This window comes from Chelonobacter oris, assembly GCF_000772535.1.
Lineage (GTDB): Bacteria > Pseudomonadota > Gammaproteobacteria > Enterobacterales > Pasteurellaceae > Chelonobacter > Chelonobacter oris.
Genome location: NZ_JSUM01000010.1, coordinates 57,672 through 114,299, shown reverse-complemented (window position 1 = coordinate 114,299; position 56,628 = coordinate 57,672). Strand labels below are relative to the sequence as shown.

General features: G+C 47.7%; 57 protein-coding genes, 2 tRNA genes and 1 pseudogene (2 of these 60 running past the window's edge). 37 read left to right on the top strand and 23 right to left on the bottom strand.

The genetic code is table 11. The annotated features are described in order from the left end of the window. The 3 genes from recJ to mtnN all read left to right on the top strand — a co-directional run. Positions 1-1,694: the 3' portion of a single-stranded-DNA-specific exonuclease RecJ gene (recJ, locus tag OA57_RS06135; RefSeq protein WP_034614940.1), read on the top strand. The gene continues 22 nt to the left of window position 1, outside the view; 1,694 of the gene's 1,716 nt are visible here — the last part of the coding sequence; its start codon lies off the left edge, out of view; the stop codon is at positions 1,692-1,694. A 95-nt stretch (positions 1,695-1,789) separates the two neighbouring features. After that, on the top strand, positions 1,790-2,626 hold the full coding sequence (locus OA57_RS06130) for a thioredoxin domain-containing protein (protein WP_052122402.1): 837 nt from the start codon (positions 1,790-1,792) through the stop codon (positions 2,624-2,626). Next, a complete protein-coding gene (gene mtnN, locus OA57_RS06125; RefSeq protein ID WP_034614937.1) occupies positions 2,623-3,312 on the top strand; it encodes a 5'-methylthioadenosine/S-adenosylhomocysteine nucleosidase in 690 nt (229 codons plus the stop codon). Before OA57_RS06130 ends, mtnN begins: the two co-directional genes overlap by 4 nt. Before the next feature lie 27 nt (positions 3,313-3,339). Here the strand turns inward: mtnN and OA57_RS06120 are convergent, their stop codons facing one another. Next, a complete protein-coding gene (locus OA57_RS06120; protein WP_034615385.1) occupies positions 3,340-4,002 on the bottom strand; it encodes a trimeric intracellular cation channel family protein in 663 nt (220 codons plus the stop codon). A 160-nt stretch (positions 4,003-4,162) separates the two neighbouring features. Here OA57_RS06120 and OA57_RS06115 point away from each other — a divergent pair, with 160 nt between their 5' ends. Continuing rightward, positions 4,163-5,338 (top strand): MFS transporter, encoded by a 1,176-nt coding sequence (locus OA57_RS06115; RefSeq protein WP_034614934.1) that lies wholly within the window; start codon positions 4,163-4,165, stop codon positions 5,336-5,338. Positions 5,339-5,686: 348 nt separating this feature from the next. Continuing rightward, positions 5,687-6,955 carry an NRAMP family divalent metal transporter gene (locus OA57_RS06110; RefSeq protein ID WP_052122401.1) on the top strand — a complete coding sequence of 423 codons (1,269 nt, stop codon included), beginning with the start codon at positions 5,687-5,689 and terminating at the stop codon, positions 6,953-6,955. Between the two features lie 47 nt (positions 6,956-7,002). Here the strand turns inward: OA57_RS06110 and crcB are convergent, their stop codons facing one another. From crcB to argC, 7 genes are all read right to left on the bottom strand, one after another. After that, positions 7,003-7,377: a fluoride efflux transporter CrcB gene (gene crcB / locus OA57_RS06105; RefSeq protein ID WP_034614931.1), complete on the bottom strand. Its 375-nt coding sequence runs from the start codon at positions 7,375-7,377 to the stop codon at positions 7,003-7,005. Positions 7,378-7,379: 2 nt separating this feature from the next. Beyond that, positions 7,380-7,994, bottom strand: coding sequence for a glutathione S-transferase N-terminal domain-containing protein (locus OA57_RS06100; protein ID WP_034614929.1), 615 nt, complete (start codon positions 7,992-7,994; stop codon positions 7,380-7,382). Positions 7,995-8,013: 19 nt separating this feature from the next. Further along, positions 8,014-8,835 (bottom strand): Cof-type HAD-IIB family hydrolase, encoded by an 822-nt coding sequence (locus OA57_RS06095; RefSeq protein ID WP_034614926.1) that lies wholly within the window; start codon positions 8,833-8,835, stop codon positions 8,014-8,016. Positions 8,836-8,947: 112 nt separating this feature from the next. Then, on the bottom strand, positions 8,948-9,250 hold the full coding sequence (locus OA57_RS06090; protein WP_034614924.1) for a DUF2288 domain-containing protein: 303 nt from the start codon (positions 9,248-9,250) through the stop codon (positions 8,948-8,950). Positions 9,251-9,430: 180 nt separating this feature from the next. Beyond that, the gene (gene argH / locus OA57_RS06085) at positions 9,431-10,804 is read right to left on the bottom strand and encodes an argininosuccinate lyase (protein ID WP_034614923.1); all 1,374 of its coding nucleotides are present in this window, start codon (positions 10,802-10,804) and stop codon (positions 9,431-9,433) included. Between the two features lie 54 nt (positions 10,805-10,858). Continuing rightward, on the bottom strand, positions 10,859-11,632 hold the full coding sequence (gene argB, locus OA57_RS06080; protein ID WP_034614921.1) for an acetylglutamate kinase: 774 nt from the start codon (positions 11,630-11,632) through the stop codon (positions 10,859-10,861). Between the two features lie 16 nt (positions 11,633-11,648). Next, positions 11,649-12,671, bottom strand: a complete 1,023-nt coding sequence (argC, locus tag OA57_RS06075) for an N-acetyl-gamma-glutamyl-phosphate reductase (RefSeq protein ID WP_034614919.1) — start codon at positions 12,669-12,671, stop codon at positions 11,649-11,651. Between the two features lie 162 nt (positions 12,672-12,833). Between argC and argE the strand changes: the two genes are divergently transcribed. Then, on the top strand, positions 12,834-13,979 hold the full coding sequence (gene argE, locus OA57_RS06070) for an acetylornithine deacetylase (protein WP_200883603.1): 1,146 nt from the start codon (positions 12,834-12,836) through the stop codon (positions 13,977-13,979). Between the two features lie 55 nt (positions 13,980-14,034). Here argE and OA57_RS06065 read toward each other — a convergent pair whose 3' ends face one another. Beyond that, entirely contained in the window at positions 14,035-14,865 is an 831-nt protein-coding gene (locus OA57_RS06065; RefSeq protein WP_034614916.1) for an endonuclease/exonuclease/phosphatase family protein, read from the bottom strand. Positions 14,866-14,933: 68 nt separating this feature from the next. Next, on the bottom strand, positions 14,934-15,917 hold the full coding sequence (locus OA57_RS06060) for an amidohydrolase family protein (protein WP_034614913.1): 984 nt from the start codon (positions 15,915-15,917) through the stop codon (positions 14,934-14,936). Positions 15,918-16,324: 407 nt separating this feature from the next. Between OA57_RS06060 and OA57_RS06055 the strand changes: the two genes are divergently transcribed. From OA57_RS06055 to xerD, 5 genes are all read left to right on the top strand, one after another. Further along, positions 16,325-17,143: a transporter substrate-binding domain-containing protein gene (locus tag OA57_RS06055; RefSeq protein WP_084589883.1), complete on the top strand. Its 819-nt coding sequence runs from the start codon at positions 16,325-16,327 to the stop codon at positions 17,141-17,143. Next, a complete protein-coding gene (locus OA57_RS06050) occupies positions 17,127-17,843 on the top strand; it encodes an amino acid ABC transporter permease (RefSeq protein ID WP_034614910.1) in 717 nt (238 codons plus the stop codon). The genes OA57_RS06055 and OA57_RS06050 overlap by 17 nt, the downstream gene beginning before the upstream one ends. A 5-nt stretch (positions 17,844-17,848) precedes the next feature. Beyond that, positions 17,849-18,616 (top strand): amino acid ABC transporter ATP-binding protein, encoded by a 768-nt coding sequence (locus tag OA57_RS06045; protein ID WP_034614907.1) that lies wholly within the window; start codon positions 17,849-17,851, stop codon positions 18,614-18,616. Positions 18,617-18,637: 21 nt separating this feature from the next. After that, positions 18,638-19,726 carry a 5-methyltetrahydropteroyltriglutamate--homocysteine S-methyltransferase gene (locus tag OA57_RS06040; protein WP_034614900.1) on the top strand — a complete coding sequence of 363 codons (1,089 nt, stop codon included), beginning with the start codon at positions 18,638-18,640 and terminating at the stop codon, positions 19,724-19,726. A 99-nt stretch (positions 19,727-19,825) separates the two neighbouring features. Then, positions 19,826-20,719 (top strand): site-specific tyrosine recombinase XerD, encoded by an 894-nt coding sequence (gene xerD, locus OA57_RS06035; RefSeq protein ID WP_034614898.1) that lies wholly within the window; start codon positions 19,826-19,828, stop codon positions 20,717-20,719. Between the two features lie 52 nt (positions 20,720-20,771). Here the strand turns inward: xerD and OA57_RS06030 are convergent, their stop codons facing one another. Together OA57_RS06030 and OA57_RS06025 are read right to left on the bottom strand one after the other, a co-directional pair. After that, entirely contained in the window at positions 20,772-21,005 is a 234-nt protein-coding gene (locus OA57_RS06030) for a YgdI/YgdR family lipoprotein (RefSeq protein WP_034614896.1), read from the bottom strand. A gap of 309 nt (positions 21,006-21,314) precedes the next feature. Then, complete coding sequence (locus OA57_RS06025; RefSeq protein ID WP_034614894.1) at positions 21,315-21,824, bottom strand: peptidylprolyl isomerase; 510 nt, start codon at positions 21,822-21,824, stop codon at positions 21,315-21,317. Positions 21,825-21,914: 90 nt separating this feature from the next. On the opposite strand from OA57_RS06025, the gene cysS reads away from it, so the two are divergent. Beyond that, positions 21,915-23,294, top strand: a complete 1,380-nt coding sequence (gene cysS / locus OA57_RS06020) for a cysteine--tRNA ligase (protein ID WP_034614891.1) — start codon at positions 21,915-21,917, stop codon at positions 23,292-23,294. Between the two features lie 88 nt (positions 23,295-23,382). On the opposite strand, the gene OA57_RS06015 is transcribed toward cysS, so the two are convergent. Beyond that, a complete protein-coding gene (locus OA57_RS06015; protein ID WP_034614888.1) occupies positions 23,383-23,829 on the bottom strand; it encodes a hypothetical protein in 447 nt (148 codons plus the stop codon). 66 nt (positions 23,830-23,895) lie between these two features. Next, entirely contained in the window at positions 23,896-24,750 is an 855-nt protein-coding gene (gene folD, locus OA57_RS06010; RefSeq protein WP_034614885.1) for a bifunctional methylenetetrahydrofolate dehydrogenase/methenyltetrahydrofolate cyclohydrolase FolD, read from the bottom strand. 163 nt (positions 24,751-24,913) lie between these two features. Between folD and OA57_RS06005 the strand changes: the two genes are divergently transcribed. From OA57_RS06005 to OA57_RS05990, 4 genes are all read left to right on the top strand, one after another. After that, positions 24,914-24,990 (top strand) — tRNA-Pro (locus tag OA57_RS06005). Between the two features lie 38 nt (positions 24,991-25,028). Next, a tRNA-Arg gene (locus tag OA57_RS06000) sits at positions 25,029-25,105 on the top strand. 242 nt (positions 25,106-25,347) lie between these two features. After that, entirely contained in the window at positions 25,348-25,557 is a 210-nt protein-coding gene (gene cspE / locus OA57_RS05995) for a transcription antiterminator/RNA stability regulator CspE (RefSeq protein ID WP_034614882.1), read from the top strand. Positions 25,558-25,903: 346 nt separating this feature from the next. Beyond that, positions 25,904-27,241, top strand: a complete 1,338-nt coding sequence (locus OA57_RS05990) for an SLC13 family permease (RefSeq protein ID WP_034615376.1) — start codon at positions 25,904-25,906, stop codon at positions 27,239-27,241. Between the two features lie 70 nt (positions 27,242-27,311). On the opposite strand, the gene cgtA is transcribed toward OA57_RS05990, so the two are convergent. The 4 genes from cgtA to rplU form a co-directional block, all read right to left on the bottom strand. Next, positions 27,312-28,487 carry an Obg family GTPase CgtA gene (gene cgtA, locus OA57_RS05985; protein ID WP_034614879.1) on the bottom strand — a complete coding sequence of 392 codons (1,176 nt, stop codon included), beginning with the start codon at positions 28,485-28,487 and terminating at the stop codon, positions 27,312-27,314. 19 nt (positions 28,488-28,506) lie between these two features. After that, positions 28,507-29,445 carry a DMT family transporter gene (locus tag OA57_RS05980; protein WP_034614876.1) on the bottom strand — a complete coding sequence of 313 codons (939 nt, stop codon included), beginning with the start codon at positions 29,443-29,445 and terminating at the stop codon, positions 28,507-28,509. Between the two features lie 148 nt (positions 29,446-29,593). After that, positions 29,594-29,851 (bottom strand): 50S ribosomal protein L27, encoded by a 258-nt coding sequence (gene rpmA, locus OA57_RS05975; protein ID WP_034614873.1) that lies wholly within the window; start codon positions 29,849-29,851, stop codon positions 29,594-29,596. Positions 29,852-29,868: 17 nt separating this feature from the next. Then, positions 29,869-30,180 (bottom strand): 50S ribosomal protein L21, encoded by a 312-nt coding sequence (gene rplU / locus OA57_RS05970; protein WP_034614869.1) that lies wholly within the window; start codon positions 30,178-30,180, stop codon positions 29,869-29,871. A gap of 247 nt (positions 30,181-30,427) precedes the next feature. Here rplU and ispB point away from each other — a divergent pair, with 247 nt between their 5' ends. From ispB to OA57_RS05945, 5 genes and pseudogenes are all read left to right on the top strand, one after another. After that, complete coding sequence (gene ispB / locus OA57_RS05965; RefSeq protein ID WP_268746705.1) at positions 30,428-31,435, top strand: octaprenyl diphosphate synthase; 1,008 nt, start codon at positions 30,428-30,430, stop codon at positions 31,433-31,435. A gap of 114 nt (positions 31,436-31,549) precedes the next feature. Then, positions 31,550-32,194 (top strand): annotated as a pseudogene (locus OA57_RS05960) (epoxyqueuosine reductase QueH); the annotation flags it as partial. A 100-nt stretch (positions 32,195-32,294) separates the two neighbouring features. Beyond that, positions 32,295-32,765 (top strand): hypothetical protein, encoded by a 471-nt coding sequence (locus OA57_RS05955; protein WP_034614866.1) that lies wholly within the window; start codon positions 32,295-32,297, stop codon positions 32,763-32,765. A gap of 82 nt (positions 32,766-32,847) precedes the next feature. Further along, positions 32,848-33,900: a glycosyltransferase family 9 protein gene (locus OA57_RS05950; protein WP_034615365.1), complete on the top strand. Its 1,053-nt coding sequence runs from the start codon at positions 32,848-32,850 to the stop codon at positions 33,898-33,900. A 3-nt stretch (positions 33,901-33,903) separates the two neighbouring features. Then, a complete protein-coding gene (locus OA57_RS05945; protein ID WP_034614863.1) occupies positions 33,904-34,938 on the top strand; it encodes a glycosyltransferase family 9 protein in 1,035 nt (344 codons plus the stop codon). A gap of 2 nt (positions 34,939-34,940) precedes the next feature. Here OA57_RS05945 and OA57_RS05940 read toward each other — a convergent pair whose 3' ends face one another. After that, complete coding sequence (locus tag OA57_RS05940; RefSeq protein ID WP_034614860.1) at positions 34,941-35,717, bottom strand: glycosyltransferase family 2 protein; 777 nt, start codon at positions 35,715-35,717, stop codon at positions 34,941-34,943. Between the two features lie 97 nt (positions 35,718-35,814). Here OA57_RS05940 and waaA point away from each other — a divergent pair, with 97 nt between their 5' ends. Further along, a complete protein-coding gene (gene waaA / locus OA57_RS05935) occupies positions 35,815-37,098 on the top strand; it encodes a lipid IV(A) 3-deoxy-D-manno-octulosonic acid transferase (protein WP_034614857.1) in 1,284 nt (427 codons plus the stop codon). Between the two features lie 9 nt (positions 37,099-37,107). Beyond that, positions 37,108-37,593: a pantetheine-phosphate adenylyltransferase gene (gene coaD / locus OA57_RS05930; RefSeq protein WP_034614855.1), complete on the top strand. Its 486-nt coding sequence runs from the start codon at positions 37,108-37,110 to the stop codon at positions 37,591-37,593. Here the strand turns inward: coaD and OA57_RS05925 are convergent. After that, the gene (locus OA57_RS05925) at positions 37,590-38,309 is read right to left on the bottom strand and encodes a 3-deoxy-D-manno-octulosonic acid kinase (RefSeq protein WP_034615363.1); all 720 of its coding nucleotides are present in this window, start codon (positions 38,307-38,309) and stop codon (positions 37,590-37,592) included. The genes coaD and OA57_RS05925 overlap by 4 nt on opposite strands. Positions 38,310-38,397: 88 nt before the next feature. On the opposite strand from OA57_RS05925, the gene OA57_RS05920 reads away from it, so the two are divergent. Next, a complete protein-coding gene (locus OA57_RS05920) occupies positions 38,398-39,468 on the top strand; it encodes a glycosyltransferase family 9 protein (protein ID WP_034614853.1) in 1,071 nt (356 codons plus the stop codon). Positions 39,469-39,624: 156 nt separating this feature from the next. Here the strand turns inward: OA57_RS05920 and mutM are convergent, their stop codons facing one another. Continuing rightward, positions 39,625-40,455 carry a bifunctional DNA-formamidopyrimidine glycosylase/DNA-(apurinic or apyrimidinic site) lyase gene (mutM, locus tag OA57_RS05915; RefSeq protein WP_034614847.1) on the bottom strand — a complete coding sequence of 277 codons (831 nt, stop codon included), beginning with the start codon at positions 40,453-40,455 and terminating at the stop codon, positions 39,625-39,627. A 108-nt stretch (positions 40,456-40,563) separates the two neighbouring features. Here mutM and trmL point away from each other — a divergent pair, with 108 nt between their 5' ends. Both trmL and OA57_RS05905 read left to right on the top strand, forming a co-directional pair. Further along, positions 40,564-41,049 carry a tRNA (uridine(34)/cytosine(34)/5-carboxymethylaminomethyluridine(34)-2'-O)-methyltransferase TrmL gene (gene trmL / locus OA57_RS05910; RefSeq protein WP_034614844.1) on the top strand — a complete coding sequence of 162 codons (486 nt, stop codon included), beginning with the start codon at positions 40,564-40,566 and terminating at the stop codon, positions 41,047-41,049. Next, the gene (locus tag OA57_RS05905; RefSeq protein ID WP_034614841.1) at positions 41,049-41,672 is read left to right on the top strand and encodes a LysE/ArgO family amino acid transporter; all 624 of its coding nucleotides are present in this window, start codon (positions 41,049-41,051) and stop codon (positions 41,670-41,672) included. The genes trmL and OA57_RS05905 overlap by 1 nt, the downstream gene beginning before the upstream one ends. Positions 41,673-41,827: 155 nt before the next feature. Here OA57_RS05905 and ffh read toward each other — a convergent pair whose 3' ends face one another. Beyond that, positions 41,828-43,207 carry a signal recognition particle protein gene (gene ffh / locus OA57_RS05900; RefSeq protein ID WP_034614837.1) on the bottom strand — a complete coding sequence of 460 codons (1,380 nt, stop codon included), beginning with the start codon at positions 43,205-43,207 and terminating at the stop codon, positions 41,828-41,830. A 183-nt stretch (positions 43,208-43,390) separates the two neighbouring features. On the opposite strand from ffh, the gene OA57_RS05895 reads away from it, so the two are divergent. From OA57_RS05895 to OA57_RS05850, 10 genes are all read left to right on the top strand, one after another. Further along, positions 43,391-44,203: a cytochrome C assembly family protein gene (locus OA57_RS05895; protein WP_034614834.1), complete on the top strand. Its 813-nt coding sequence runs from the start codon at positions 43,391-43,393 to the stop codon at positions 44,201-44,203. Between the two features lie 88 nt (positions 44,204-44,291). Next, positions 44,292-45,578, top strand: a complete 1,287-nt coding sequence (locus OA57_RS05890; RefSeq protein ID WP_034614830.1) for an HlyC/CorC family transporter — start codon at positions 44,292-44,294, stop codon at positions 45,576-45,578. Positions 45,579-45,829: 251 nt separating this feature from the next. Next, positions 45,830-46,567 carry an ATP-binding cassette domain-containing protein gene (locus tag OA57_RS05885; RefSeq protein ID WP_034614827.1) on the top strand — a complete coding sequence of 246 codons (738 nt, stop codon included), beginning with the start codon at positions 45,830-45,832 and terminating at the stop codon, positions 46,565-46,567. Next, positions 46,564-48,087: an ABC transporter permease/substrate-binding protein gene (locus tag OA57_RS05880; protein WP_235424641.1), complete on the top strand. Its 1,524-nt coding sequence runs from the start codon at positions 46,564-46,566 to the stop codon at positions 48,085-48,087. The genes OA57_RS05885 and OA57_RS05880 overlap by 4 nt, the downstream gene beginning before the upstream one ends. A gap of 3 nt (positions 48,088-48,090) precedes the next feature. Further along, positions 48,091-49,065, top strand: a complete 975-nt coding sequence (locus OA57_RS05875; RefSeq protein ID WP_200883602.1) for an alcohol dehydrogenase catalytic domain-containing protein — start codon at positions 48,091-48,093, stop codon at positions 49,063-49,065. A 5-nt stretch (positions 49,066-49,070) separates the two neighbouring features. After that, entirely contained in the window at positions 49,071-49,484 is a 414-nt protein-coding gene (locus OA57_RS05870; protein ID WP_034614824.1) for an Rrf2 family transcriptional regulator, read from the top strand. Positions 49,485-49,683: 199 nt separating this feature from the next. Continuing rightward, positions 49,684-51,675: a TonB-dependent siderophore receptor gene (locus OA57_RS05865; protein ID WP_034614821.1), complete on the top strand. Its 1,992-nt coding sequence runs from the start codon at positions 49,684-49,686 to the stop codon at positions 51,673-51,675. Positions 51,676-51,868: 193 nt separating this feature from the next. Beyond that, entirely contained in the window at positions 51,869-52,324 is a 456-nt protein-coding gene (exbB, locus tag OA57_RS05860) for a TonB-system energizer ExbB (protein ID WP_034614818.1), read from the top strand. Between the two features lie 17 nt (positions 52,325-52,341). Beyond that, a complete protein-coding gene (gene exbD / locus OA57_RS05855) occupies positions 52,342-52,728 on the top strand; it encodes a TonB system transport protein ExbD (RefSeq protein WP_034614815.1) in 387 nt (128 codons plus the stop codon). Between the two features lie 2 nt (positions 52,729-52,730). Then, complete coding sequence (locus tag OA57_RS05850; protein WP_034614812.1) at positions 52,731-53,495, top strand: energy transducer TonB; 765 nt, start codon at positions 52,731-52,733, stop codon at positions 53,493-53,495. Between the two features lie 55 nt (positions 53,496-53,550). Here OA57_RS05850 and lexA read toward each other — a convergent pair whose 3' ends face one another. Next, entirely contained in the window at positions 53,551-54,195 is a 645-nt protein-coding gene (lexA, locus tag OA57_RS05845) for a transcriptional repressor LexA (RefSeq protein ID WP_034614809.1), read from the bottom strand. A gap of 193 nt (positions 54,196-54,388) precedes the next feature. Here lexA and plsB point away from each other — a divergent pair, with 193 nt between their 5' ends. Next, on the top strand, positions 54,389-56,628 hold the 5' portion of the coding sequence (plsB, locus tag OA57_RS05840; RefSeq protein ID WP_034614806.1) for a glycerol-3-phosphate 1-O-acyltransferase PlsB. The gene runs 193 nt beyond the window's last position; the window shows 2,240 of its 2,433 coding nt (coding positions 1-2,240); it begins with the start codon at positions 54,389-54,391; the stop codon falls past the right edge of the window.

The following is a 56,628-nucleotide window of genomic DNA, read 5'->3' as shown; positions in this document are numbered from 1 at the left end:
GCCAACCGCAGCTTGTGTTGCCGTTGGCGGATCATCCGTTGCTTGACCGCATATTTTCCGCCCGTAATATTCAGCATAAACACCAACTTGACCGCACTTTGCAGTCGATGTTGCCGCCGCAGCGGCTGAGCGGCATACAAAGTGCGGTCGAATTATTATTGTCGGCGCATGAACAGCAGCAAAAAATCGTGATTGTCGGTGATTTTGATGCGGACGGTGCGACCAGTACCGCACTTGCGGTGTTGGCACTGCGACAACTCGGGTTCCGGCAGGTCGATTATTTAGTGCCTAACCGTTTTGAGCAGGGTTACGGATTGAGTGTCGATGTGGCAAATATGGCGTTGCAAAAGCAGGTCGACCTGCTGATTACGGTCGATAACGGCATTTCTTCCCATGACGGGGTTGACTGGATTAAAAGTCATGGTGTCAAGGTGATTGTGACCGATCACCACCTGCCGCCGAGTGTATTGCCGCAGGCGGATGCGATTGTTAATCCGAATTTGGCGGATTGTGCTTTTCCTTCGAAATCGCTGGCGGGAGTTGGTGTTACCTTCTATCTGATGTTGGCGCTGCGGGCGGCATTGCGTGATCGCAATCTGATTGCCGCCGAGGTACTGCCCAATTTTGCCGAACTGCTCGATCTGGTTGCTTTGGGTACGATTGCCGATGTTGTACCGTTGGATCAAAACAACCGTATTTTGGCTTATCAGGGCATCAGTCGGATTCGCGCGCAACGCTGTCGCTACGGGATTCAGGCATTGGCAGAGATCGCTAATCGTGATCTGAGCCGCTTTGTCGCCTCTGATCTGGGATTTTCCATCGGGCCGCGCCTTAATGCCGCCGGCCGCTTGGACAATATGAGTGTCGGGGTGGAATTGTTGCTGGCGGAAGATATGCAGACCGCCCGCAAATTGGCTTACGAATTGGATGCCTTGAACCAAACCCGTAAAGAAATCGAACAGGGCATGAAACTGGAAGCCTTGAAAATTTGTAGCAGCTTGACCGATATGGAACAGCAGTTGCCTTGGGCGATCGCACTGTATCAGGCTGATTGGCATCAAGGCGTGCTGGGGATTCTGGCGTCACGGCTTAAAGATCGTTTTCATCGGCCGGTAGTGGCGTTTGCACAAGATCAGCGCGGCATTTTGAAAGGTTCCGCGCGTTCTATTGAAGGGCTGCATATTCGTGATGCGCTGGAACGAGTGGATCAGCGCTGCCCGGGCATGATATTGAAATTCGGCGGTCATGCGATGGCGGCGGGACTGAGTATCGTCGAGACGCGGTTTAGCGAGTTTCAACAGGTTTTTGCCGATGTGGTGTGCGAGTGTTTGAGTACGGAGCAGTTGACCGGCGTGATCTGGACGGACGGCGAGTTATCGCCGCAGGAGATGAATTTAGCGACGGCAGAGCTGATTGCGGCTGCCGGCCCTTGGGGGCAGGCATTTCCGGAGCCGTTATTTGACGGGGAATTTGAGGTGTTACAGCAGCGTTTGGTCGGCGGACGCCATTTAAAAATGATGTTGCAGCCTTGCGGTGGGGCAATGTTGTTGGATGCCATCGCCTTTAATATTGATCCGCAACGTTACCCCGATTTGTCGATTAAGCGGATGAAGATCGCATATCGCTTGGATATTAATGAATTTCGGGGTAACCGCCAGTTACAGTTAATGGTAGAATATCTGCAACCGTTATAAAAATAGCGTAAAATAGTCGATACGGAAATTCGGGATTGTATCGCAAGTGCGGTACAAAAAGTCAGATAAACGTGCAGGGTGTATTAAGTTATCGAATGAAAACCCAAAAAAGTTGGTTGCTGCTGGTCAGTGCTTTTTTCTCTTTTTATACTTCGCAAGTTACGGCTCAGGCAGGCACAGTAGAGCAGGCCGAAAATCAACGCATACAACCGACCTATGCACTGCCGACTGAAGCAACGGCGGCAGATGCGGATAATGGTGAAACTGAATCCCGAATAACATCGGGAAACGGTGAATTTGCCTTCGAAGACGGTAAAGATTACTTCTCTTATACGATCCCGATTAAATCCAATCCGATTGATAATCGGATCGAAATTAAACTGTTTTTTACTTATGAATGCGCCTATTGCCTGACTGCTTTCGATAACTTAAGTCTGTATCAGCGCTTGCATGATGAACAGATCCGCTTGATTTTACAGCCGATTGCCGCAGACGAAGCGCTGTTCGGACCAAATGTCTATTACAGTCTGCTCAATTTGGACAGAGCGGGATTGGCGGAGTTGTTGCTGTTTGACAGTGCCGAACAGCAGGGCAAGGCCTCATTGGTGGAAGGCGAAAACTTATACCACTGGCTGATCAGTCATAACGTGGCACTGGATCAATTTCTAATGCAGCTCAAGTCGCAAGCGATTGCTGCAAAAGCAAAAGAGGCTGTCGATCTGACGGAAAAATACGGGGTTTTCACTAGTCCGTTTGTGGTGATTGACGGGCAATATGTGTTGACCAGCAGCACGTTATACAATGACGATTATACTTTTGCAGTGATGGATTTTTTAATCTCACGGATTTTACAGCAAAAACAGCCTAAAAATCACTTTATTGTCGGAACGGACGGCAACCCCAATAACCAAAATAATGAAGGAATGAGATGAAAATCGGAATTGTCGGTGCAATGGCGCAAGAAGTTGAAATTTTATGCAATAAAATGACCGGGCTGACCAGCCGCAAGGTCGGCAGTTGTACGATTTATCAGGGCAATCTGGCCGGCACGGAAACGGCATTGGTACAGTCGGGCATCGGCAAGACGGCGGCGGCGATGGCAACGACCGCGCTGATTTTATTGGCTAAACCGGATTGTGTCATCAATACCGGTTCTGCCGGCGGCATTTCGGCGGCATTGAATATCGGCGATGTGATTATTTCCGATGAAACGGCGTATCACGATGCCGATGTGACGGTCTTCGGCTATGCCAAAGGGCAGTTGCCCGCCTGTCCGCCTACATTCCCTTCTAATCAGGCATTAATCGAATTGGCGGAAAAAGCATTGCAGACACAAGGCAAAAGTGCGGTCAAAGGGCTGGTTTGCAGCGGTGATGTGTTCTGTAACGGCGAGCAGCAAATTGCAAAAATCAAAGCGGATTTCCCGCAAGCGGTTGCGGTCGAAATGGAAGCGGCGGCCATTGCTCAAGTGTGTTTCGCGTTTGACCTGCCGTTTGTCGTCGTGCGGGCGGTGTCCGATGTTGCCGACAAAGAATCGCACATTTCGTTTGATGAGTTCTTGCCGTTGGCGGCACAGCAGTCGTCGGAAATGGTACTGGCAATGTTGACGGAGCTGTAAAACCGCGCCAATATTGCCGCCGGACTGCTATTTTTTGCGGTTTTGTCGTAGTTTTTGCAGGAGCGGGCGGTAATTTTCTTCCTGTTCCTGATAGTCAAAAACCGGCAGTGATAAATGGAAATAAATCGCCAATAAACGTAGGCCGAAACCGCTAATCAAGGTGACAATCACCACCATATTGTGCGTAATCCCCAAATAAGGCAAGCCAAGATAAATAACGGTGGAAAGCAGGGCGACACTGGCATACAGCTCTTTTTGAAAGACCAAAGGAATACGGTTGCACAGCAGATCGCGCAGCACACCGCCGAAAGCGCCGGTTACCACCGCTGCAACCGAGGCGATAATGAAACCGTGTCCCATATCCAGCGCCACTTGAGCGCCGATAATCGAAAAAACGATCAGCCCTAAGGCATCCAAGACCAAGAATACGGTGCGAAAATAGCGCATTAACGGTGCGATAAACACCGTGAGCACCGCTGCACCGGCAACAATCAGAATATATTCGGGGTGGGCGACCCAGCCGAGCGGATAGTGTCCGAGCAGCATATCCCGAATGGAACCGCCGCCGATTGCCGTCATCGAAGCGATGATAATCACCCCGAACAGATCCATTTTTTCACGTCCGGCAGCCAGCGCACCGGTGATGGCTTCCGCAGTGATGCCGATAATATAAAGCACGGTCAGTAACATAATGAAGAGTATCGAAAGAAAAAACAGGTAGCATAGCGTAAGCGGATTTGCCGATGAGATAAAGAAAAATTTGATGTCGGCGACATTTTTTCGATCAGCGGCTTGTTTAAACCGCACTTCGGGTTATGATGTAATCAAATTGTTATAAAAAAGAAACAACATGATTAAAAGTAAAACCAGAGATTATTTCTGGGCAACCTTGGTACTATCGGTTTCTTCTTTTCTGGTGTTTGCCAATTTATATGTGGTGCAGCCGCTGCTATCGATGTTTGCCGAGGGCTATGATATTTCCCTCAATCTGGCAAACTGGGTTTTTGCCTCGGCATCGCTGGGCATGAGCCTGTGTTTGATTCCGTGGGCGCTGTTGGCGGATCGTTACGGGCGCAGACTGGTGATGCTGCTCAGTCTGGGATTGTCAGCCCTATTTTCGCTCAGTCTGGTATTCAGTGATTCAGTGACGATGTGGATTGTGCTGCGCCTTCTGCAGGGCATTGCGCTGGCGGGGTTGCCGGCGGTGGCGATTGCCTATATCAGCGAAGAATTCGAGGCGGAGGCGGTGATTCCTGCGGTCGGAATTTATATTGCGGCGAATTCCATCGGCGGCATTTCCGGTCGTATTCTTGGCGGTACGTTGGCGGAAATGTTCGGGTTAACCGCGCCGATGCTGCTGACCGCACTTTTAACGCTGCTTGGTGCGCTGCTGACCTATTTTTGTCTGCCGAAAGAGCGCTATTTCAAGGCGCAGTCGTTAGCATTTCAGACCATTCTGTGCAATCTTTGCGGACATATCAAGAATCCACTGTTGTGGCGTACTTTTTTAATCGGCGGAATCTGTTTCGGCATGTTCGTCAATATGTTTTCAGTCATCGGATTACGATTGCAGCAGGCGCCTTGGCTGTTCAGCACTTTGCAGGTTTCGCTGTTGTTTCTTTGCTATCTGAGCGGAACCTTTGCCGCCTCGATGGCGGGGCGTTTTAGCCGTCGTTTTAACGCCCCGCGCGGAATGTTGTTCGGTTGGCTGTTATTGATGTGCGGTATGTTGTTGTTGATCAGCAATTCGGTTCTGATTCTGATTGCCGGTTTGTTGCTGTGCAGTATCGGTTTCTTTTTTACTCATGCTTTGGCCAGTGCATGGGTCGGCAAAAATGCCGCTCATGCCAGAGCGCTGGCATCCGCACTTTACCTTTCCAGTTATTATCTGGGCGCCAGCATCGGCGGCAATTATTTGTTGACGGTTTGGCAACGGCTGGGCTGGCAGTGGGTTGCGCCGTCCGCCATGCTGTTGCTGCTTTTGGTATTGTTGCTGCTGCTAGGCATGTTTAAGCCTCGTTCATAGTGATCCCGCTTTTAAAGGACTTTCTGCTGTCCGCTTTTTGTGACTGTTATTTCAGAAATTATTAAAGTAGATTGATAATCCCTTAAATAATCAGTAAACTCAAACCCCCTGTCGGTAAAGGCAAGTGGGCTTTATAAAAATGTAAACAGTTTTTTATTTTGTTTATTTGATAATATATGGCGTTTTATGCTGATTTGTTTGCTAATTAAAGTATTAACATGAAGCGTTTTGGTAAAAATAGAAAATAATCGTCAAGTTTGCTTGCCGTGTCGTTTATTTTTTTAAACAGCGATTTTTATCAAATTCAGACGAAATAAGCCGTTATTTAAGAACCTTGAGAACAAAACTATGACAATCAATACAGAATCAATCCAAACAGAAGCGGTTTCTAACTGGAAAAGCAAACTGTCCGCATTAGGCCCCGGGATTTTAATGGCCTCTGCCGCCGTGGGCGGTTCACATTTAATCGCCTCCACCCAGTCCGGGGCGATTTACGGCTGGCAATTGGCGATTATTATCATTTTGGCCAATCTGTTTAAATATCCGTTTTTCCGTTTCGGCGCACAATATACGCTGGATACCGGTAATACCCTGTTGGAAGGCTATCGTCAGAAAGGGCAATTTTATTTATGGATTTTTGCGGTGCTGAATGTCTTTGCCGCAATCATTAACACCGCCGCAGTCGGATTACTGTGTGCCGTGATTCTCTCTTTCGTGCTGCCGTTTAGTGTGCCGATGCCGCTCTTAAGTACGGTCGTGTTGCTGATTAGCCTGTTGTTACTGCTATTGGGTAAATACCGGGTGCTGGATACGGTTTCCAAAATTATCATGATCAGCTTGACCATCGCGACCGTAAGTGCGGTGGTGATAGCGATGAGCCGTGGTGCGGTCGCTGCGCCCGACTATGTGAGTGCAACGCCTTGGAATCTGGGCGCGTTGGCATTTATCGTCGCATTAATGGGCTGGATGCCGGCGCCGATCGAAATTTCCGCCATCAATTCGATGTGGGTGGTGGCGAAGCGCCGTCTGACAAAAGTCTCTTACCGTGACGGGCTGTTCGATTTCAACGTCGGTTATATAGGTACTGCGATTCTGGCCTTGGTGTTTCTGGCGCTGGGGGCTTTGGTTCAACACGGTTCCGGCGTGGAAGTCGAGCGGGTCGGCGGCAGATATATTGCCCAGTTGATCAATATGTACGCGGTGACTATCGGTGAATGGTCCCGCCTGCTGATTGCGTTTATCGCTTTCGCCTGCATGTTCGGCACCACGATCACCGTGATCGACGGCTACAGCCGGACTAATGTGGAAGCATTACGTCTGATTTTGAAGAAACAGGAAACCAGACAGGGCTTTTTGAATCTGTCGATGGTGTTCACCACATTATCCGGCTTGGTGGTATTATTCTTCTTTAATAATGCGTTAGCGCCAATGTTGCAATTTGCGATGATTGCTTCTTTTGTTTCTACACCGATTTTCGCTACCTTGAATTTGTTGTTGGTGATGAAAGGCGAACATAAAATCAGCAAAGGCCTATATTGGCTGTCGGTTATCGGTTTGATCTATTTGACTGCATTTGCGCTGTTGTTTATCGTACAGCAATTGGGCGGATTGGGCTAACACTGACCACAGTGTGTATAAAAAAGAGCGGTTTTATCCGCTCTTTTTTATTGCCAAACCCGCCACAAATAAACGCCAAGTGCGGTACAGAGTAATGCTCCGAACAGATGAACGGAGATGATACTGAGGGCGTTAAGCCATTTGTCGTGCATCAACTTCTCGATTACTTCGGCGGAAAATGCCGAAAACGTGGTGAAGCTGCCCAAAAAGCCGGTAACCAGAAACAATCGCCATTCGGCACTGATTGTCGGAAAGTCGGCAACTGCACCCATTAACACACCGATTAACAAACTGCCGAAGCAATTGACGAAAGCCGTGCCGAGCGCCAGTTGGCTCAGCAGCGGGTTCAGCAATAACGATAATGCCCAGCGCGCGCTTGCGCCTAAACCGGCACCGCAACACAGCAGCAACAGCATTTTCATGATTATGACTGATAAGGTTTGGTTTGTGCCAGACAGGCATATCGATTGTTCATTTCCTGCGCCCATTGATCCAGCCGTGGTACGACTTGCTGCGGATTGATGCCGATAACATTCCGTCTGAAATGGAAAAAATCGATTACGCAGACGATATACAGTGTTGCGATATTCAGTTCGCTGCCGAGCTGATCCAAATGTTGTTCCAGATAGCACAATGAGCGGATATTGCGTTCGATCAACTGTTGATGGCGGCTGTCCCACCATTCGCTTTGATCGCGCATCATTCGCTCACCCAGATACAGCAAGGTATTTTCCATAATGCCGTCGGCAACGGCGTGGAAGTTCAATATTGGCCAACGCTGTTCACCTTGCGGGAAAAGTGCGGTATTTGCGCCTAAATTATCCAGATATTCGGCTATCAAGGTGCTGTTAAACAGCCATTCGCCCTGCTCGGTTTGCAGCGCCGGAATGCGCCCCAACGGATTATCCCGATTGTGAGGGGAATCGGCCTTGGCGGCGACAGTAGCCATTAATTCGACTTGGGCGTCAAGTCGGTGATGTGCGATCACCGACCGCACTTTGCGCACAAAAGGGCTGGTGGTGGAGTACCAAAGTTTCATGTTATACCTCTTGCTATGGTTAAATCAGACGGAATAATGCGCGTAAATAGGCGGCAACCGATTCATCACGGTTCAGCCCGATTGGCTGCAAGTGCGGTAGCGCCGCTTTGACACGGGGATCGGCATTGCCCATCACACAACCGCGTCCGACCTCGGTCAGCATTTCGATGTCGTTCATGCCGTCGCCGAATGCAATGCAATCCGCTAATTCATAGTCACGGCTTTGAAGTAAATGTGCCAGCGCATTGGCTTTGGTGACGCCCTGATTCATAATTTCCAGACAAATCGGCGTGGAGTAGGTCATACTGACTTTTTCACTGTAATGTTGACGGATATAGTGCTCAATCGATGCTAAATCCTCGGCGGTTTTGCCGATGAAAAACACTTTTTCCGTGCCTTTGCCGTGATGGCGAGAAAAATCAACCACGTTGTAATCGAAGCCCGAATCTTTATGATATTTACGCAACTGTTTCAAATCGATATTGATAAACCAACCGTCGTCCTGATAGGTATTCAGCACGATCCGAGTCGGATCAAAGTCAATATTCATTAGTTCGAAAGCGATATTTTCTTGCAGACTGTTGCTGTACAGCAGATTGCCGTGCAAATCGTGAATCCGTGCCCCGTTAGAGGTGATCATGGCGGCTCGTTCGGCGTCGATTTTTTTCAAAATATGAGACACGTCAGTGTGATTGCGGCCTGATGCCAACACGATGTCAATACCTTGATTTTCCAAGCGCTTAAGAGTTTCTGCGCTGTAATTGCCGACGATATGTTGATGGGTGAGAAGCGTGCCGTCCAAATCGGAGACAACGGCACGGAAAGTGCGGTTAAAAGTCATATCAAATCCTGAATAAAAAGAAAGGGAATTGCATTTTATGATAGCAAAGTGTGCTGCTGATTGTCGGATTATTTTCGGTTTATCTGTAAACGGAATTAGGACTTGCGGCGGTTTATTGCAAGGTTTCCGCCACCGGCTGTGCCAACACCCACGGCGCCAACACCACCGCCCACATCAGTTGATTATCTTGATAAAACTGTCGTGCCTGAGTTTCCGTCACTGCATAAAGCCGTTTCTGTGCGATTAAAGCCGCAATATAGCGACTGTTATCCTGCACCATTGCCTGCGCCACTTCAAGTAAATCGAGATCGGGATCAATATACAGGACTTTGCCGCGGGCAAAGTGCGGTTGGAGTTCATGCCAATGAATTTTGGCGGTTTGTTGGTTGAGGTTAGTCGTCTTATCTGTCTGCATAATACTTCAGAAGAAAAATAATTGCTGTAACCGATGATATGATAACAACGGCATGAATCACGGCAGTTGTGATTCTCAACCTTGACTGTTTGCACACCACATGAAAGTTCTTGCCAAAAATACGCTATTAATCAAGAAAATACTAACCGCATATCAAATATATGCGGTTAGTCAATACGGTTATGCCGACCGCACTTTGGCGTCGGCGATCGCTTCACTGACACGTTGCGGGGCGACGCCGCCTTTGGCGCAGCGTTTGTCGAGGCAAGATTGTAACGATAAGATCGGATAAACGTCTTGCTCGATCACAGCGTTAAAACGTTTGAATTCGGCAAGTGAGAGCGCTTCTAAGGCTTTTTGTTGTCCAATCGCATATACCACGGCCTCCCCGACGATATGGTGAGAATCACGGAACGGAATACCTTTGGCGACCAGATAATCCGCCAGTTCGGTGGCATTGGCATAGCCTTTCAGTGCCGCTTCTTTGGTTTTTTCCGTATTGACTTTAATGTCTTCCAACACCAAGGTTGCCATGTCCAGACAATCATGCCAAGTGTCCAACGCATCGAAAATGCCTTCTTTGTCTTCCTGCATATCTTTGTTATACGCCAGCGGCAGACCTTTAACCGTCATTAGCATACCGTTCAGTGCGCCGACCACGCGTCCGGTTTTGCCGCGAATCAGTTCGCAGGCGTCCGGATTTTTCTTTTGCGGCATTAAAGACGAACCGGAGGTGACTTTATCCGACAACTCGACGAAATTGGCTTCGCCGCTGTTAAAGATGATCAGATCCTCGGCAAAACGGGAGAGGTGAACCATACTCAATGATGCGACTGATAACAGCTCGATAATATGATCGCGATCGGAAACGGTATCCAAACTGTTATGCGTTGCGAAGGCAAAGCCCAAATCCTGAGCCAGTTGTTCGCGATCAATCGCATAGGCTGTGCCGGCGAGTGCGCCGCAGCCGAGCGGACAGCTGTTCATGCGTTGATAGGCATCAGCCAAGCGGGAATAATCCCGATCCAGCATTTCGAAATATGCCAAACACCAGTGGGCGAAAGTGACCGGCTGCGCCCGTTGTAAATGGGTGTAGCCCGGCATGACCGCATGTTGATTGGCTTCGGCGGTGGCAATCAGTTTGCGTTGCAATTGACGAAGAGACTTTTGCAGTTCGGTGACTTGCTGTTTGCACCAGAGTTTAATATCAAGGGCGACTTGATCGTTGCGGCTGCGCCCGGTGTGCAGTTTTTTGCCCAGATCGCCGACTTTTTCAATCAGTTTGCTTTCCACCCAACTGTGAATGTCTTCGTGATCGTCTTGCAGAATCATTTGCGGTTCGGCGGCAACTACGGTATGCAGCGCCGACAAGGCTTGTTCCAATTGCTGTTGTTCGGCTGCCGTCAGTACGCCAACCGCAGCCAGCGCTTTCGACCAACCGATTGAACCCTCGATATCCTGTTCCGCCAAACGGTAGTCAAAGACCAGTGAATCGTTAAATTGTTTAAAACGTTGATCCGCCGCTTGCGTAAAGCGTCCGCCCCAAAGTGCCATAGTGTCCCTCTTTATAATCGTATAGTCGTTATCTGTTTATCAATATGAATTGCTTTACGGCTGAATGCGTGTTCCCACGATTTCACCGCTCAAAAGTGCGGTCAGCCGGTCGGGGTGTTTCCAGTTGGCGATGTCCACGCCGCGCCCTAAATCTTTTGCCGCTTCCAGTGCGGCATTGACTTTGACGATCATGCCGTCGGTGATCACTTTGTCGGCAATCAACTGCGCAATTTGTGCGGCATTCAATTCGGGAATGCGGCGTTTGTCGGCATCCAACACGCCGTCGACATCGGACAGCATCACTAAATCGGCATCAATCAGTTTGGCAATGGTGATCGCCGCTTGATCGGCATTGACATTCATCAGTCGCCCTTGGTTGTCCAGCCCGATCGAGCTGATAATCGGCAGAAAATCGGCTTGCAGCAATTGCTGCAATAATGTCGGATTTTTCGGCACGACATTGGCAACGTGCCCCAGTTCCGGATCAAATTGGTGCGCCTCGGTCATGTTGCCGTCCGCCAAAAACAGCCCGACCGCACTTAACTGCATAGTCAGCGCCTTGGCAAGCAGGGTTTTATTGGCAATGCCGGCAAGCGCAGCGACAATAATATCGATTTGATCGCTTGGCGTCACCCGTAAACCGTTTTTCTTCTGTACCGGCAGATCCAGTTTTTTCATCAGATTATCGACCACAATGCCGCCGCCGTGCACGATCACAATCGAGCGGTTATGGCTGCGGCGGTAATCGGCAAGTGCGGTCAGCAGGTTATCCATCGCCTGCGGGTTGTCGAGCAGCACGCCGCCGACTTTGAGAACAAGTGCTTTCATTCCATCGTCCTGTGTATTAAAAGAGACCGGTGGTTTCCGGGAAGTCGTAACGGATATTGGCACATTGTACCGCCTGTGCCGATGCGCCTTTCAGCAAGTTGTCTTCCGCACCGACGATAATAATGTGGTTGTCTTTGACCGCAAAGGCGATATCGCAAAACGGCGTAAATTCCACTTGCTTGATTGACGGAAAGTGACGACCGCACAGGCGCAGCAGCGGTCGGCCGTGATAAGCCTGTTCAAATGCCTGTTGTACCTGTTCGGCGGTGACGCCGTCTTTCAGCTTGGCGGTGATGGTCGCCAGAATGCCGCGTTTAAAATTACCCAAGTGCGGTGTAAAAATCACCTCACAGCCTAAATGTGTTGCGATTTCCGGTTGGTGGCGATGGTTGAATACGCCGTACGGATTCAAGCTGACCTCACAGAAACTGCTGTTTAAAGCGGCTTTGCGTCCTGCACCGCTGACGCCGCTGACGGCGTTGATCACCGGCAGTTGCGAGCGGTCGATCAACTCGTTTTCCAATAGCGGTTTCAGGCTCAATTGCGATACGGTCGGATAACAGCCGGCGACGGCGACCAGATCGGTTTGTTTGATTTGTTCGTGATTCCATTCCGCCAAGCCGTAAACCGCACTTTGCAACAGTTGCGGATATTGATGTTCAAAGCCATAATATTGCGGATAGAATTCCGTGTTGTTGACCCGATAAGCGCCTGACAAATCAAACACCTGACAGCCGTTATTCAGGAAAATCGGCGCGTAATCGTGGCTGACCTCATGGGCGGTGGCGAGAAAGACCGTATCGCACTGCTGCGCTAAGCGTGCGATGTCGGCTTCGTCCGGCGGCAGCGGCTGTAACGGCAGATCGACTACACTGCGCAGCTGCGGATAGAGAACGGAAATCGCTTTGCCGGCGTCGGCACTGTTGGTCGAAACATACAGCCCGCTCAGTTCAAAGTGCGGGTGGCGGTTTAAAATCAGGGCAAGTTCTGCGCCGGTGTAGCCGCTGGCACCGACAATGATGGCTTTTAATTTTGACATAGGGTACGCTAGTCCTTATAACATAAACGAAGGTCGACAGACTTGACTATTGTATGTGATTTATACACGATTTGCACCAACCTTAAACAAGGTTTAAAGATAAATAATTATGCGATATTTTGCATAATTAATCATGCTAACGCAATGATAATTTAAGGAATGATGATGGCAGTCCCACAATTTCTCGATTTATACCGTACGTTGATCGGCTTGCCGACGATCAGCAGCTTGGAAGCGGCGGAGGATCAATCCAACCGCACTTTGATTGAAACTTTGGCGCAGTGGCTTGAGACGCTCGGTTTTAACACCGAGATTATGGCGGTGGAAGGCTCGCGCGATAAATATAATCTGCTGGCGACTTACGGCGAGGGCGAAGGCGGATTGCTGCTGGCAGGGCATACCGATACCGTGCCGTTTGATCAAGGGCGTTGGACGTTCGACCCGTTCAAACTGACTGAAAAAGACGGCAAGTTTTACGGGCTGGGCACGGCGGACATGAAAGGCTTTTTTGCTTTTATCGTCGATATTGTTGCCAATCTGGAGTTGAAAAGCCTGAAAAAACCGTTGCGGATTTTGGCCACCGCCGATGAAGAAACCACCATGCTCGGCGCAAGAACCTTTGCACGGCACAGCCATATTCGACCGGATTGCGCGATTATCGGCGAGCCGTCATCACTGAAGCCGATTCGTGCGCATAAAGGCTACATGGGCAATGCCGTTCGTGTGGTGGGGAAATCGGGGCATTCCAGTGATCCTGATAAAGGCATTAATGCGATTGAAATTATGCACCAAGCTACGGGGCATTTGATCGATTTGAAAAACAGTCTGCGGGAAAAATATCGCCACGACGGTTTTGTGATACCCTATCCGACAATGAATCTGGGCAACATTCACGGCGGTGATGCACTCAATCGGATTTGTGCCTGCTGTGAGTTGCAGTTTGATATTCGTCCGTTGCCAAATCTGGAATTGAAAGATTTAAGTGAAATGATGCAACACGCGTTGCAGCCGTTAATTGAACGTTGGGGCGATCGGGTTACGCTGACCGCACTTTACGAACCGATTCCGGGCTATGAATGTCCGCATTCGGCGCAGGTGGTGCAGGTGGTGGAAAAATTGTTGGGCGAAAAAGCCGAAACCGTCAATTACTGCACCGAAGCGCCGTTTATCCAACAACTTTGTCCGACCTTAGTGCTGGGTCCCGGCTCCATCGAACAGGCACACCAACCGGACGAATTTTTGGAAACCAAATATGTACAGCCGACAAGGGACTTATTGGCGAAATTGATTGGGCATTTTTGCGGGTAAATAAAAAAGGTCAGGTTTATATGGTAAACCCGACCTCATGAATGGATTTAAAAAATTATTTTACAGCATAAGACACTTTTACGGGATAATGATCCGAGGCAAGATTGGTGGCGTCATTGACTAAAATCAGGCTTTCTTTTACCTTTAAGCCATCATTATTTTTAGACAGGATATAATCAATAATCCATGGTTTATCCGGTTCACTTTGCCCTGTTAGGGTACTGTCAATGCGCCACCCCTTTTCCGGCAATTTCTGCATTGTTGTCAGATTGCGATGTTGATCTTCCGGTCGAATTGACGCATTAAAATCAGCCGCAAAAATTGTAGGCAGTTGCTTATCTAAGTGCCGTTCAATTAGATTGATTTCATCGAGTTGATACGACCCTGTCGCTGTCGGTTCATTACGGTGGGTTAAGTGGGAAGCAATAAATTGGAACGGTTTACCGTCAATCTCAAACAATGCGATACCGGCGGAACGTGCACCATCACCGTTTTCTGATTCCGGCAGAGAAACGACCTCATACTGTTTCAACGTCAGTTTATCGGCGTTGTAGATAATCGCATTCCCGTAATGTCCGCCTTTAAACGCAATGGCGGGCGCCGCGAGTGATTTCCAGTTGCCTTTCTGATGTGTATTGCTTAAATCATAAGCTATTTTGGCAGGTTGATTGACGAATCCGGTACGATCATTTGCCAAATCCATTTCTTGTAAAGCGACCAAATCTACGCCTAAATCCGCAATAATGGCAGTTGGGCGAGCCAGATCGACAACATTATCGTTTCCTTGTCCATGTTTTAAGTTATAGGTTGCAACATCGAGAGCATTGGCACTGAGCGCACAGATCCCAAGCCCACAGACTAAAACGAATTTTAATTTTTGAAACATATCACACCTCTTTTTTATTGAATTATATTTGGTTAACGGCTTCAGATAAGTCAATCGTTAAGCTGAAATTAATCCAATCCTAACACTTTGCGCCCGTTCACACTGGCGATATTAATCATCGCTTCAATATCCGGAAAACGGCAACCTGCCGCAAGCAGGCTGAGTTCCTGCCACATATCGCCTTCACACAACGGCACCATGTAATCGCAGATATTATCGGTGCCGATGGCAACGGTAATCCCTTCCGGAATCATTTCGTCGGCCGGCGTTAGCGCATTATGGAACGGCATTAAATCTTCTTTGCGGTTGCTGTCGATCCACGCCATCGGGCAGGCGATCATCATCATTTTTGCTTCACGCATTTTGGCATATAGCTGATAGCGGTATTCTTTCGGGTGTGCGCCGATTGAGATGCCGTGAATAGCGGCAACACGCCCTTGCATCCCGTGTTCAATGGTTTTGTCGCACAGCATTTCGGTTTCTTTTTCGCGCGGGGTGTTGAATTGATCGACGTGAACGTGGCACATAATGCCGCGCGACTTGGCGGCATCCATCAGAATATCAAATGCCTGCTCGCCCTTGCCGTAATCCAGCTCGTCACGATAGGGCAAACCGCCGATCATATCCACCATATCGGCACCGATATCGAACCATTTGCGTGCGGTCGGCTCGATAACCCCTTTCAGCGTTTGGTTGGCGAATTTCAGAATGATATCGTTTTTATACATTTCCCGCGCACGGTGGGCGGCGATAATCGCCCGATCTTCACACACCGGATCAATATCCACAAACGTGCCGAATGCGGTGACGCCTTGCTGAATCATCATTTCAATCGCCTGACAAAAACGGGCGTAGTAGTCTTCAATGCCGGAATTGCGTTTAACTTCGTCCACTAAATCCCATTTCTGCTGTAAATTGCAAGTGCGGTAAATATCGATTTTTTCCGGTGTCATGGTGAAGGCGCGGTCGGCATGGGCGTGGGAGTTGACCCAGCCGCCTTTTTTGATAATTTCATCGCGAATATAGGTATTAAACGTACGAACGTGTTGCATTGCGGTTACTCCGTGAAGTGAACATCAAAATAGGAATGAATATGGTGCGTGAGTGAATGAGGCTAAACGGCAGGCAAAAAAAATCCCCAATAATTGAGGATTGATGATCAAATGAAACTAACGGCGGCAGGTCATGCAGGGATCGCATCACGTGTTTGCCTAAAGCAAAAGTGCGGTTATGTTCAAATGAGTCTGTTTGCATAGTTCTAGTTCCTTGTTGGCACTAGAACGACAGTATAAATAGTTGCCGCTCGGAAATAAAGCGCTTTTTGCCGGCCGGTTTTTTAACAACCGGATTTATAGCGAAATGTTATAACTTATTAAATGTAATTATGGTCGGGGATAACACAATCCATTATACTGTGTACTTGGATTTTTTAGTAAAAAACTGACGGGAATATAACAAAATGAAATTAAATAAAAAACTGTTTGCAATTTTTGCCGCGTTAAGTGCGGTTTTGGGCTTGAGCGCCTGTGATCAACACAGTCAAGCAACAGCGGACAGCGAGAAAAAAGAAGCGACGCTGGCGGAAACGCTGGCAGCGAACAAAACTATTCGGGTCGGCACCGAAGGGACTTATCCGCCGTTTACTTTTCACGATAAAGACGGCAACCTGACCGGTTTTGATGTGGAAGTTACCCGAGAAGTGGCGAAACGGTTGGGGCTGGAAATTGAATTTTTCGAAACCCAGTGGGATGCGATGTTTGCCGGGTTGAATGCCAAACGGTTTGACGTGATCGCCAACCAAGTGGATTTGACCAATCCTGAGCGCCAACAAAAATATCTCTTGTCCGAGCCGTATAATTTTGAGCGTTCCGTTGTGGTGACCGTCGCCGCTGCTGACGACTTGACCGCACTTGGCGAGATTAAAGGCAAAAAATCAGCGCAAAGCATTAACAGCAGTTATTACGTGTTGGCGAAAGAGAACGGAGCCGAAATTCTGCCGGTCGAAGGCATGGCGCCGGCATTGGAGCTGGTGAAACAAAAAAGAGCCGACATCACGTTAAACGGGCAGTTGGCGATTCTGGATTATTTTAAAAATCAACCGAATTCCGGTTTGAAAATCGCCTATAAAGACGAAACCAAAATCGGTTCCGGCTTTGTATTTTTGAAAGGAAATGACGATGTCGTAGCGGAATTTAACCGCACTTTGAATGACATGCGCCAAGACGGCACATTAAAAGCGTTATCGGTTCAATGGTTCGGCGATGACGTTACTGAATAACCTGCTTTCTGCACTGCCGTTTCTCGATTCGCAACAGGCATCGATGTTGATCGATGCTTTTTGGCCGATGCTGCGCGGCGCAATTTCCAATACCATACCACTGACGCTGATTGCCTTCTTTTTCGGTATGCTGATTGCCGTTACGGTGGCGTTGATTCGGGTCGTGCCGCGCACCAATCCGCTGTATAGTCTGGCTTATTACCTCGCCCGAATGTATGTTTCAGCCATTCGCGGCACGCCGTTACTGGTGCAGCTGTTCATTATTTTTTACGGGCTGCCGAATATCGGGATCAAGCTTGATCCGTTCCCGTCCGCCGTGATTGCTTTTTCATTGAATATCGGTGCTTACGCTTCTGAAACCATTCGTGCGGCGATTTTGTCGATTCCGAAAGGGCAGTGGGAAGCCTCTTATTCTATCGGTATGAGCTATGCCCAGACTTTTCGCCGCAGCATTATGCCGCAAGCGATGCGGGTGTCGGTGCCGCCGTTGTCGAACAGTTTTATCAGTCTGGTCAAAGATACCTCGCTGGCATCCACCGTGCTGGTGACCGAACTGTTTCGTGAGGCGCAGAATATTGCGGCAACGACGTATGAATTCTTGTGGATCTACAGCGAAGCGGCGCTGATTTATTGGATTATCTGCTTCGTGTTGTCATTGGCGCAGGGCAGGCTGGAAAAACACTTCTCACGCTATGGGTAAATACGATGTTACAAGCTAAAAATATTCATAAGCAGTTCCGCGGCAATGAAATTCTGAAGGGGATTGATTTGCACGTGGAAAAAGGTGAGGTGATTGCTGTTCTCGGGCCGTCGGGGTCGGGTAAAACGACATTGTTGCGCTGTTTGAACTTGTTGGAAACGCCGGATCAAGGCACATTGGCGTTCAGCGACCGCACTTTGCAGATCGATTTTTCGAAGAAAATCAGTAAACAGCAAACCTTACAATTGCGCCGCCGCACGGCGATGGTGTTTCAGCAGCACAACCTGTTTCCGCACCGCACAGCGATCGAAAATGTGATGGAAGGCTTGCTGGTCGTGCAGAAAAAAGAGAAAACGCAGGCTGGTGCGCAAGCCAAAGCGTTATTGGAAAAAGTCGGATTAGGCGATAAACTGAATCTCTATCCGTCGCAATTGTCCGGCGGACAGCAGCAGCGGGTCGGTATTGCGCGGGCATTGGCCGTGCAGCCTGAGGTGATTTTGCTTGATGAACCGACGTCGGCGCTCGATCCCGAATTAGTGAACGAAGTGCTGCAAGCCTTGAAACTGCTGGCTAAAGAAGGCTGGACGATGGTGATCGTCACGCACGAAATCCGTTTTGCGCAAGAGGTGGCGGATCGCGTGATTTTTATCGATCAAGGCAAGATCGTGGAACAGGGCGATGCCAAAACCTTTTTCAGCCGACCGCAGCAGGAACGCACCAAACAATTTTTACAGCAGGTTGATCCCGAAGATTATCAAGATTTTTGTATTTAACCGACGATTAAGGAAACAATGATGACACAAAAAACGCTCCCCCTACATGCCGATACGGTCGGCAGCTATTTACGTACCGCTGCTTGGAAGCAGGCGCGTGCCGATTTTAACGCCGGTCATATCAGTCGTGACGAACTGACCGCACTTGAAGAGCGGGAGGTGGCGAAATTGGTGGAGGCGCAGCTGCAAGCCGGCATTCAAGTGGTGACCGACGGCGAATTCCGTCGCTCGTGGTGGCATATCGATTTTCTGGAAGGATTGAACGGCATTGAAGGCTATGAACCGGAGCAGGCTTATCAGTTCCATGGGGTACAGGTGCGCCGTTATAATATCCGTAATTGCGGCAAAGTCTCTTGGAATAAAAATCATCCGTTTATCGAACACTTTAAATCGTTAAACCGGATCGTTGACGGACGTGCGGTGGTGAAATTCACGATTCCAAGCCCGAACCAGCTAATGCACAAGAACGTATTTAACCCTGAGATTTATCCGAGCAAAGAAGCGCTGGCAAAAGATGTACAGCAGGCGTATATCGATGCGATGTTGGCATTTTATGATGCCGGCTGCCGTTATTTGCAGCTTGATGATGTATATTGGGGGCATTTGTGCAACGATCCGAATGCGGAAGATTTCGAGCAGAATAAAGCCATTGCACTAGCCAACGTGCAAGCGGTGCTGGCTAAAAAACCGGCGGATATGGCGATCACCACACACGTTTGCCGCGGAAACTATAAATCCACCTATATGTTGAGCGGGGCTTACGATCCGATTGCCGAAGCCTTGTTCGGACAAACTGCGTTTGACGGCTACTTTCTGGAATACGACAACGATCGTTCCGGCGGTTTCGAGCCGTTGCGGCACTTCAAAGGCAACAAAGGCCGTGTGGTGCTGGGGTTAATCACATCTAAATTCCCGGAATTGGAAGATAAGCAGTTAATCAAAGATCGTATCGCACAAGCGGCGCAATATGTCCCGTTGGCGCAGTTGGCATTAAGCCCGCAATGCGGTTTTGCTTCCACCGAGGAAGGCAACCTCATGACCGAAGAGCAACAATGGGCAAAAGTGCGGTTAGTCGAGGAAATCGCACGGGAAGTTTGGGGCGAGGATTGATTCACTACTCCATTGCTGTTTAGCCACCGCTGTTTGCCTCTGTGCAAGCACGGTGGTTGATGATTATTCTCCGCTATTTTGCAAAAATCGGGCGCACGAATGAAAGATAACATGCTGATTGACCTGTTTCTCAATGAATTATGGTTGGAAAAAGGCTTATCTGAAAATACGGTAGCGTCTTACCGACTGGATTTGACCGCACTTTGCCACTGGCTGACGGCGCAACAATTGACATTATTGCAGCTGGATCATATTGATTTGCAAACTTTTCTCGGTGAGCGTCTTGCCAAGGGCTATAAAGCCACCAGCTCCGCCCGTATGCTGAGTACGTTGCGCAAACTGTTTCAATATCTGTATCGGGAAAAATATCGTCCGGACGATCCGACCGCACTGCTAACCTCGCCGAAACTGCCTTCCCGTCTGCCGAAATATTTGAGTGAGCGGCAAGTGAGCGATTTGTTAAATGCGCCGGCGACCGATGAGCCGTTGGAATTACGTGATAAAGCGATGTTGGAATTGCTATACGCCACCGGTTTGCGAGTGACCGAATTGGTGACGTTGAGCGTGGACAGTATCAGCCTGAATCAAGGCGTTGTGCGTGTCATCGGCAAGGGCAACAAAGAGCGGTTGGTGCCGATGGGAGAAGAAGCGGCTTACTGGATTCGGCAATTTATGCTGTACGGACGACATGTCTTGTTGAAAGGGCAAAGCGCTGATGTGCTGTTTCCCAGTTTGCGCGGCACGATGATGACACGGCAAACGTTTTGGCATCGGATAAAACACTATGCGTTGCTGGCAGAAATTGATCAAAACACGCTGTCGCCGCACGTGTTACGGCACGCCTTTGCCACCCATTTGGTCAATCACGGTGCGGATTTACGGGTCGTGCAGATGTTGTTGGGGCACAGTGATCTTTCCACGACCCAGATTTATACCCACGTTGCCAAAGAGCGGTTGAAGCGATTACATCGGCAGTTTCATCCGCGCGGATAAAAAAATGCGATCCGAATGATCGCATTTTTCTTTTGAGGCTGTCGCCGTCAGGCTAATTATCCAGCTCTTTCATTTTTCGGATTTCATTGCGATTGATTTGTTCGGTTTTGCCGGTTTCCGCATTTTTATAGGATACCAAGCCGGTATCATCATCGACTGTTGGTTTGCCGTCGGTGACAATTTTCCCTCCGTCTGTAGTGTGGAGAGACTGATTAGATGAACATCCGCCCAATAACAGTACTGAAGTGGCGGTTAATAACGCAGCAACAAAATGATTTTTTTTCATTGTGATCTCCTTCAAGTTATCTGTAATAAATACATTATGCAATAAAAATAATGATGTTATGGTGGCGCACCAAAATGTTTATGCCTTGATAGTATAACAGAAATTGTTGAAAACGCTAAATTGCCGCTATTTGCTCGATAGTGTACCGTTAAATTAACGGCACAAACGGCACGTCGAGACTACAAGCCGTAAGGGCTGTCGCCAAGAAGAGCAGAATGGCGATACGCATCATGGTTTACACTCCTATTGAATGCATAAGCGAGGAAAAAAGCCGACGGATTAGGTCGGCATTGAACAGTAAGACTTGCGTTATTCTACCGTGACCGACTGAATAACCACCTCTTCTTTCGGTACGTCTTGGTGGAAACCCGCATTGCCGGTTTTGATCTGACGGATTTTATCCACCACGTCCATACCCTCAACGACTTCGCCGAATACCGCATAGCCCCATTCCTGAACGACTTCGCGGCCATACATCTCTTTGCCGCGATAATCCAGAAAGTTGTTGTCTGCCACGTTGATAAAAAATTGTGCGGTTGCCGAGTGCGGATCACTGGTGCGCGCCATGGCGATTGTGCCTTTTTTATTGCTTAAACCGTTGCCGGCTTCGTTTTGGATCGGTTTATCGGTGGCTTTCTCTTTCATGCCGCTTTCCATGCCGCCGCCCTGAATCATAAAGCCGTCGATCACACGGTGAAAAATGGTGTTGTCGTAAAATCCTTTTTTGCAGTAATTTAAAAAGTTTTCGCTGGTAATTGGGGCTTTTTCAGTGTTTAATGCGATTTTTATGTCGCCAAAGTTGGTGTGTAGGGTTACCATAATTCATATCCTATAACGGTGATAAAAGTGGCGGTTATTATTCCATAAAAACAGCGGCATCGCTACAAGTGCGGTTCAGAGAGTAGAATTATGTTAAAAATTTATAATACCTTAAAGCGGGAAAAAGAAGTGTTTACGCCGATCGAGGCGGGCAAAGTCGGAATGTATGTGTGCGGTGTGACGGTTTACGATTTTTGTCATATCGGCCACGGCCGCACTTTCGTCTGTTTTGACATGATTGCCCGTTATTTACGTTATTGCGGTTATCAGCTGAATTATGTGCGTAATATCACCGATGTGGACGATAAAATCATTAAACGTGCGCAAGAAAATACGGAGAGCTGCGAGCAGTTGGTTGAGCGTATGGTCACGGAAATGCACCGTGATTTTGCCGCACTGAATATTCAGGCGCCGACCAGTGAGCCGCGAGCCACCCATCATATTGCTGAAATTATTGCGATTGTCGAAAAACTGCTGCAACGCGGCCATGCTTATGTGGCGGGCAACGGCGATGTGATGTTTTCGGTGTTGAGTTACGGCAACTACGGGTTATTGTCCCGTCAGGATTTGGATCAACTGCAAGCCGGTGCGCGGGTGGAAATTTCCGCAATCAAGCAGAATCCGATGGATTTTGTGCTGTGGAAAATGTCGAAGCCGAACGAGCCGAGTTGGGATTCCCCTTGGGGGAAAGGGCGTCCGGGCTGGCATATCGAATGTTCGGCAATGAATCACAAGCAGTTAGGGGCGCACTTTGATATTCACGGCGGCGGTTCTGATTTGATGTTTCCGCACCATGAAAATGAAATTGCACAATCTTGCTGTGCGCACGGCGATGATTATGTCAATTACTGGATTCATTCCGGCATGATTATGGTCGATAAGGAAAAAATGTCGAAATCGCTCGGCAATTTTTTCACTATTCGTGATGTATTACAGCATTATCACGGCGAAAGTGTGCGTTACTTCTTGCTGACCGCCCATTACCGCAGTCAGTTGAATTACAGTGATGAAAATCTGAATTTGGCGCATACCGCACTTGAACGGCTTTATACCGCACTTCGTGATACGGATCCGACGGTTGAGGCGCAAGGCGGTGAGGAATTCGTACAGGCATTCAAAGAGGCGATGGATGACGATTTCAATACGCCGAATGCTTTGTCCGTGCTGTTTGAACTGGCAAGAGCGGTGAACAAAGCGAAACAGGAAGACAGCCGAGAAGCTGCTCGGCTTGCGGCCAGATTGCGTGAATTGGGCGATGTACTGGGGCTTTTGCAGCAACAGCCGGAAGCTTTTTTACAGGGCGGTTCCAATGAAGATGAGGTGGCGCAAATCGAAGCGCTGATTTTGCAGCGTAATCAGGCCAGAGCCGATAAAAATTGGGCGGCGGCGGATGACGCGCGCAATAAGCTGACCGCAATGGGAATTGTGCTGGAAGACGGCGTCGGCGGTACTAGTTGGCGCAGAGGATAGCGCCAAAGCGGAACGGCAAACGAAATAATAAGTGCGGTACAGGGCAACCTGACCGCACTTTGGCTTTTTAACCGTTGCCGTTAAGCGCCTATTTTAGCGGGAAGCACGCTTTTTTCAGAATTTCTTCCACGGCTATGGTGGTGCCGTTAACCGTTTCATTTTTTCTGACGGTCAGGAAACCGTTTTCTTCCAATTCCGGTTTTTTCCCGGCAAATTTATTGGTAATCGACCAAGAATAGTTATCGACGCTGAAGACGGTGGTTTCTGCGTTGGAGCGCTCGCCGTCATAGTCGAGCGTCAAGATTTGTTCGCCCAATTTAACTTGTGCGACGGCAGTGGCTTCACCGAAATGGTAGCGGGCTTCCGCTTGTTGTTGATCGACACCGGCATCACACTGATAGCTGACCCATTTGGCATCGAGTACCGGCGCCTGATAGTCTTTAACGGTAATCCGTTCTGCATTGTTGTTGCCGGCACAGGCGGTCAGCAAAACAGAACAGACAGCAATAAATAACGTGGTTTTCTGCATAGACATTGTTTTCTCCTTTAGCACATTAAAGATAGAAATCTCTGTACAACGAGACTCCGGGTTAGAATTCGGTCAGCCGCCAAGATGTTGTTGATAGGCAGACAGAGTATTGCTCATCAGCATGGCAACCGTCATCGGACCGACTCCGCCGGGTACGGGGGTGATAAAACCGGCATGTCGACAGGCCGCCGTAAAATCCACATCACCGACCAACCCCTTATCGGTACGATTAATTCCGACATCAATCACCACCGCACCGGGCTTAATCCACTCCCCGGGAATAAAGTGCGGTTTGCCGACGGCAACTACCAGAATGTCGGCTTGGCGGACATGTCGTTCCAGATCGTGGGTGAAACGGTGCGTGACGGTGACGGTACAGCCCGCCAGCAGCAATTCCAGCGCCATCGGGCGACCGACGATATTCGAGGCGCCGACAACAACGGCGTGCTGCCCATAGAGATCGATTTCCGTTGTTTGCAACAGTTTGATAATACCATAAGGCGTGCATGCGCGCAGCAGCGGAATGCGCTGACATAGGCGCCCGACATTATAAGGGTGAAAACCGTCCACATCTTTGCTCGGTGCTATACGCTCGATCACTTTGGTGGAATCGATTTGCGGCGGGAGCGGCAGCTGAACCAAAATTCCGTCAATATCGGCATCGTCATTCAGTTGATCAATCAGCTGTAACAGCTCCTGCTCATCGGTTTCGGCAGGCAAATCGTAAGATTTAGAGGCGATACCCAATTCGCCGCAACTTTTGCGTTTGCTGCCGACATACACCTGTGAGGCGGGATCCGCCCCGACCAGAATCACTGCCAGCCCCGGCGCTCGATTTCCGGCGGCGACAGTATGAGCGATTTTTTCGGCAATTTCCGTTTTAATTTGCCGGGCAATTTGTGTACCGGAAATAATTTGAGCGGGCATAGGGCAATCCTTTTATCAAGATAACGAAATGTGAGTGGCGGTATTTTGGCAGAAAAGCAGGGGGATTGTAACCCTGAATCCGTTAAAAAATAAGCGACCGATCGAAAAAAGACAAAAAATGATTGACGAAAAATTTCAGGCTCTTATAATGCTTCCCACTTGTCGGCGAGTAGCGCAGCTTGGTAGCGCAACTGGTTTGGGACCAGTGGGTCGTAGGTTCAAATCCTATCTCGCCGACCACTTCTTATTCCCGATTCTTCATTATCCATCTTTACAATGCGCCCTTAGCTCAGCTGGATAGAGCAACGGCCTTCTAAGCCGTAGGTCACAGGTTCGAATCCTGTAGGGCGTGCCATTTTATAATTAATTTCAAAATAATGAAGAAATCGCTTGTGCTGTGTCGTTAATCGTGTTCTAATCCGTAACAGCTAAGCGACAGTTTATTTAAGTTCGATATTTCCTGCACTTCCTTTAATAACAAATTTATTTTGTTTTCCTGAAAGTCTTTGAATACCAATCTCTATTTAAGTTCAAGTTACTAGCAAACGTATTTGCTTTAAGCAAACAAATTAAATTTATTATATTAAGGATGACATCATGTCTAAATTAACCGGTTCAGTAAAATGGTTTAACTCAACAAAAGGCTTCGGCTTTATCACTCCTGCAGACGGCAGCAAAGACTTGTTCGTGCATTTTTCAGGTATTATTGGCAATAACTACAGAAGTCTGGATGAGGGCGATAAAGTAGAGTTTAACGTACAAGATTCACAACGCGGTCCATCAGCGGTTGATGTTGCGGTAATCTAATTCGGATTCTGCGAATCAAAAAACCTCCTGCGGGAGGTTTTTTTGTATCTGTAAAACCTGGCTCAAGTTATGGCGTATGAGGGTTTTTGTAAGATATTGGTTAATATTCCCCCATCTAAGTGTTATCGCGGGAAATAATCTGTGAGATGTCTTACAGTTTGGCGCTATATGATTTGATGAAAGTGATTTTTTCCCTCTAAAATGCAAGTATTCATTCATTTTAGGGACATATCTTATGCCGGATTCACGCTATTATTCGCTTAAAAAGTTAACGCTTTACCCGATTGCTTTGGCAAGACAAAGCAAGGTGATCCAATTTCTGCTCTCGATTTTATTCGGTGTGGGAATGATGTACTGGCTGTCTGATCCGGATTTTACCCGTACACAAAATTTAGTGTTAGTTTTGCTGTTTATGGCGATCGCATTGTGGATGACAGAAGCTATTCCGCCGTTTTCAGTCGGGATTCTGGTCATCGGGTATCTGGTCGTGGTGATGGGCACGGATGAAAACCAACACGCCATGCGTTATGTACAAACTTGGTCGGACGGGGTGATTTGGTTGTTTTTAGGCGGATTTTTCCTTGCTGAGGGCATGAAAAAAACCAAGCTGGATGAGGCATTATTAAAACGATTATTGCCAAAATTCGGCAAAAAACCGCACTTTATCCTTTTTGGATTAATGGTAACTACGGCGCTGATTTCGATGTTGATGAGCAATACGGCCACGACAGCGATGATGATCGCCACAGTCAGTCCGATTTTTGCCTCACTAGATAAAAAATCCAATTTTTCCAAAGCCTTACTATTAGGCATTCCAACCGCGGCATCCATAGGCGGTATGGGGACGATTATCGGTTCGGCGCCGAACGCCATCGCTGTCGGGGCGTTGGAGGCAGTCGGTATTCACATTTCCTTTCTGGAATGGATGATCATCGGTATCCCGATTGCGGCGGTTTTGATTTATGTTTTCTGGAAAATCCTGCTGCGTCGTTATCGGATCGGGCGTGATGAGATGGATATTCAACTTTCGTTACCGAACGGTACGGAAGAAGAGGCGAATCATTTTGTCGCAAAGGAGCTGCGGTTGCAGAAAATCATCATGATTGCCGTACTGACGGTGACGCTGTTTTTCTGGCTGACTTCAAAATGGTTCGGTATTCCGATTGCTGCGGTGTCCGGCATTCCGATTGTGGCATTGACGATGTTGGGTGTGTTGGATGCCGATGACGTGCGCGCATTGCCGTGGGATACCTTAATGCTGGTTGCCGGCGGTTTGGCGCTCGGCATGGCGATTCAGGAGCAGGAGTTGGCAAGCCATTTTGTCGATCAGCTCAGCCATGTGCAAATTAATTTTTATTTATTAATGCTGTTGTTCGGTTTTATTACCGTTTTGCTGTCCAACTTTATGAGTAATACGGCGGCCACTACGATTTTAGTGCCGATAGCCCTGTCATTGATGAGTATTTCCAGCGGGGATTTTAGCCCGGCGGTATTACCGTTGGTGATTGCTTTGAGTGCTTCTTGCGCTTTGTTGCTGCCGGTGTCTACCCCACCGAATGCGATTGCCTTCAGTACCGGATTGATTAAACAGTCGGAGTTTAGGCTGGGAGGAATCTCAATCGGTTTATTCGGTCCGTTGAGCAGTATTGTCTGGGTATTGGTGATTACGTCGATTTTTAATTAACGGATAAATGAAACCGCACTTTACTGATTTTTCGATCCGGTATTAAAGTGCGGTTCGATATTTACGGCGGTTACGGCTTGTAGATGGTTTCTACGCCTTCCTCATCCTCTTCCGACCAGTCGTCGTCCCAATCCTCGTCATCATCTTGGCTGTGGGCGGCGATTTGCTGTTGATGGTAGTCATCCCATTTGAATTTCACTTCTTCGGTTTGGGCTTCGGCTTGTTGTTCCGCTTCACGCGGGTTATCTTCAATAAACTGCATAATATTACGGCAAAGGGCTTGCACATTTTTGCCGGTGACTGCCGAAATCAGATAATAATCCTCTTCCCAGCCTAAACGGTCGGCAATCTCGGCGGCTTTGGTATGTGCTTCTTCCTCACTCATGATGTCTATTTTATTGAAAACCAGCCAACGCGGTTTTTCTGCTAAGGTTTCGCTGTACCGGAATAATTCGGATTCGATGATCGCAATATTGTCAGCCGGATCGCTTTGATCAATCGGATCAATATCGACCAGATGGATCAGGACACGGCAACGTTCCAAGTGTTTCAGAAAGCGGATTCCTAAGCCGGCTCCGGCAGAAGCCCCTTCGATCAGCCCGGGGATATCGGCAATCACGAAACTGCGGTTGGCATCGACTCGGGCAACACCGAGGCTGGGCACTAATGTGGTAAACGGATAGTCGGCAACTTTCGGTTTGGCTGCGGAAACGGCTCGGATAAAAGTGGACTTACCGGCGTTGGGCAGTCCCAACATACCGACATCCGCCAATAACATCAATTCCAGTTGCAGATCCCGTTTTTCACCTGCGGTACCGTTAGTTTTTTGACGGGGTGCCCGATTTACAGAGGATTTGAAACGGGTATTCCCCAGACCGTGGTAGCCGCCTTTCGCCACCAGCATTTTCATGCCGTGCTGTGTCATATCACCGACAATTTCTTTGGTATCGTTATCAATTGCACGTGTCCCGACCGGAACACGTAGCGTGATATCTTTACCACGGTGTCCGGTACAGTTGGCACTGCGCCCGTTTTCACCGCGTTCGGCGGCAAACCGTTTTTCAAAACGGTAGTCGATCAGAGTATTCAAATTTTCGTCGGCAACCAGATAGACATCGCCGCCGTCGCCACCGTCGCCGCCGTCAGGCCCGCCCTTGGGCACATACTTTTCACGGCGAAAACTGACACAGCCGTTACCGCCGTCTCCGGCTTCAATGCGAATTAACGCTTCATCAATAAATTTCATTTTTTCTCCTGTTCATCGCTTATTTAGTTTGGCGATGAAATAAAAATTTGTGTCCGATAGCCGAACATAGCGCCCCGCTGACCACCACAATCGCACCCAGATAGGATAACAAATTTAACGCCGGCAAATCAAAACTTTGCGGGGCGACTCGGTGTGCAATTTCTGAAAAGAGAATCGTAAACAGCGGGGTAAGGGTAATAATGGCACTGACTTTTGAGACGTCCCAACGGTTGACCGATTCGGCATAAGCGCCGTAAGCAACGATGGTGTTCAGGCAGCAATACGCCAGACAGCACAGCTCCAGCAGAGGCAGACGGGAAACTGATCCTGCTTCGGCAAGCGGGGTAAACAAGATGGCTGAACCCGTATAAAAAACCAGCAAAATCTGTTGCGAATTGAAACGGCGCAACATCAGTTTTTGCGCCAGTCCGTAGCCGACCCATACCAAAGCAGCCGCCAGACTAAGCAACACCCCGATCGTGTAAGCGGTCATACTGGTGAACAGCTCGGCTAAACGTTCATTGAAAAATAACAATAAGCCGATGATCAGCAGAATCGCGCCGATTTTCTGGGTTATGCCGATGATCTCTTTTAGAAAAACCGCACTTGCGATCATCATCAGAAAAGGCGCAACCTGTGCAATAACCTGAGTAACCGATGGTGCCAAATAGTTGAGTGACGTATTAAACAGTAAAAAATTGCCGCCCAAGGCAAGAATTCCCAACGTGGTCAGCCAACGAAAGCGACGACCAATCAGTAACTTAAACGGCGGTAATTTACCGAAAAACGCCAGTAATAAAAACAGACCGACGGCGGCAACGACAAAGCGATACCAGACAATCGTGCTGCTGTCCATATAGCGCACCAGTGGTTTTAGTGCCAACGGCACGGTACCCCAGCAGATTGCCGTGGTCAATGCTAAAAAGAAGCCGCTTATCGGTCTGATGGTCTGTTTCATTTGCGTGTTCAACGTATGGGCATGATTTTTTATTCTACCTGTATCTTTGCGAATTGACAGGCAATTTTCCGACTAAAACGGTGTAAAGAGCTCAAATAATAAAAAACCCCGCCTGTAAAAGTGCGGGGTTCTTAAACGCTTCGTTAAATTAGTCAGCGATAATACTTACGTATTTGCGATTTTTGTCGCCTTTCACTTCGAATTTAACTTTCCCGTTTGCCGTGGCAAACAGGGTATGGTCACGACCGATACCAACGTTGCTGCCTGCGTGGAATTTAGTACCACGTTGACGAACAATAATGCTACCGGCTAATACTGATTCACCGCCAAAGCGTTTAACACCAAGACGTTTACTTTCAGAGTCACGACCGTTGCGAGTGGAACCACCAGCTTTTTTATGAGCCATTTTCGATCTCCTCTAAATTAGGCACTGATACCAGTGATTTTCACTTCTGTGAACCACTGACGGTGACCTTGTTGTTTACGACTGTGTTTACGACGACGGAACTTAACGATTTTAATTTTATCGCCACGACCGTGAGCCACTACTTCAGCCACTACTTTGCCGCCATCAACTAATGGGGCGCCAATTTTTACATCTTCACCGTTGACAACCATCAACACTGAATCGAATTCAACCGTTTCACCGGTCGCAACTTCAAGCTTTTCTAAACGAACTACTTGACCTTCGCTCACTCTGTGTTGTTTGCCGCCACTTTGGAAAACCGCGTACATAGAAAAAAACTCCGCTAAAAATATGTGCCGAATAAACAAAAGTCTGTCTACTGGATCAGGCACAATCAAAATTCATATAAATAGGGTGCGGATTTTACGCAAAAATTCGGCTGATAGCAAGCAACTATTTCGGATAAGGCTAAAAAATTTGATCCTCTCGGGGATTGATTTGAGAAATCATATTTAGATATTGGCAGAATTCAGGTACAATCAGCCTCCTAAATAATCATCAGGCGGCAAGGTTTCAATGATGACAGAACAACAAACAGAACAACAAAACGCTTTTGATCTTAAAACGATCCAGACATTTTGTGCCGAAGATATGGGGAAAGTGAACGAACTGATTTTGGCACAGATGAGTTCGGATGTGGTGCTGATCAACCGGTTGGGACACTATATTATCAGTGGCGGCGGCAAACGAATTCGCCCGATGATCGCCGTATTGGCGGCGCGCGCGCTCGGCTATCGAGGCGAGGCGCACATTACGGCGGCAACGTTTATCGAATTTATCCACACTGCAACCTTGTTACACGATGATGTGGTGGACGAATCCGATATGCGGCGTGGTAAAGAGACGGCGAACGCGCTGTTCGGCAATGCCGCCAGCGTGTTGGTCGGCGATTTTATTTATACCCGTGCTTTTCAGCTGATGACCTCGCTGAATTCCTTGCGGATCCTCAAGATTATGTCGGATGCGACCAATGTGATTGCCGAAGGGGAAGTGTTGCAGTTGATGAATTGCAATGATCCGGATACGACGGAACAGAGTTATATGCAGGTCATTTACAGTAAAACCGCACGCTTGTTTGAAGCGGCTACGCAATGTGCGGCAATCGTAACCCATGCCGAGCCACAGATTGAACGGGCAATGCAGGATTACGGCCGCTATTTGGGTACGGCATTCCAATTGGTTGACGATGTACTCGATTACAGTGCCGATCAGCAAGTATTGGGTAAAAACCTCGGTGATGATTTGGCGGAAGGCAAACCGACCTTGCCGTTGCTACATGCGATGAGCCACGGCTCTCTTGAGCAGCAGCAGTTGATTCGCCGCGTGATTGAACAAGGCAACGGGCGCGACCAACTGTCGCCGGTGTTGGCGGCGATGCAGCAGCACGGTTCCCTCGATTATGTGATGCAAAAAGCGAAGCAAGAGGCGCAAAAAGCCGTCGATGCCTTGGCACCGCTGGCGGACACGGAATATAAACGGGCATTGGCGGCATTGGCCTATCTGTCTGTGGAAAGAAATAATTAATTGATTAGCGATATGATTGAATTACATAACATGACCCAAAGTGCGGTGACGCAAAACGATAATGAACCGCACTTTTCCGTGCGGGCGAAACGCCGCAATAAAAAAGAGAAAGGCCCTTTTGTACGGTCGCAGTTGGAATTGCCGAACGGGCATAATAAATTGTTGCTGCACTCTTGCTGCGCCCCTTGTTCGGGGGAAGTCATGGAAGCGATCCTCGCTTCAGGAATTGAATTTACCATTTATTTCTACAATCCGAATATTCATCCGTTAAAAGAGTATTTGATCCGCAAAGAAGAAAATATCCGCTTTGCCGAGAAATTCAATATTCCGTTTATCGATGCCGACTACGATCGCCAAAACTGGTTTGATCGCGCTAAAGGCATGGAAGACGAACCGGAGCGGGGCATTCGTTGCACCATGTGTTTTGATATGCGCTTTGAAAAAGCGGCGGAGTATGCCCATGAGCACGGCTTTCCGGTATTTACCAGCTGTTTGGGGATTTCCCGCTGGAAAGATATGAATCAAATTAACGGGTGCGGACACCGTGCCGCTGAAAAATATGACGATGTAGAGTATTGGGACTACAATTGGCGCAAAGGCGGCGGCTCGCAACGCATGATCGAAATCAGCAAACGTGAACGTTTCTACCAACAGGAATATTGCGGCTGCGTGTATTCGTTGCGTGATACCAATAAATGGCGTGAATCGAGCGGCAGACAAAAAATCGAAATCGGCAAACTCTATTATTCCGCCGATTAAATGACAATCACTTTACCTCGTTAGGCAAAGGTCGTAAACTAAGCGGGTTCTTGTCACGGATGACGGGATATTTATTTTATTATTTTAAGAGGATTATTCAATGAAACGTTTTTACCAATTTTTTGCTTTTGCGTTTGTAGCGCTGGCCGTAGTGGCTTGTGGCGACAAAAATGCGGATCTGAAAGCCGACTTGCAAGCTTTTGACGCCGCAACCGAGCAAAACGGCAATTTGTCTGAAATTCAAACATTACAAACCGAATTGATGAACGCCGCTACGCCGGAAGATCAAGCGGTTATCTTCAACAAAATTGCCGATAAATATAAAGCCATTAAAGACAGTGTGGCGGCTTTGAATATTAAAACAACGGAAGCCAAAGGTCTGAAAGATAAATTTATCTCCGGTTTTGATGACTTCATCAAATTGATGACGGATTCGGCAACCTATGTGGTTACGCCACCGACAGCCGAGCAGCAGCAAGCACTGGTCAGTTTGCAACAGCAGGCAACGCAAAAATTACTGGAAGCCGCCCAAGGCATTCAGGAATTAAAAGCGAAAGTCGAAACCAAATAAGTTTCACCGATAGTTGATAAAGCCCCGCATCGCGGGGTTTTTTGTACGAATGGAATACTCGATTATTAATTAATAGAATATGATGAAAAAAATTAAAGCGTTATTGCGTCGTTTTCGGATCATGTTAGGCAAGTTTCTTTTGGATAAGCGTAAAAAACCGTTTCCCGTTACCGAATTGCCGTCGATCAAACGTATTTTATTTTTGCGCCAAGACGGGAAAATCGGAGATTATATTGTAAGCTCTTTTGTTTTTCGTGAATTAAAAAAAGCAAGTCCCGATATAGAAATCGGTGTCGTATGCAGTGACAGTACCTTATTTGAAAAGAATCGCCATATTGATCATATTTATCGGGTCAAAAAGAAGAATATCCTTGATTATATCAAGACGGGATTAAAACTCAGAAAAGAACAATATAATGTATTAATTGATCCGACGGTTTTCTTGCGTAATCGGGATTTATTGCTGCTTCGTTTGATCGACGCCAAAATAACGATAGGTTATCAGAAAGAAAATTATGGAATTTTTAATTTGAATATTGTGGATTCCGGACAGCATTTTGCAGATATTTATGCGGAAATGTTATCTCTGTTGGGCGTGAATTCTATTAATAAACACTATGATATTCCGCAGGATGATAACAGTAAACAAAATGTCGCTGAATTTCTCCAACAGAGCCATGCCCGACAACCGATAGTGTTAAATTGTTTTGGTGCCTCTCGTTCAAGGCGGTTAAATAATGATAAGATTATTGAATTATTAAATTATTTGACCGCACTTTGTCCGCAACAAACCGTGATTTTGCTGACTTATCCTCAAGTAACGCAGCAACTGGCAAAACTGGCGGAAAAATATGATAACGTGATTATTTATCAAAATACTCACACGATTTTTGATTCTATTGCGTTGATTCGGCAGGCGGTGCTGGTTATTTCTCCCGATACTTCAATTGTCCATATTGCCAGCGGTTTAAATAAAAAACTGATTGCTTTTTATCAGGATACACAGCGCGATTCGGCCAATTTTTCACATTGGCATCCGAATAATAGCGCTGAGACACATATTTTATTTTATCAAAATAATATCAATGAAATTAAAGTAGAAGATATTTCTGCGGACTGGTTTAAACAGGATTGAATGATGAGAAAAATTTTGCTTGTCAGAAATGATAAATTAGGCGATTTTATGTTGGCTTGGCCGAGTTTTGCAATGTTGAAGCAATCCGCACCGGATTATCAAATTACCGCACTTGTGCCGGCTTATACGGCAGAATTGGCGAAAGCTTGTCCTTATATTGATGCGGTTATTATTGATGCCGGTAAAAAAGGGGACAAAGCTGCGCAGCAAAACACATTACGGCAAATTCGCGAACAAAAATTCGATGCGGTGATCAACCTGTTTTCCGATCGTTATAATGCCGTTCTGATGTGGAAAGCCGGAATTCCTTATCGTATGGCACCGGCCACTAAAATCATCCAATTTTTATACAATAAACGGGTTAAACAGCGTCGTTCACAATCCTTGAAGCCTGAATATCAATATAATTTAGATTTAATCCGCACATTCCTCAATGAGCAAATAATCACGATTGTTGAACCGGCTCCGCCTTATTTGCAGTTTTCTTCCGATGTGGTTAACGCACAAAAGCTGAAGTTGATTGATTTGTTGGCGTTATCTGCGGATAAACGATGGATTTTTATCCATGCGGGAACCGGCGGATCGGCAACTAATTTGGATCTGACGCAATATGCGGAAATCATGACCGGATTGGTGAGTCGGTTAGATTGCCAAATCGTGTTAACGGCAGGGCCGAGCGAAAAAGAAAAAGCGGAAAAACTGGCAGGTTTGAGCGGATTAGGCGGTCGATATATCAGAATTTATGCAGAAAATGACGGCTTGTTGGATTTTTCCCGCTCTTTGGCATGTGCGGATTTGTTTATTGCCGGTTCAACGGGACCGCTACACCTTTGTGCCGCGTTAAACGGGTTGACGGTGGGCTTTTTCCCGAGTAAACGCTCTGCTAAATCGCTGCGCTGGCAACCGATTAGCCGACTAGACCGTCATTTGGCAATCAGTCCGGAGCCTAATCAGACCGAAGGAACAGAAATGAAGTCTATTCGGCCTGAAGACGTCTTACAACAGATTATTCCGTTTGTTCAGTCGCATTGGCGATAAGGCTAATCTCTTTTTTCTGTTTTCGTCCTAATCCACAGATCGGCATATTTGATAAAAGTTGAATGTGCCGATAAGACGGCCAGTAAAAAACCTTGTTTTCCGTCCAGAAAGCCGGCTTTCAGCAGATACATCTTTAAAAAGCAGGTCACTGCATGCGTGATACCTTGCAGCAAGCCGGCGCTTTTGCCTGCTTTTTGGCGCTGTTCAGCCCAAGCGGCAGCATAAAATGCAGATTTCGTCAGATAATGGTGCAGGTTTTCATAGGTGTAGTGCAACAAGTCGCCATTGAGCTTTTCGAGATGGTATCCGTCGGGCACAATGATTTTTTCATGCACTAATGAATCGTTATAGCGAGTATCGGAAGTGCGGTATAAACGGATAACCCAATCAGGGTACCAACCGGAATGGCGGATTTCTCGCCCGAAAACTTCGCTACAGCGCCCGATTTGGTAGAGCGTGCCGGATTTATCGGCCGCCACGGCAGCCAGAATGGCTTGCTGCAATTCGGGGGTGACCCGTTCATCGGCGTCCAGCCACAAGACATAATCACTGTCGACATATTGCTGCGCCAATTGGCGCTGTTTGCCAAAGCCTTGCCAATCAAGGTGTTGATAAAACTTCTCGCTGTAATGGCGGGCGATTGCTTCGGTTTGATCCTGACTGCCCGAATCCAAAATCACTATTTCGTCCACCCAGTCTTTTACGGTATCCAGACAGGCGGCAAGATGTTTTTCCTCATTTTTGACAATCATGGCAACGGCAAGGGTCGGTTTTGGCATCGGGGCTCCTCAATTTTAGATATTTTTCGCTATATCTTAACAGAAGTTGAGAATAGGGTATAATCCAAGCCAAATTTATTCAGGAAAAGTGATCCTCATGATTCTCTGCTGTTACAGCTTGCTGATGTACCTTATCCAACCCTTCGTGCTGCTGTTCACTCTCTACCGCAGCCGAAAAGCACCGGCGTACCGCAAACGCTTAAACGAGCGTTATGCCTGTTACGGCAAAATTGCGGTCAAGCCGCAAGGCGGCGGTGTGCTGATTCATGCGGCGTCGGTGGGGGAAGTACTGGCGGCGCGGCAGCTGGTGAGTGCGGTATTGGAGCAGTATCCGCACTTGGCGATAACGCTGACCACGGTGACGCCGACCGGTTCCGAACGGGTGAAATCAATCTTTGGCGATAAGCTCACCCATGTTTATCTGCCGTACGATACGCCGACAGCGATGGCGCGCTTTCTGCGGTTTGTCCAACCGAAACTCTGTATCGTGATGGAAACGGAATTGTGGCCGAATCTCATTGATCAATTGGCGAAGCGGAATATTCCGTTTGTGATTGCCAATGCTCGGCTTTCCGCCCGCTCCGCCCGTCGTTACGGCAAATTGAAAAACATCATTCGGCAGATGTTGTCCGGAATCACCCATATTGCCGCTCAGGACAGTATCAGTGCGGGGCGTTATCTGGCGTTGGGTTATGATCAATCGCGTTTGAGTATTACCGGCAATCTGAAATATGATTTAACCCTCAGTGCGGCGTTGTTGGCGCAAATTGACGCTTTGCGCGCGGATTGGCTGGCAAGCGCTCGTCCGGTATGGATTGCCGCAAGCACACATCAGGGCGAGGATGAGATTATCCTGACGGCGCACCGCACTTTATTGCAGCGTTATCCCGATTTATTGCTGTTGCTTGTGCCTCGCCACCCGGAACGTTTTGCGGCGGTCAATGATTTGATTGCCAAATCCGGTTTAAGTGCGGTTCGCCGCTCCGATCAGCGGGCACCGGCAGCCGCTACACAGGTTGTGTTGGTCGACAGTATGGGCGAATTGATGTTGATGTACGGTATTAGCGATATGGCGTTTGTCGGCGGCAGTTTGCTGCCGATTGGCGGCCATAACCCGTTGGAGCCTTTGGCATTCAAGCTGCCGGTGATTTCCGGCAGGCACACGTTTAATTTCCCCGAAGTGTTCGGTGCGTTGAAAAAAGTGGGCGGTGTGATTGCAATCGAGGATCGCAGTGAAGTATTGGCGGCGGCGGTGACAATGTTGTTGAACGATACACAAAAAGCGCGGCAATACGGGGAAGCGGGTTATCAGGTCTTGATCGAAAACAGGGGCGCACTGGATCGCTTGATGTTATTATTACGCCCTTATCTTGAGAAATAGGACGAGACAATGCAGACGACGGTGATTTACCCCGGTACTTTTGATCCGATTACCAACGGCCATTTGGACATTATTGAACGCAGTGCGCTTTTGTTTCCGCATATTATTGTGGCGGTGGCGGCAAGCCCGAGCAAAAAGCCGTTGTTTGCACTGGAAGAGCGGATTGCGCTGGTGCAGCAGTCGGTCGTCCATTTGCCGACTGTCGAGGTCATCGGTTTCTCCGGTTTACTGGCGGATGTGATCAGACAATATCAGGTGAAAGCGATTATTCGCGGCGTGCGTGCGGTGGCGGATTTTGAATACGAATTACAGCTTTCCCACTTAAACCGCTTATTGACGAGCGGTGTCGAGAGCCTGTTTTTTCCGCCCTCTGATCGTTGGTCTTATGTCTCTTCCACTATGATTCGTGAAATCAGCCTGCACGGCGGCGACACCCAAGCGTTGGTGCCGGCTGTGGTTTATCAGGCATTGACCGCCAAACACAAACGCAGCTAAAGCGAATAGCCGGCGAGCAGCTGTTGCCAGTTCTGCTCGCTGAATTGAATCCCCATGCGAACCACCTCTTTGTCGAAAGAGCGATGCAGGCGTTGTAGGTTGCGCTGTTTCCAGTCTTCGCCGCTTAAAAAGGCACATTTGTCAAAATCGATCAGCCAAAATTTTGCCTTTCCGTTTTGTTGCTGTAATAAAATATTATGTGCATTCAGATCGCGGTGGCAAACTTGTAAATCGTGCATTTTCCGAATCAAGCCGCCGATTTGCCGCCACTGTTTGTCCGATAAGTGTTGTTGCTGCAAAAGTGCGGTCAGATCTTGGGCATTTTCGATCCGCTCCAACAGGATATCCGCTTGATAGCCGACGATTTTTTTAATGGTTTGCGCGGCAATCGGCTGCGGCACCGGCAATCCGGCTTGATGCAAACGACACAGTATCTCAAACTCCGCGAAACTACGGCTGTTTTTTAATGTGCGGTCAAAATAACGGTCACGGTTAAATTTTGCCGACCAGCCGCCTCGGTAGTAGTGACGCAAGGCCAGATTCTTGCCGATATCCAAATCGTCCGCTTGCAAAAACCACGTGATCCCGCGCCCTTTCGCCTGCCCGATTACCCGCTGCCGTTGTTGCCAAAAGCGAATATCAAACAAGCTTTCAGGGGCAATCTCCGTTGTGACGTTTAACAAAAAATGGCGGTTTCCATGTTGAATTTGAGACATCGGGCATTCCGTTTTTGGTTTGAGCTGATGATAATTTCCCGATTTTACTTTAGAATAAATCAAATCCCAATCAGAAATCGATATCATTATGTTAAAACAGCCGTTATTCGGCATTGCGCCGAAAAAATTGTGTATTCTTCGCCTGTCGGCCATTGGTGATGTGTGCAATGCCATTGCAATGGTGCAGCAGATTCAGCGTTATTATCCCGAAACTGAGATCACTTGGATTGTGGGCAAGGTTGAATCACAGATTGTTGCGGTGCTGCCGGGCATTAAGACGGTGGTTTTTGATAAAAAACAGGGGTGGCGCGGTATGTTATCGGTTTGGAAACAGTTACGGCATTCGCGTTTTGATGCGCTGTTAAATATGCAAACCGCACTTCGGGCTTCGCTGTTGTCGTTGGGTATCAAGGCGAAATATAAAATCGGCTTCGGCAAAAATCGGGCGCGTGAGGGGCAGTGGCTGTTTACCAACCGTAAAATCAGTGAACCTGAAAAACCGCATGTACTGGACGGTTTTTTGGCATTTGCCCGTGCTGTCGGCGTGCCGCCTTCAGCGCCGAGCTGGACGATTCCGTTATCGCAGGCGGATCAGGATTATGCGGCAAGTCTGATCGATCCTCAACGGCAAAATCTGCTGATTTGCCCCTGTTCGAGCAAAGCGGAAAAAGACTGGACGGCGGAAGGTTATGCAGCCGTGGCTCGCTATGCGGTCGAGCGGAATCTCAATGTCATGTTGGCCGGTTCACCAGCGGTGCGTGAAGTGGCAATGGCGGCGGATATCGTGCAAAAGTGCGGTGTCGGCGTGCATAATCTGGTGGGTAAAACCTCGTTGTTACAGTTGCTTGCGTTAATCGGCAAAGCGGATCTGTTGATTTCGCCCGATTCCGGTCCGGCGCATATGGCGACCACACAAGGCACACCGGTGATCGGGTTGTATGCGGTTCATAATCCGTTGCGCACCGCACCGTATCATGATTTGGCGAATGTGGTGTCGGTGTACGAGCGGAATATCCGAGAGCAATACGGAAAACCTTCCGTTGAATTGCCTTGGGCGACGCGCGCCAAAGGTAAAAATTTGATGCGCCAGATTCAGGTTGATGATGTGATTAAACAGATTGAGGTGTTGCTGCCGATTGAAGGGCGGAGCTCGTCCTGAGTGCCGTATTTTTTAGTGCCTTCTTTTTTTTTGGCGGCGCAAAGAAAAGAGTGGGCACAGAGAGGCGAAAAAGTGCTAGTGATACGCCGCCAAAAAGACAAAAAAACAACGTGCGGTTTGTTGATTCGGCAAGCAACCGACGATTCACGTTATCAGTTAGACCGGCGGTTGGCATTGCGGGCAGAAAAAACTATTTCGTTGACCGATTACCGCACTTTCGATTTTCGTACCGCAAGTCGGACAAGGCTCGCCGCCTTTGCCGTAGACATAAAGCTGTTGTGCAAAATAGCCGGGGCGACCGTCAGGCTGAATAAAATCTTTCAACGAGGTACCGCCTTGGCGGATCGCCGCCTGTAGCACCTGCTTAATCCGTTCAACTAATTGCAGACATTGTGCCTCGCTCAGGTGTTTTGTCGGGGTTAGCGGATGAATACCGCATAAAAACAGAGTTTCGTTGGCGTAAATATTGCCGACACCGACCACCACCGCATTATTCATCAAAAACGACTTGATCGGCGTTTGTTTATTGCGGCTTTTTTGCCAAAAATAGTCGGCATTAAACTGCTCCGACAGCGGTTCGGGCCCTAATTTGGCAAACAGCGGAAAGCCGTCCAGTGTTTCCGTCCACAGCCACGCCCCGAAACGGCGCGGATCGTTATAACGCAGAATTTTGCCGTTGCGAAAGATAAATTCCACGTGATCGTGTTTATCCCTGACCGCACTTTGTGCCGAATCGTCGGCATCGACCACCCGCAGTGATCCGGACATGCCCAAATGTCCGATGATATACCCTTGTTCGGTTTGCATAATCAGGTATTTGGCGCGACGTTGCAGCCCGAGAATCCGCACATTGTACAGTTCGCCCAATTCAGGGCTGATTTCCCAGCGCAGTTTTGTGCGGTGTATGTGAATTTTTTCAATTTGTTGCCCTAAAACATAAGGGGCGATTCCGCGCAGGGTCGTTTCGACTTCCGGTAATTCTGGCATGATGGCTTCCATTCGACAATAAAAGCCTATTCTAGCGAATTCTGATTTTGCTTTCAGCTGTTGTTTAAATCGGTTATAGTTTTACTTTTAGTTTCAGCGTGAAAAATTATGTTAGACATTGTGTTATACCAGCCGGAAATTCCGCAAAATACCGGCAATATTATCCGTTTATGCGCCAATTGTGGTTTTCGGCTGCATTTAATCGAACCGTTTGGCTTTGCTTGGGACGACAAAAAATTGCGTCGTTCGGGCTTGGATTATCATGAATTTGCCGAAATCAAAAAATACCCGACTTTTGAGGCGTTTTTGCAGGCGGTGCAGCCGAAAAGGCTGTTTGCATTAACCACCAAAGGCGGGCCGAATCATGCCGAAGTGCGGTATCAGCCGGGGGATTTTCTGATGTTCGGTCCGGAAACACGCGGCATTCCGCAGGCGATTTTGGATACCTTACCCGGCGGACAGAAAATTCGGATCCCCATGTTGGCGAACAGCCGCAGTATGAATTTGTCGAATTCGGTTGCGGTGAGCGTATACGAAGCCTGGCGTCAGCTGGGATTCGAAAACGCCGTCAATCCGAATGTGGAGGTGCAGTAATGGAGCAATTATTACAAGGTTTTTTGGTTTCCGGCAGTTTGATTGTCGCCATCGGCGCACAGAATGCGTTTGTGCTGAAACAGGGCTTGTTGAAACAGCATATTTTCTGGGTGTCGCTAACCTGTTTTTTATGCGATTTTATTTTGATCTGCGTCGGGGTCTTGGGGTTGGGCAGCCTGATCAGCCAAAGCCCGACGGCAACGCTGGCATTGGCGGTGATCGGCGCATTGTTTTTATTGGTGTACGGCGCACGGGCATTTCGCAGTGCCTACCGCGGCAACAGCGGTTTAAGCCTTGACCGGCAAGATGGCGGATCGCAAAGTGCGGTTAAAATGGTCTTGATGTCACTTGGTTTTACCTTGCTTAATCCGCATGTTTATCTGGATACGGTGGTGATTATCGGCGGTATCGCCTCGACATTGCTGTTTGAACAGAAAGTCCGGTTTTTAATCGGCGCAGTGTTCGCCTCAGGGCTATGGTTTTTCAGTCTGGGCTATGGCGCCCGTTTATTGATTCCGCTGTTCAAACGCCCGTTGACTTGGCGTATTTTGGATTTCGCCATCGGTTGTGTGATGTGGCTGATTGCATTCAGTTTGATTCGCTATGCCGCAGGGTTGTTGTAACGAAAGTGCGGTTTAGTCGTTTAACGGTTCTAAATATTGGTTGAATAATCCAAGCACAATTCGACGATTGGATTAATTAATGCCTTGAAAGATAACGTAAAGCGTGCCGATCTTAATCGATTGGCACGCTGATCAAACCGCACTTTTAAGCGAAATTAGCGCTTAAACATATTGCCCAGCCCGGGCATTCCGCCGCCCATCATACCTTTCATGCCCTTCATCATTTTCGCCATGCCGCCTTTGCGCATTTTTTTCATCATGCGCTGCATTTCAGTAAACTGTTTCAGCATTTTATTCAGATCCTGCACTTGGGTGCCGGAACCGCTTGCAATCCGACGCTTGCGAGAGCCTTTGATGATGTCGGGGTTTTGCCGTTCTTTAAATGTCATGGAATTGATCATCGCTTCCATTTTATTGAACATTTTGTCGTCCACCTGCCCTTTCACATGATCCGGCAGATTTTTAGCACCGGGCAGTTTTTCCAGCATGGTCATCATACCGCCCATTTTTTTCATTTCGATAAGCTGTTCGCGAAAATCCTCCAGCGTAAAATCGTCGCCTTTCTTGAATTTCTGCGCCATTTTTTCGGCTTTTTCTTTATCGACCGAACGCTCCAGATCTTCAATTAAGGACAGCACATCGCCCATGCCTAAAATGCGTGAGGCAACCCGATCCGGATGGAATGGTTCCAGCGCATCGGTTTTTTCGCCCATACCGAGGAATTTAATCGGCTTGCCGGTGATCTGACGTATGGACAGTGCCGCCCCGCCGCGCGCATCGCCGTCGACTTTGGTCAAAATTATGCCGGTCAGCGGCAGAGCCTCGTTAAAGGCTTTGGCGGTATTGGCGGCGTCTTGTCCGGTCATGGCATCAACGGTAAACAGCGTTTCAATCGGGTTCAAGGCGGTGTGAACGGCTTTAATTTCCGCCATCATTTCGCCGTCGACATGCAAACGGCCGGCGGTATCGACAATCAGCACGTCATAGAATTTCAGTTTGGCGTGCGCTAAGGCGTCTTGCGCAATTCGTACCGGCTTTTGCGCGCTGTCGGACGGGAAGAAATCGACATTTACCGTGCTTGCCAGTGTTTCCAATTGTTTGATCGCTGCCGGGCGGTATACGTCGGCAGAAACCACCAGCACTTTTTTCTTGTGGCGCTCGCGCAAAAACTTCGCCAGTTTGCCGACACTGGTGGTTTTCCCCGCCCCCTGTAGACCGGCCATCAAGATGACTGCCGGCGGTTGGGTCGCCAGATTCAGCGTTTCGTTCGCTTCGCCCATGGCGGCTTCCAGCTCGTTTTGGACGATTTTGACGAATTCTTGTCCCGGGGTCAGGCTTTTATTGACTTCGACCCCGACCGCACGCGCTTTGACTTTGTTGATGAATTCACGCACCACCGGCAGGGCGACATCGGCTTCCAGCAGTGCCATTCGCACTTCACGCAGGGTTTCCTTGATATTGTCTTCGGTTAAGCGCCCGCGTCCGCGAATGTTGCGCAGGGTATTGGAAAGACGATCAGATAAATTTTCAAACATAATATAATTCCCGTAGCGAATACCGCACTTTGAATCAAAGGCGGAAAGATAGCGCCGATTATACAAGATTTCGGCTTATTTTCATCCTTAAACCATTTTGTAGTAGAAAAATGGGGGTAAAACTGGTACTTTCAAGCGAAATGGTTATCAGTAAATTCAATTGGAAGGACGGGCGTTCAGGCTATGTATATCTTTGCCGCATTGTCGATTATGGCATATTTGATTTGTACGGTTTCATTGTTGCCGCTGTTGCTGCAAGTACAGAACAGCGACGCAATCGCATCGAATAAAAAACCCAACCGCAACCGTTTTATTTTCAGTTCGGCGGTGGCTTGGGTGTTGCATGCGGTTTTTATTCAACAACTGTTTGCCAACGGCAGTGAACCGTATAATTTTACCCTGCTGAATATCCTTAATTTGATGACGCTGCTGGTTGTGTTGTTGGTGACGATGGCGCTGTCGCATTTAAATACGCTGTGGTTTTTACTGCCGATAGTCTATGCGTTTGCTATTTTGGGGATTGTGGCGGCGACCTTTATACCGGGGCATATTATCGCTTATTTTCATGATAATACCGCACTTTTGCTGCATATTTCACTGGCGCTGATTGCGTATGCGTTGTGTTTCATTGCCTTGCTGTATGTTTTACAGCTGGGGTGGTTGGACAAAAAGCTGAAAAGCAAAAAAATTGTCTTTTCACCGATGATCCCCTCATTAATGAGTGTAGAACGCCAATTTTTCAAGATTTTGTGTGCAGGCGAAGTATTCCTGACGTTGGCGCTGATCAGCGGTGCGGTTTCCTTACACAACTTTTTTGCAGCGGAACAGATTCAAAAAGCGATTTTTTCTTTTTTGGCATGGCTTGTTTTCGGGCTATTGTTGATTGGACATCGAAAACTGCATTGGCGCGGAAAGAGGGTGCTTATTTATACAATTTCGGGTATGATTCTGCTGACTATCGCTTATTTCGGCAGTCGGACGCTTCCGGTGCTGTAGGCGAGGTCTGAAAGTGCGGTTGAACTTTAACATGGACACCGTCAGCACCGCACTTTCAGTATGATTTCTCAATCGAAGGATTATTTTTTTGGACAGTATCCCCCTTAGTACGTTATTTATTGTTTTAATCGTACTGCTTGTTTGTTCCGCCTATTTTTCAGGGTCGGAAACCGGTCTGCTTTCACTCAACCGTTACCGTATGCGCTACCTTGCCGGGCAAGGCCACAAAGGCGCTAAAAAAGCGGAAAACCTGCTTAAACGCACCGATACGTTATTGGGATTGGTGTTGATTTTCAATAACATGGTGAATATCATTGCCTCGTCGATCGCCACGATTATCGGTATGCGCCTGTATGGTGATGTCGGTGTTGCGATCGCAACCGGCGTGTTGACGTTTTTCATGTTGATCTTTTCCGAGATCATGCCGAAAACCCTCGCGGCGTTGTATCCGGAAAAAGTAGGTTTCACCACCAGCCATTTGCTGACACCGTTGTTAAAAATCTCGCTGCCGTTAGTCTACTTTATCAATTTCTTCAGTAAAATCATCATGAAGCTGTTGCGGATTAAAACCGATCAGAAAGTCCATTCGATCAGTCAGGAAGAGTTACGCAGCATTGTACATGAATCGGGAAAATTCATTCCGTCTGCGCACCAAGAGATGCTGTTGTCGATTCTGGATCTGGAGCAAGTGACGGTGGACGATATTATGGTGCCGCGCAACGATATCGGCGGAATAGATATTGACGACGATTGGAAAGCGATTATGCGACAGCTCAATCATGCGGCGCACAGCAGAGTGGTGTTGTATAAAGGCAATATGGACGAAAATGTGTTGGGTATGCTGCGGGTGCGGGAAGCTTATCGCTTGATGCTGGACAAAAACGAATTCAACAAAGAAACGCTGGTGCGCGCCGCCGATGAGATCTATTTTATCCCTGAAGGGACACCGTTAAACACCCAACTGCTGAATTTTAAAAGCAACAAAGAGCGGATCGGACTGGTGGTGGACGAATACGGCGATTTGAAAGGATTGGTAACGCTGGAAGACATTTTGGAAGAGATTGTCGGCGAATTTACCACCTCAATGATGCCGTCGATCGAAGAAGAAGTGACGGAGCAGTCGGACGGTTCGGTTTTGATCGACGGGCAGGCGAACATTCGGGATTTGAATAAATTGTTCGGTTGGGCGCTCAGCACCGAAGGCCCGCGCACTTTCAACGGTTTAATTCTGGAACATTTGGAAGAGATTCCTGCCGAAGGGGTTGTCTGTGAGATCGAGGGGCTGTTGGTGACGATACTGGAAGTCTCCGACAATATGGTGAAGCAGGCAAAAGTTGTCAGAAAAGGAACCGTGCAGGAAAAAATCAAAACCTGATGCGGGTCGGCGCTATATAAACCGCACTTGGTGCTTGTTCTGAAAACGTAAACGGTTATTTCAAGGACTGATTTCTGTCTTGTACAGGATTCGGTCCTTTTTTATTTCATTGAATATGCGTTGCCGTTAACCGACCGTACTTAGGCAAATCATGGATTGACAGCAAACGAATTATGCTTTAATTTGTAACTTGATTGGTTACAATCAAGTGTGTTGTTCGCCTGAATGGGCATACAAACAAAGGCGGTTTGATGATAACGTTACAAAATGTGAGCAAATACTATAATGGAAAAGCCGCAGTAGAGCAGGTGAGCTTAACGATTGAGTGCGGCGAGTTTTTTGTCTTGGTCGGTGAAAGCGGCAGTGGCAAAACAACATTGCTTAAAATGTTGAACGGGCTGATTGAAAATGATCAGGGCGAAATTATCATTATGCAAAAGAACCGCCGTGATTACGATAAACGTCAATTAAGGCTGAATATGGGCTATGTGTTGCAACAAATCGCCTTGTTTCCGAATATGTCGGTTGCGGAGAATATCGCTTTGATTCCCGAATTAAAAGGCTGGAATAAAAAACAGATTCACAACCGCACTTTGGCGTTGCTACAGCGGGTGCAGCTGCCGCCGGATTATTTGCAGCGCAAACCGGCGGAACTCTCCGGCGGGGAGCAACAGCGGGTCGGGATTTTACGCGCATTGATTGCCGAGCCGCAGATTATTCTGATGGACGAGCCGTTTAGTGCGCTTGATCCGCTTTCCCGTTTAGAGTTGCAAAATTTGATTAAGCAAATTCATCAGGCGCTGAAGACCACGATTGTTTTCGTCACCCATAATGTTGATGAAGCAATTAAATTGGGCGACAGGATTGCGATTATGCAAGGCGGCATCTTGCAGCAGGTTGATGCGCCAAGCATGATTTTGCGCCGCCCATCCAATGATTATGTACGGCGTTTTTTCCGTACGACCGAACCGGCGGCAGAGCGTGCATGATGAACGGATTGTTACAAACCTTGCTTGAAAGACGGCATGAATGGCTGGAAGCCGTATTGGTGCATTTGCAATTGTCGCTGGTCTCGGTGCTGCTGGCGGTGATGATTGCGGTGCCTCTGGCGGTATTAGTCGAGCGGCATAAGCGAATGGCGGATTTATCCTTACAATTCAGCGGTATTTTGCAAACGATTCCATCGTTGGCACTGCTCGGCTTGCTCATTCCGTTGGTCGGAATCGGCAAAGTGCCGACGATTATCGCTTTGGTTTTGTATGCCGTTTTTCCGATTTTCAGCAGTGCTTACACCGGGTTGCGGGAAATTGATCCCTCATTGGAGGAAGCAGCGGAAGCGTTTGGGATGACACCGCTGGAAAAATTAAAAAAGTACCGTTTGGCGTTGGCATTGCCGATGATTATTTCCGGTATACGGACATCAACCGTGATGGTCATCGGCACAGCGACCTTAGCGGCTTTAATCGGTGCCGGCGGACTGGGGCGTTTTATTTTGCTCGGTATTGATCGCAACAATAGCAGTCTGATTTTGCTTGGCGCTTTGTCGTCGGCATTATTGGCGATTGCGGCACACTATATGATTGTGTATTTGGGGCGGCTGAATTTAAAGCGGATTAGCATCATCTTTTCGGCAATGTTACTGGCTGTCATCGCCAGTTTGGGCATCGGCGGAGGCATCTCGTCGAAAGCCGATAAGACGTTGGTTATCGCCGGTAAATTAGGTGCGGAGCCGGAGATTTTAATCAATATGTACCAACAATTGATTGAAGCGAATTCCGACATTCGGGTGACAATTAAACCGAATTTCGGCAAAACCATTTTTTTATACAATGCCTTGAAGCGGGGAGACATTGATCTTTACCCTGAATTTACCGGTACGGTCGTCAGCAGTTTACTACAAAACGAACCGTTTTATTCGCGTGATCCAAATGCCGTTTATATGTTCGCGCGGGATCAACTTCTCAAGGCGGATAATTTGGTTTATTTGCCGCCGATGCAGTTTCAGAATACCTATGCATTGGTGGTGAAAAGTGATTATGCCCGACAATTCGGGCTGAAAACGATTTCTGATTTAAGCAACGTCGAGCAAAGTGCGGTTGCAGGTTTCACCCTAGAATTTGCCGACAGAGAAGACGGCAATCGAGGACTGCAATCCCGTTATGGCTTGAATTTGAATGTTCGCACGATGGAACCGGCATTACGTTATCAGGCGCTGGCTAACAACGAAACGCAAATTGCCGATGCGTATTCTACCGACAGTGAAATTAAACAATATTCCCTGACATTGCTGCAAGACGACAAACAACTTTTTCCGCCTTATCAGGGCGCACCGCTATTGCGGGCGGAAACACTGGAAAACTACCCTGAATTGGCGGCGATTTTGAATAAATTGGCAGGGAAAATCAGTGAAAATGACATGGCGGAAATGAATTATCAGGTCAAAGTGCAAAACCGGACTGCCGCCGAAGTGGCGAAACGCTATTTACAATTGCATGGATTGACGGAGTAGAACATGATGAAAGCCATTGTCTTAGAACGCCCGTGCACCGCCGAGGCGTTGTCGGTGAGTGAAATCCCGCGACCTGTTGCGCAAGCGGGGTGGGTGGTGATAAAAATTAAAGCGTTTGGTATCAATCGTGCAGAAATCATAACGCGTAACGGGTTTTCACCGACAGTCCGATTACCACGGGTGATCGGCATCGAATGTGTCGGGGAAGTGGTTGACGGCGGCGGCAGTCAGTGGCAAATCGGGGCGCGGGTTTGCAGCTTGATGGGCGGTTTAGGACGGGAATTTAACGGTTCTTATGCCGAATATACCTGCGTTCCGGCTGCTCAGGTTTATCCGGTGCCGGACGGGATTGACTGGATCAGTTTGGCGGCAATGCCGGAATTGTATTATACCGCTTATGGTTCTTTATTTTCCGCGTTGAAGCTGGTATCTGAAGATCGTTTGTTGGTACGGGGGGCGACAAGTGCGGTCGGCCTTGCCGCAATACAATTGGCAAAAAGTATCGGCTGTGAGGTTTGGGCGACCACGCGGAAAACAGAAAAAATCACACTGTTACAGCAAGCCGGAGCAGACAGGGTATTGATTGACGACAATCAACTGGCGGCTCAAATAAGCGGTGATAAAGTCAGTAAAGTATTGGAGCTGATTGGTGCCGCCAGTATCAAGGATTCGTTACAGTGTTTACGCACAGAAGGTGTGTTATGTATGACCGGTATTCTCGGCGGCTGGATTCTGACTGATTTCGAGCCATTGGAAGCACTGCCGAACGGTGTTTATTTTACCGCATTTAATAGCACGTCTATTGATTCCGATTTGATCGACAGCATGTTTCGCCATCTCAAACAATACCGGATTCGCCCCCCTATCAGCCATGTTCTGCCGTTGTCCGCCATCGGATGGGCGCATCACTTGCTGGATAACGACACTGCAAACGGCAAAATTGTGATGGTGGCGGACGAGAGTTTATTGGAGCAATAAACAAGATGGCAATTTCAACCAAAACCAGTGTCGCTACCCATATTTTAGCCTATATCGCTTATCATGCCGACAGTGAATTAACCTCGGAACAAATTGCTGCCAGTATCCAAACCAACCCTGTTGTGGTGCGGCGCATGATGGGCAAGCTGAAAAAAGCGGGGTTATTGGATAGAAAAAAATTGGTCAAATCGCCGAACGATATTAGTCTATTGGCCATTTTTCAGGCGGTGGAAGACGAATACCATATCTTTACAGTTCATTCGAGCGGCCACCCTCTTTGTCCGGTCGGTGGCGCTATCGGCGGAATTTTGAGCGATAGATTCGGCAAAATAGAACAAAAAGCCTTTGTTGAATTACAACAATATACTTTACAGGATGTACTCGAGCAAATTCAGCGACATCATGCCGAGCCGATATAAATAATTTTTAGTTAACGTATAACCGCACTTTGATAGTCAAAAATTATCAAAGTGCGGTTTTTCATCCGGAGTATGTATTTTTTTACATCTATCAATTGAAAACAGTTTTTATTTACATTATCATCAATGCCGATAATCATTGTTGTTTTTATTATCCAAATTTCTTTTCAATTTATATAGAACCTAAGGAGTTTTTTCTATGAAAAAACAAGCAGTATTTCGTTTGGCAGTTCTGCCGTTAGCCGTTATGAGCGCCATTGCATCTGCGGAAACATTAGATGAGATTGTTGTTTCGGATCGCCAAGGTACAAAAACCGAAACCAATGTGGTGACATTACAAGAAAAAGATGAGCGTACCGAAACTGATTTACGCGGTCTGCTGAGTGAAGAACCGGCAATTGATTTTGGTGGTGGTAACGGAACCTCACAGTTTTTGACTATACGTGGCATGGGGCAAAACTCAGTCGATATTAAAGTGGATAATGCTTATTCCGACAGTCAAATTTTGTACCATCAAGGGCGTTTCATCATTGACCCGTCTTTATTGAAAAGTGTTTCGGTACAAAAAGGAGCGGGTTCTGCGAGTGCGGGGATCGGGGCAACCAACGGCGCGATTATTGCTAAAACGGTCGATGCGTTGGATCTGTTAAAAAATAGCGATAGGGATTACGGCTTTAAACTAAACAGTGGCTATTCCAGCAATGACGGGCATTCCTATGGGGCAAGCGTATTTGGTAAAGCAGGCAATTTTGATGCGTTGTTCTCTTTCAACCGTACTGATGAAGACAACTATAAACCGGGTAAAGGCTATAGCAATATTGATGGCGGTAAAACCGTTCCATATAGCGGTTTAGATAAACGCAATTATTTAATTAAATTAGGTGCGACTTTTGGAGACCACCGTCTAGTTTTGAGCCATTTACAAGATCAACACCGCGGTGAGCGTTTAGTGCGTGAAGAGTTTACCGTTACCGGCGGGAGATTAACGTTAGCCCGACAATCTCCGGCTTATCGGGAAACTACGCAGCAAAATACCAACTTGGAGTGGACGGCGAAAAATTTAGGTTTTATCAGTGAATTGACTGCTAATGCTTATGTGATGGAAAACAAACGTTATTCTGCTGATGATAGCGGTTGTGGCTATTGCGGCAGTATTGCAGGTCCAACTACAACGGTTATCAAAACGCACGGGGCGAATGTGAATTTCGACTCTAATCTGAGTGAGAATGTGCTGATCAAATATGGTTTGAACTATCGTTACCAAGAGATTAAGCCACATACTAATCGAGTGGCTGTCCGCAATCCGGATAAAACTGATACCGGAGCGTATGTTGAAGTGATTGGTGGTGTCGGCGACTTTACCCTGACGGGGGGGCTGCGTTATGACCATTTTAATATTACTGCTAATGACGGTGTAAAAGCTTCCGATGGTAATTTTAATCCAAGTATCGGTTTAATTTGGCAAGCCACACCGGACTTAAGTTTCAGCGTAAACCACAACTACGCTTCTCGTAGCCCACGCCTTTATGATGCATTAATGGTTGGTATCAGACGCGTGTCTGTGGCGGAAAATATTAAAGCCGAACAAGCACGCAATACTGAAATCGGTTTTAACTATAATAATGGCAACTTCTCACTTGATGGTAGTTACTTCTGGCAAAAAGTGAATGATCTGATTGTAAACCCACAGAATCGACATAACACGAATTGGTCTGAAGCGGTTAATGGCGGTTATTCTAAAAATCATGGTTATGAATTGAATGCCGCTTATCGTTATCACGGATTTACGGCGCGTATCGGGGTTGCTGACAGCAAACCAAGATTTTACTTAGATGATACAACCAGCACTTCAACCTTAATTCCAGAGTTTGCGGTACAAACCGGTCGTACTTGGACGGCAGCATTATCTTATCGCTTTAACAACCCGGATTTGGAACTGGGTTGGCGTAATCGTACCGTAGAAGATGAAGAAGGCTATGCCTTAGCCGGTACGGATGTTTCCGTTAAACGTGATAGCTACACCATGCACGATTTCTATATAAACTGGAAACCGTTTAGTAATGATAATCTGAATGTCAATATGTCGTTAAATAATGCGTTTAATAAATTATATTATCCGCATAGTCAACGCGGTGAGACTTTAGCCGGTGTTGGACGTGATTTCCGTGTCGGTATTAACTACCAATTCTAATTGGAAGTCGCTTGCCGAGAGAAAGTGAGAAGCCTGAAAGCGGTATTAAAAAGCAACAATCTGCTATAAATTATCGTTTACCTAGGTGGCAAAACAAGCTACAATAATGAAATCAATTCTCAATTACAAAATACAAAGTGCCGACCGCACTTTGTATTTTTTATTCTGCGGTCACGCTCATTAGGAGTCATGAATGGAGCAACTTTTTGAATTTTTAGAACATTATACCGATTACATCATCTTGGGGACGCTGGCATTGATGAGCTTCGTCATGCTGTGGATGGTGATCGAACGTCTTATTTTTTTCCGCCAAGTCAATGTGGAGGACTACACAACGATTCACGAGTTGGAAATTGATCTGACCCGTAATTTAACTACGATTTCCACCGTCGGATCGAATGCGCCGTATGTCGGTTTGTTAGGAACGGTAATCGGCATTTTATTGACGTTTTATACCATGGGACAATCCGGCGGCGACATCGATGCGGCGGCGATTATGGTGAATTTATCGTTGGCGCTGAAAGCCACGGCGGTGGGGATTTTGGTCGCAATTCCGTCAATGGTGTTTTATAACGGCTTAAACCGTAAGGTTGATGTCAACAAAATGAAATGGTTTGCTTTCACGGAAAAACAGAAACAACAGGCCTGACGACAGGGGAAAGTGCGGTGAAGAAATTCGATGAAATCAATATCATCCCGTTTTTGGATATTATGTTGGTGCTATTGGCGATTGTGCTGGTGACGGCATCATTTATTTCGCAGGGCAAAATTCAGGTCAATGTACCGAAAGCCAGCAGCAGCGTGACTATGAAAGCGGACGATTTGGCAAAATTGTTGACGGTGACGGAAAACGGCGAACTGTATTATAACGATAAGCCGATCAGCAAAGAAGCTTTGGCAGAGGAGATTGGGCGCTGGGACAAAACGCAGAAAGTGACGTTGAAAGTTGATGCGGCAACTGAATTTCAGCAATTTGTTGATATAACGGATATTTTTTCCAAATATGAGATTAAAAATGTGGCAATCGTAACACTCAAGCCACAAGGTGAGTAGAGATGAAAAAGCGTCGTTCTCTTATCGGGTTCTTGTTTTCCCTGATTTTTCACGGGGCGTTAGCCTCGCTTTTTATCTTTGCTATCGGGCGCTCGATGGCGGATGAAACGGCAAACGGGCAGACGAGTGACGAAATGAGTACCAATATTTCGATCGAAATGATGATGGCGATGGTGCAAGCCGAGCCGGAGCCCGAACCTGAGCCGATAAAAGAAGAGATTCCCGAACCGAAAGAAGAAATTCCCGATCCGACGGTAAAGCCCGAGCCGAAAAAAATAGAAAAACCGAAAGAGCCGGAAAAGCCAAAAGAGAAGCCAAAGCCGAAACCGAAAGAGAAACGGAAGGAAAAACCGAAAAAAGAGCGTTCTAAGCGCGACAATGTACAGCAAGGCGATCGTGATGTGGATTCGCCGCATAATGTCAATTCAAAAGCCAGCGGGCCGCAAACCAGCGCAAATAATCCGAATATGGTCGGAGGCGGCGGCAAGGCAATTGATGCTTATCGTTCACAATTACGTCGTGAAATTGAGCGTAACAAGCGCTATCCGCAACGGGCAAAAATGATGCGTAAACAAGGGGTTGTCAGTATCTCTTTTACTTTGAATACCGACGGCAGTATCCAAAATCCTCGGGTGGCAAAATCGTCAGGCAGTGAGGATTTGGATAAGGCGGCGATTCAGGCGGTTCAGAATGCCAGAAGTGTCGGCCCGCGTCCTGACGGAATGAAAGCGGCAGTGACCGTGCCGATTAGGTTTAATATCAGTTGATTAATAAAAAACGGTGGAATATCCACCGTTTTTATTGGTTATCAAAAGTGCGGTTTTACATCCAGGCATTATTGCGGATAATACCGACGGCAATGCCTTCGATTTCCAAATATTGATTTTTCAGATCAACCACAATCGGTTGGAATTCTTCGTTTTCAGCGTGCAGGTAAACGGTAGAACCTTTTTTCTCAAGGCGTTTTACCGTCACTTCATCTTCAATCCTTGCGACGACGACTTGCCCGTTGCGCACATCTTTGGTTCGATGTACCGCCAGCATATCGCCGTCTAAAATACCGATATCTTTCATCGACATTCCGTACACTTTCAATAAAAAATGCGCTTGCGGTTTGAACATCGAGGCGTCAACTTTGTAACTGCCTTCAATATGTTGTTGTGCCAAAATCGGTTCGCCGGCGGCGACTCGCCCGATCAGCGGCAGCCCCTCTTCCTCGCTCTCTTCAGCCGCACTTGCTTCGTCAGTGAGCAAAAGACGGATACCGCGCGAGGTGCCGGAGAGAATTTCAATCACGCCTTTACGTGCTAAGGCCTTCAAATGTTCTTCTGCGGCATTCGGCGAGCGAAAACCTAACTCTTTGGCGATTTCGGCGCGAGTCGGCGGCATACCGGTGGAGTCCAGGTGGGAACGGACAAAATCATAGACTTTTTGTTGGCGCGGGGTGAGCGCTTTATTCGGCTTCATAGCTGACTCCCTGTTTTTTTATACAGCTTTCCTGTCATTATATACAGTATCTTTGCAGATGCAATCACTTATTCCGTTTACCTGCCGCCAAGTGTGCCGACCATAGGCGATTAATGGAATTTATGCTAGAATCCGTGACTGTATTTCGCAAGATTTGGTTCTGAATAACACAATAATTACAATCGGATTAATAATGTCAATTTTTTTGGATACTTACCGCAAAGCACTCGATTTTATGCTGTCGCTTTTGGTGAAAAGCAACCCTATTCCGAGTGATCCTGTCAATGAATTGGAGTTGGACAGGCAAAAATGTTTTTTATATCTGTTGCCTTATACTTCGCAAACGGATTTATTGATTTTACGCCGACACTGTTTACAGCTGGGGTTGCCGGATCCATTGGCGAGAAATAAAATTAACGGCGACAGCCTGCCGCGTTTTGTTTTTCTGGACAGAGGGCGTCGTTTTTTTAAATCGAATCAACTGACGGAAAATACCCGGGCGCTGTTTTCTAAATATTTTGAATTGCACCGCAGCCATTCGGAACTGGATGTGCAGCTGGTTCCGGTTTCGGTCTTGTGGGGGCGTTCGCCGGGGCATGAGAAAAAGTTACCGCACTTGCGCTTTCTTGGGCGCTTGCAGAAATTATGGGCGATAGCGTGGTTCGGGCGTGATAATTTCGTGCGTTTTTCCAAAGCCGTTTCGTTGCGTGATATGGCGAACTTGAAAGGCAGTGACGATGATATCGCCTTAAAGCTGACCCGTGTCGCCAAAATTCATTTTTCCAAGCAGCGTACCTCGGCAACCGGCCCGCGTTTACCGAATCGACAGGCGATGTTCCGTCAAATTTTGCAGTCAAGTGCGGTACAGGAAGCGATTGCCGATGAAGCTAAAAGTAAAAAAATCGATCATGACAAAGCAACGGCGAATGCGGAAGCGATGCTAAATGAAATCGCCGCCAACGTGAGCCATGAAAGTTTGCGTCTGGCGGATCGGTTTTTACGCTGGCTGTGGAATAAGCTGTATCGCGGCATTGACGTTAAAAACGGCGATCGGGTGCGCAAGCTGGCGATTGAAGGGCACGAAATTGTCTATATTCCGTGTCACCGCAGCCATATCGATTATTTGCTGCTCTCTTATATTTTATACCATCAGGGGCTGGTGCCGCCGCACATTGCCGCCGGCATCAATTTGAATTTTTGGCCGGTGGGCGGTAGATTCCGCCGTTGGGGAGCCTTTTTTATCCGTCGCACTTTTAGCGGTAATCGCCTGTATTCAACGGTTTTCCGTCAATATTTATCAGAGCTGTTTCGTCGGGGCTATGCGGTAGAGTTCTTTATTGAGGGCGGACGTTCGCGCACCGGGCGGCTGCTGGCACCGAAAACCGGAATGTTGTCGATGACCTTGCAGGCGCTGTTGGAGGGGCATACCCGTCCGATCAGTCTGGTGCCGGTGTATATCGGTTATGAACATGTATTGGAAGTGGATACTTACGCCAAAGAGCTGCGTGGGGCGGCGAAAGAAAAAGAAAATGCCGGTTTGGTGCTGCGTGTGATCAAAAAACTGCGCAACATGGGTAAGGGCTATGTCAATTTCGGCGAACCGATTACGCTGAATACCTATTTGAATCAGCATTATCCGAATTGGAAAGAGAGCGAAGGCGAGGAAAGTAAAGCCTGGCTCGGCGGGGCGGTCGACAAATTGGCTGTGCAGGTGATGCGCAATATCAACAAAGCGGCGGCGATTAATGCGATGAATTTAATCGGAACGGTATTGCTGGCGTCTCGGCAGCGAGCATTGGCTCGCGAGCAATTGTTGTCGCAACTGAGCATTTATCAACAGCTATTGAATAATGTCGCCTACAGCCGAGATGTGATTGTGCCGCAGGAATCGCCGCAAGCCATGTTGGAACATGTCTTGAGCTTGGACAAAGTCGGCATTATTCAGGAAAAAGACAGTTTCGGCGAAATTATCCGCCTTGAGCGCTCTTCTGCGGTGTTGATGACTTATTATCGTAATAATATTCAACATCTGTTTGTTTTGCCGTCGCTGATTGCCTCGATTGTGATTCATCATGAGGCGATTCAGCAAAGTTTATTGATTGATGCGGTACAAAAAATTTATCCGTTCCTGAAATCGGAACTGTTTTTGGACATTGACGAAAACCGGCTTAAACCGTGGATCAAACAAATTTTGGCGGAATTGCAGCGTCAGGCGTTGATTAACCTACATGATGAAATGGTCGGTATCAACAAGCGCAATATCCGTTCGCTGCAACTGTTGTCCGCCGGGATTCGCGAGATTATCCAGCGCTATTACATTACGCTGAATTTCCTACAGGCAGAGCCGACTATCTCACGCAGTAATCTGGAAAAAGAGAGCCAGTCCGTTGCGCAGCGGTTGTCGGTGCTGCACGGCATCAATGCGCCTGAATT

Coding starts and splice junctions, on each gene's coding strand:
- OA57_RS05920 (WP_034614853.1), top strand. CDS start 38,398: ATGTTAAAACAGCCGTTATTCGGCATTGCGCCGAAAAAATTGTGTATT.
- OA57_RS06100 (WP_034614929.1), bottom strand. CDS start 7,994: ATGAAACTTTGGTACTCCACCACCAGCCCTTTTGTGCGCAAAGTGCGG.
- mutM (WP_034614847.1), bottom strand. CDS start 40,455: ATGCCAGAATTACCGGAAGTCGAAACGACCCTGCGCGGAATCGCCCCT.
- OA57_RS06095 (WP_034614926.1), bottom strand. CDS start 8,835: ATGACTTTTAACCGCACTTTCCGTGCCGTTGTCTCCGATTTGGACGGC.
- OA57_RS06030 (WP_034614896.1), bottom strand. CDS start 21,005: ATGAAAAAAAATCATTTTGTTGCTGCGTTATTAACCGCCACTTCAGTA.
- OA57_RS05955 (WP_034614866.1), top strand. CDS start 32,295: ATGAAACGTTTTTACCAATTTTTTGCTTTTGCGTTTGTAGCGCTGGCC.
- cgtA (WP_034614879.1), bottom strand. CDS start 28,487: ATGAAATTTATTGATGAAGCGTTAATTCGCATTGAAGCCGGAGACGGC.
- xerD (WP_034614898.1), top strand. CDS start 19,826: ATGAAAGATAACATGCTGATTGACCTGTTTCTCAATGAATTATGGTTG.
- OA57_RS05885 (WP_034614827.1), top strand. CDS start 45,830: ATGATAACGTTACAAAATGTGAGCAAATACTATAATGGAAAAGCCGCA.
- trmL (WP_034614844.1), top strand. CDS start 40,564: ATGTTAGACATTGTGTTATACCAGCCGGAAATTCCGCAAAATACCGGC.
- OA57_RS06115 (WP_034614934.1), top strand. CDS start 4,163: ATGATTAAAAGTAAAACCAGAGATTATTTCTGGGCAACCTTGGTACTA.
- OA57_RS05865 (WP_034614821.1), top strand. CDS start 49,684: ATGAAAAAACAAGCAGTATTTCGTTTGGCAGTTCTGCCGTTAGCCGTT.
- mtnN (WP_034614937.1), top strand. CDS start 2,623: ATGAAAATCGGAATTGTCGGTGCAATGGCGCAAGAAGTTGAAATTTTA.
- OA57_RS05980 (WP_034614876.1), bottom strand. CDS start 29,445: ATGAAACAGACCATCAGACCGATAAGCGGCTTCTTTTTAGCATTGACC.
- argE (WP_200883603.1), top strand. CDS start 12,834: ATGATGGCAGTCCCACAATTTCTCGATTTATACCGTACGTTGATCGGC.
- OA57_RS06110 (WP_052122401.1), top strand. CDS start 5,687: ATGACAATCAATACAGAATCAATCCAAACAGAAGCGGTTTCTAACTGG.
- rpmA (WP_034614873.1), bottom strand. CDS start 29,851: ATGGCTCATAAAAAAGCTGGTGGTTCCACTCGCAACGGTCGTGACTCT.
- folD (WP_034614885.1), bottom strand. CDS start 24,750: ATGCCCGCTCAAATTATTTCCGGTACACAAATTGCCCGGCAAATTAAA.
- OA57_RS05990 (WP_034615376.1), top strand. CDS start 25,904: ATGATGTACTGGCTGTCTGATCCGGATTTTACCCGTACACAAAATTTA.
- OA57_RS05925 (WP_034615363.1), bottom strand. CDS start 38,309: ATGTCTCAAATTCAACATGGAAACCGCCATTTTTTGTTAAACGTCACA.
- OA57_RS05850 (WP_034614812.1), top strand. CDS start 52,731: ATGAAAAAGCGTCGTTCTCTTATCGGGTTCTTGTTTTCCCTGATTTTT.
- OA57_RS06065 (WP_034614916.1), bottom strand. CDS start 14,865: ATGTTTCAAAAATTAAAATTCGTTTTAGTCTGTGGGCTTGGGATCTGT.
- rplU (WP_034614869.1), bottom strand. CDS start 30,180: ATGTACGCGGTTTTCCAAAGTGGCGGCAAACAACACAGAGTGAGCGAA.
- exbB (WP_034614818.1), top strand. CDS start 51,869: ATGGAGCAACTTTTTGAATTTTTAGAACATTATACCGATTACATCATC.
- OA57_RS06050 (WP_034614910.1), top strand. CDS start 17,127: ATGACGTTACTGAATAACCTGCTTTCTGCACTGCCGTTTCTCGATTCG.
- OA57_RS06040 (WP_034614900.1), top strand. CDS start 18,638: ATGACACAAAAAACGCTCCCCCTACATGCCGATACGGTCGGCAGCTAT.
- OA57_RS06130 (WP_052122402.1), top strand. CDS start 1,790: ATGAAAACCCAAAAAAGTTGGTTGCTGCTGGTCAGTGCTTTTTTCTCT.
- OA57_RS06055 (WP_084589883.1), top strand. CDS start 16,325: ATGAAATTAAATAAAAAACTGTTTGCAATTTTTGCCGCGTTAAGTGCG.
- OA57_RS05940 (WP_034614860.1), bottom strand. CDS start 35,717: ATGCCAAAACCGACCCTTGCCGTTGCCATGATTGTCAAAAATGAGGAA.
- OA57_RS06025 (WP_034614894.1), bottom strand. CDS start 21,824: ATGGTAACCCTACACACCAACTTTGGCGACATAAAAATCGCATTAAAC.
- coaD (WP_034614855.1), top strand. CDS start 37,108: ATGCAGACGACGGTGATTTACCCCGGTACTTTTGATCCGATTACCAAC.
- lexA (WP_034614809.1), bottom strand. CDS start 54,195: ATGAAGCCGAATAAAGCGCTCACCCCGCGCCAACAAAAAGTCTATGAT.
- OA57_RS05875 (WP_200883602.1), top strand. CDS start 48,091: ATGATGAAAGCCATTGTCTTAGAACGCCCGTGCACCGCCGAGGCGTTG.
- OA57_RS06120 (WP_034615385.1), bottom strand. CDS start 4,002: ATGTTACTGACCGTGCTTTATATTATCGGCATCACTGCGGAAGCCATC.
- cysS (WP_034614891.1), top strand. CDS start 21,915: ATGTTAAAAATTTATAATACCTTAAAGCGGGAAAAAGAAGTGTTTACG.
- argB (WP_034614921.1), bottom strand. CDS start 11,632: ATGAAAGCACTTGTTCTCAAAGTCGGCGGCGTGCTGCTCGACAACCCG.
- OA57_RS05870 (WP_034614824.1), top strand. CDS start 49,071: ATGGCAATTTCAACCAAAACCAGTGTCGCTACCCATATTTTAGCCTAT.
- OA57_RS05945 (WP_034614863.1), top strand. CDS start 33,904: ATGAGAAAAATTTTGCTTGTCAGAAATGATAAATTAGGCGATTTTATG.
- argH (WP_034614923.1), bottom strand. CDS start 10,804: ATGGCACTTTGGGGCGGACGCTTTACGCAAGCGGCGGATCAACGTTTT.
- OA57_RS06015 (WP_034614888.1), bottom strand. CDS start 23,829: ATGTCTATGCAGAAAACCACGTTATTTATTGCTGTCTGTTCTGTTTTG.
- cspE (WP_034614882.1), top strand. CDS start 25,348: ATGTCTAAATTAACCGGTTCAGTAAAATGGTTTAACTCAACAAAAGGC.
- OA57_RS05950 (WP_034615365.1), top strand. CDS start 32,848: ATGAAAAAAATTAAAGCGTTATTGCGTCGTTTTCGGATCATGTTAGGC.
- ffh (WP_034614837.1), bottom strand. CDS start 43,207: ATGTTTGAAAATTTATCTGATCGTCTTTCCAATACCCTGCGCAACATT.
- OA57_RS05905 (WP_034614841.1), top strand. CDS start 41,049: ATGGAGCAATTATTACAAGGTTTTTTGGTTTCCGGCAGTTTGATTGTC.
- argC (WP_034614919.1), bottom strand. CDS start 12,671: ATGTCAAAATTAAAAGCCATCATTGTCGGTGCCAGCGGCTACACCGGC.
- OA57_RS05895 (WP_034614834.1), top strand. CDS start 43,391: ATGTATATCTTTGCCGCATTGTCGATTATGGCATATTTGATTTGTACG.
- waaA (WP_034614857.1), top strand. CDS start 35,815: ATGATTCTCTGCTGTTACAGCTTGCTGATGTACCTTATCCAACCCTTC.
- OA57_RS06060 (WP_034614913.1), bottom strand. CDS start 15,917: ATGCAACACGTTCGTACGTTTAATACCTATATTCGCGATGAAATTATC.
- ispB (WP_268746705.1), top strand. CDS start 30,428: ATGATGACAGAACAACAAACAGAACAACAAAACGCTTTTGATCTTAAA.
- OA57_RS06090 (WP_034614924.1), bottom strand. CDS start 9,250: ATGCAGACAGATAAGACGACTAACCTCAACCAACAAACCGCCAAAATT.
- crcB (WP_034614931.1), bottom strand. CDS start 7,377: ATGAAAATGCTGTTGCTGCTGTGTTGCGGTGCCGGTTTAGGCGCAAGC.
- OA57_RS05880 (WP_235424641.1), top strand. CDS start 46,564: ATGATGAACGGATTGTTACAAACCTTGCTTGAAAGACGGCATGAATGG.
- OA57_RS06045 (WP_034614907.1), top strand. CDS start 17,849: ATGTTACAAGCTAAAAATATTCATAAGCAGTTCCGCGGCAATGAAATT.